This window comes from Paenibacillus glycanilyticus NBRC 16618, assembly GCF_004000805.1.
Taxonomy (GTDB): Bacteria; Bacillota; Bacilli; order Paenibacillales; family Paenibacillaceae; genus Pristimantibacillus; species Pristimantibacillus glycanilyticus.
Genome location: NZ_BILY01000040.1, coordinates 1 through 56,043, shown reverse-complemented (window position 1 = coordinate 56,043; position 56,043 = coordinate 1). Strand labels below are relative to the sequence as shown.

The window sequence follows — 56,043 nt, the reverse complement described above, 5'->3', positions numbered from 1 at the left end:
ATGATGTGCCATTTACGCTCAACTTCATTAGGCTTAGCCATATACGTAGTACGCATGGATGATCCTCCTTATTTCCATTACAGTTAAAGTTTTATTAAACAACGTTTCACGTTTTTTACAGTTAGTTGAATCGGGTGTTGCATGCCAAGTTTGTGTCAGTCTTAGTCGGGGCTGTGGGATAGCCACTAAGAAAGCACAAGTTATATTCTACTATAAATAATGGCCTAAATCAAGAAGTTATTAATTGTTAATTCGCTTTTATTCCGGGTATTCAACCTTCATCAGCATCAGACCGTGAGGCATCGCTGTAGGGCCGGCAAGAGACCGCTTGCGGCCTTCCAATATGCGCGCCATATCTTCCGGCTTCAGCTTGCCGTGGCCGACTTGAAGCAGCGTGCCCATCACGATTCTGATCATGTTATAGAGAAATCCGTTACCTGTCATATACATATGGAGCATTTGCCCTTCACGCTCGAGATAAGCCTCGTAGATAGTCCGAACATGATGCGGCTTAGTCGAGTGTATGGACGTAAATGAAGTAAAGTCATGTTCCCCCACAAGGAAGCTAAGTCCCTTCTGCATGGCTTCAACATTAAGCGGTGTAGGATGATGAAACGCATAACGGCGATAGAACACATCCGGAAACTTCCCCATGTCAATCGTGTAGCGATACGTCTTCCGCTTCGCGGAACGCCGGGAGTGAAAAGCTTCCGGCACTTCATGCGCTTCGAGAATGACGATATCCTTCGGCAGGCGCGTATTCAGGGCAATAGCCCAACGTTCTGCCGGAATCGTGGATTCCGTCAGAAAGTTGAACACTTGTCCCGTGGCATGCACGCCTGCGTCCGTTCTGCCCGATCCGAGAATAATAATATCCTCGCCGGTCAGCTTCTTGATTGCCAGTTCGATTTCCTGCTGGATGGTCCGACCGTACGGCTGAGACTGAAACCCGTTAAAGTCCGTCCCGTCGTAGCTTACCGTCGCTGCTATATTCCTCATCCTTCATCACTTCCCCATCTGTTAACAACACACGTAATTAACATTCAATCCCCTTAATTCAAAAGGGTGGACCCTTTTCGGCCTCTCTTTTTTCTTGCCTGTTTGAAAAGGTTTGCTATCGTGGTAGTCGTGTGCGGAATGAAAGGTTTTGTCCGGAGAAGCGTAGCGTTCGCCTTTGTTCACAGATTTCAACCGCTTAAGCGTATTGTAATGAAGAAATCTGTGAACAACAGCGATCGGAGGACAAACCTTTCATGCAGCACACTCGACACCCCCATAGCCCTTTTCACTACAGGCAATAAAAAAAGGTGGCCTCAAGGGTCCACCCTTTCTCACCGCGAAACGTAGCTCAACCGCTTAGAGCGGCGAGCTGATTACGCTTGTGTTACGCACGGTCAACCAGTTCCAGGTACACCATAGGCGCAGCGTCGCCACGGCGAGGTCCCAGTTTCAAAATCCGTGTGTATCCGCCCGCACGTTCCGAGTAACGGGTGGCCAGCTCGGAGAACAGCTTTTGGATTGCATCTTGCTCTCCATCAACAGTTTCACGACGAACGTATGCAGCTACTTGACGACGAGCGTGCAAGTCACCTTTTTTCGCTTTCGTGATCAGCTTTTCAGCGATAGAACGAACCTCTTTCGCTTTAGCTTCTGTTGTTTGAATGCGCTCATACAGGAACAGGTCAGTAACGAGGTCACGGAACAATGCTTTCCGCGCGCTAGCGTCACGGCCCAATTTTTGATATGCCATTTTGTTTTCCCCTCCCTTGCCTATAGTCTGTTCTAGATGTTCAAGCTTCTACTCTTCCATGCGCAGGCCAAGACCCAGCTCTTCCAGCTTCTCTTGAACTTCCTCGAGGGATTTACGGCCCAGGTTACGAACCTTCATCATGTCCTCTTCGGATTTCGTGATCAGCTCTTGAACCGTGTTAATGCCTGCACGTTTCAAGCAGTTGTAGGAACGAACAGACAGATCCAGTTCTTCGATTGTCATCTCCAGAACTTTCTCTTTCTTGTCCTCTTCCTTCTCGACCATGATTTCCGCGTCTTTGGCTTCATCGGTCAATCCGACGAACAGGTCCAAATGCTCTGTCAAAATTTTAGCGCCAAGGCTTACAGCCTCTTCCGGTCTAATACTGCCGTCAGTCCATACTTCAAGCGTAAGCTTGTCGTAGTTGGTTACTTGACCAACGCGGGTATTTTCAACGCTGTAATTGACACGGGTAATTGGCGTGTAAATCGAATCAACGGGAATAACCCCAATCGGTTGATCGTCCCGTTTGTTACGGTCCGCTTGGACGTAACCACGTCCGCGATTGGCAAAAATTCGCAAATGGAGCCGCGCGCCGGAGGCCAAGGTTGCGATGTGAAGATCAGGGTTCAAAATCTCGACATCGCTGTCAGCTCGAATGTCCCCTGCCGTAACGATTCCTTCGCCTTCAGCGTCGATTTCCAACACCTTTTCTTCATCGGAGTGGATTTTCAACGAGAGGCCTTTCAAGTTCAGAATGATCTCAGTTACGTCCTCGATCACCCCAGGAACCGTAGAGAACTCGTGAAGCACTCCGTCGATCTGAACAGATGTTACTGCCGCACCTGGCAGCGATGACAACAAAATTCGGCGAAGCGAATTTCCAAGCGTCGTGCCATATCCACGCTCGAGCGGTTCTACTACGAAACGCCCGTATGTTCCATCCTCATTCAAATCTACGGTCTCGATTTTCGGCTTTTCGATCTCAATCACTAATAGTACCCTCCTTCAAACGTCGCTCCGTTACCATTCGTATTGTTTAGTCAAACCTCGTAGTATGCCAAACCTTCACAACCATTATTCACAAGTTGTTGTTATTTGATACCACAGCGGATCCAACTATACGCGACGACGTTTCGGCGGACGGCATCCGTTGTGAGGAACTGGCGTTACGTCTTTAATCAGGTTAACTTCCAGACCAGCTGCTTGAAGCGAACGAATCGCTGCTTCGCGGCCTGCGCCAGGACCTTTAACCATAACCTCAACAGCTTTCATGCCATGCTCCATCGCTGCTTTAGCTGCTGCTTCAGCTGCCATTTGCGCTGCGAAAGGCGTGGATTTACGCGAACCCTTGAAGCCCAGGTTACCGGAGCTTGCCCAAGAGATTGCGTTGCCATGAGGGTCAGTGATCGTTACGATCGTGTTATTGAATGTCGAACGGATGTGTGCTACGCCCGACTCAATATTTTTCCGGTCACGACGTTTTGTACGAACGACTTTTTTAGGTTTAGCCATTGCCCTATTTCACCCCTTTATTATTTCTTCTTGTTAGCTACAGTCCGACGAGGACCTTTACGCGTACGCGCATTTGTTTTCGTACGTTGACCGCGAACAGGCAAGCCACGACGATGACGAACGCCACGGTAGCAGCCGATCTCAATCAGACGTTTAATGTTAAGCGAAATCTCACGACGAAGGTCGCCTTCCACTTTAACGGATTTGTCAATTGCTTCGCGCAATTTAGCAAGTTCGTCTTCTGTCAGATCGCGAACGCGAGTATCAGGGTTCACGCCAGTAGAAGCCAGAATCTTTTGCGAAGTTGTTTTGCCAATACCGAAAATGTACGTCAGGGCGATTTCAACGCGTTTATCACGCGGAATATCTACACCAGCAATACGTGCCATAAGCCATTGTCCCTCCTTTTATCCTTGTTTTTGTTTGTGTTTCGGATTTTCACAAATTACCATAACGTTGCCTTTACGACGAATGACTTTGCATTTTTCGCAAATCGGCTTTACCGAAGGTCTAACCTTCATTGTGAATTACCTCCCGAATCCTTCGAGAGCAAACCGCGAGGCGGCCTACTTCCGATAGGTGATGCGCCCTCTTGATAAATCATAAGGCGATAACTGTATAACCACTTTGTCCCCAGTCAGAATACGGATGAAGTGCATTCTGAGTTTACCGGAAACATGTGCGAGAATTTGATGACCGTTCTCCAGCTCCACCTTGAACATGGCATTCGGCAGCGGTTCGATTACCGTACCTTCGACCTCAATGACGTCTTCCTTAGCCACCGTCATTCTCCTTTCGCATGTGCGTACTTCTGAATCACATAACGTAACTTGGCATTGGTCACCCTGCCCGTTTCAAGCAAGCTGCTTGTAACTTCGCTGCTTATAGCGGGTTGTAACTCGAGATGCAGAACGTTCTTTTTCTTCGGTTGATCAAACCTGCGCTTATCGCCATCGACGATCAGTACGAAGCGTTCGTCAACAATTTCAATAATAACAGCATAGCTGTTCTCATCTTTGCCCCGAAGCACCTTAACGATTTGACCGATTTTCGGTTGCTTATCCATAACAGATTACACCGACTTCGGTAGTTTCGTCAAAATTTCGAATCCGTCCTCCGTTACGGCAACCGTGTGCTCGAAGTGAGCGCACCAAGAGCCGTCTTCCGTTACGACCGTCCAATTGTCTTCAAGCGTGCGAACGTAACGTTCGCCGATGTTGACCATAGGTTCGATGCAAAGCACCATTCCTGGCTTAAGACGCGGCCCGCGATCCGGAATGCCGTAATTCGGAATTTGCGGTTCCTCATGGAGGTCCTTGCCAATACCGTGTCCGACAAATTCCCGTACAATCGAAAAGCCCGCCGCTTCGGCAACCTGTTGAACCGCATGCGATATTGTAAATAAACGAACATCTGGGCGGACCAGATTAATCCCTGCGTACAGAGACTCTTCCGTCACCTCAAGCAACCGCTTGACTTCATCCGATACGTTGCCGACCGGATAAGTCCAGGCCGAGTCGCCGTGATAGCCTTTGTATTGCGCTCCAATGTCGATGCTTATAATATCGCCTTCGTTCAACTTACGAGGTCCGGGAAAACCGTGTACCAGCTCGTCATTTACAGAAGCGCAAATGCTGGCAGGAAAACCATTGTAACCTTTGAAGGATGGCTCAGCGCCTTGGCTGCGGATGTACGCCTCGGCCAGCTGATCGAGCTCCTGGGTCGTAACCCCGGGCTTTACCGCTTCAGCCATAATCCGGTGCGTTTCCGCTACAATGCGGCCGGCTTCCCTCATATATCGCAGCTCCGAATCGGATTTGCAAATGATCATTACAATGAACCTCGCAAGCAGGAAACAATCTCGGCCGTAACCGTATCGATTTCCTTCTCGCCGTCGACTTCGCGAAGTAGACCTTTACCGTTGTAGTAGTCAAGAAGCGGCGCGGTTTTCGAGATATACTCGTCAAGACGCGTTCCGACTTTCTCTTCCGTGTCATCCGACCGTTGGTACAATTCGCCGCCGCATTTGTCGCAGACGCCTTCTTGTTTCGGTGGGTTGAACATTACATGGTATGTCGAGCCGCAGGCTTTACAAATGCGTCTGCCAGTCAGACGGGCAAGCAGCAAGCCGCGGTCAACTTTCAAATTAACAACATGGTCAATGCTGAGGTTCAATTCGGCAAGCATAACATCAAGCGCTTCGGCTTGCTGCAGCGTACGCGGAAAACCGTCAAGCAAGAAACCTTTATTGCAATCGTCTTGAGCAAGACGTTCTTTGACAATACCGTTCGTGATCTCATCGGGAACGAGTTTGCCTTGATCGACATACTCTTTCGCTTTAAGACCGAGCGGAGTCCCCTGTTTCATCGCAAGACGGAATGCATCGCCTGTCGAGATGTGCGGAATACCGAACTCTCCAACGATACGTTCTGCCTGCGTACCTTTACCGGCCCCCGGAGGACCCATGAATAAAATGTTCATTCATTCTTCCTCGCTTTAAGCACAATAGGCTCGTGCGGGTTCCGTCCATCGCACCTGCGACGTTACGGAATCCCGGTCGGAACCTATTGTTATTTATTGATAAACCCTTTGTAATGGCGTTTTATCAACTGGCTCTCGATTTGCTTCATCGTATCAAGCGCAACACCGATAACGATAAGAAGCGAGGTACCGCCAAGTCTTACCGAAGCAGGCAATCCGGCGATTTCGCCGAATACTACTGGCAACAAGGAGATAACGGCCAGGAAAATCGCACCCGTCAGCGTAATCCGCGACAATACGCGAGTCAAATAAGAGGATGTTGGTTTACCAGGACGAATGCCCGGGATGTAACCGCCATTCTTCTTCATCTGATCCGCCATTTGAACCGGATTGATCTGTACGAATGTATAGAAGAACGTGAACCCGATAATCAGCAGAACATACAGTACCATGCCAAGCGGCTGCGTGTACGTCAGGTTATGCATGATCCAATCTGCCCAAGCGGCACCAGACCAGAACTGAGCGATTGTTGCCGGGAACATCAATAACGAGATTGCGAAAATGACCGGAATAACACCTGCGCCGTTCACTTTCATTGGTATGTGAGTCGATTGACCGCCATACATCTTCCGACCAACTACGCGTTTAGCGTATTGAACCGGAATCTTACGGATACCTTGTTGTACGAAGATTACCCCTACAATAATCAGTACAATCGCCACTGCGATCAGAACAACTTTGCCAATGCTCCAGAACAGATTGCCATCTTGCGATGCAAATTCTGTCGAGTAGATCGTACGAATATGTTGCGGAATGCTTGCTGCGATGGCGGCAAAGATCAGAATCGAGATACCGTTACCGATACCGCGCTCCGTAATTTGTTCGCCAAGCCACATCAGGAATGATACGCCCGCTGTCAGAACGAGAGCGATGAGCAAGTAGTCGACAAATGTCGCATTTGGAACCATCTTATAGCTGTATTGACGATTGAAGCCGATTGCTGTTGCAAAACCTTGCAATAAACCAAGGATTACCGTGCCGTAACGTGTAATCTGCGCGAGCTTTTTCTTCCCGTTCTCGCCTTCCTTTGCCCATTCCGCGAATTTAGGGATAACGTCCATCGATAACAGCTGTACGATGATCGAAGCCGTAATGTATGGCGCGATACCAATCGCGAAAATGGAGAAGTGGTACAACGCACCGCCGGAGAACGTGTTAAGCAAACCGAACAGATTTACACCGGATTGGTCAACCTGTTTGAATACATCTTTGTCAACGCCTGGCGCCGGAATAAAAGCTCCGATGCGATAAACAAGCAGTATGAAAAGGGTGAAAAGGATCCGCTTGCGCAAATCCGCCACTTTCCAAATGTTGGACACGGTGTTAAACAATTAGATCACCTCGGTTTTACCGCCGGCAGCCTGGATTTTCTCTACCGCAGATTGAGAGAACTTGTTTGCCTTTACAGTCAATTGAACCTTAACTTCGCCATTACCCAAGATCTTAATGCCCGCCAAAGGATTTTTGATGATCCCTTGCTCAAGAAGAACTTTTGGAGTAACTTCGGAACCTGCTGCAAATTTGTTCAGCTCTTCAATGTTAACGATAGCGTACTCAGTGCGGAAACGGTTATTGAAACCGCGTTTCGGCAAACGACGGTACAATGGGTTTTGGCCACCCTCGAAACCAGGGCGTACACCGCCGCCGGAACGAGCGTTTTGACCTTTATGACCCTTACCAGAAGTTTTACCGTTACCGGAGCCAATACCGCGACCTTTGCGCTTAGCCACTTGCGTGGAGCCTGGTGCTGGTGCGAGTTCATGCAATTTCATCGTTCTTGCACCTCCTTATTTATTTCTTATAGCAAGCAAGTTGCTTAAACTTCTTCTACTTTGATCAAGTGGCTTACAGCATTAATCATGCCGCGAACAGCCGGGCTGTCGTTCAAAACAACGGATTGGTGAATTTTCTTCAGACCGAAGGATTCAACAGTCGCGCGTTGTTTTTCGTTACGGCCGATCACACTGCGAACGAGGGTGATTTGCAATTTTGCCATCCTATTCCCCTCCTTAACCTAACAGCTCTTCGACAGTTTTTCCACGAAGCTTCGCAACATCTTCCGCGCGCTTCAGGCGGGAAAGACCTTCAAGCGTTGCGTTAACCATGTTCATGGAGTTCGAAGAACCAAGCGATTTCGTCAGGATATCGCCTACACCAGCCAGTTCGAGTACTGCACGAACAGGACCGCCGGCGATAACACCTGTACCTTTGGATGCCGGTTTCAGGAGAACTTCACCTGCACCGAAATGTCCAACTACAAGATGGGGAATTGTTGTTCCTACGAGTGGAACGTGGATCAGGTTTTTCTTAGCGTCTTCGATACCTTTGCGAATCGCATCAGGTACTTCGCCCGCTTTACCGATCCCTGCGCCTACGTAGCCTTTGCCGTCGCCGACAACTACGAGCGCACTAAAGCTGAAACGACGTCCGCCTTTAACAACTTTAGCAACGCGGTTGATGTGGACAACTTTTTCAGTCAGTTCTAACGTATTTGGATCTACACGCAAGTCGATTAACCTCCTTATAAGTAAATTCGACTAGAATTCCAGACCAGCTTCGCGTGCTGCTTCAGCAAGCGCCTGAATTCTGCCATGATACAAGTAACCACCACGGTCAAATACGATTTGGGATACCCCTTTCGCTTGAGCGCGTTTTGCGATCAATTCGCCAACTTTGCGAGCTGCTTCAACGCTGCCGCCATTGCCGATTGCTTCTGCCAGTTCTTTATCCACTGTGGATGCGGATGCAAGCGTTACGCCTTGTACGTCATCGATCAATTGAGCATAGATATGCTTCGCCGAACGGAATACCGAGAGACGTGGACGAGCTACCGTTCCGTTGATTTTTTTACGAACACGCAAGTGTCTTTTCAGACGAGCCTTGTTTTTATCGCCTTTCGTAATCATTCAAGGTTCACTCCTTTCCTTCTGCCTTATACCGCTATTTTAAGCAGCCCAATCAGACTGCTTATTTCTTCTTACCAGCTTTACCTTCTTTGCGGATGATGCGTTCGCCTTCGTACTTGATACCTTTACCTTTGTAAGGCTCTGGTTCGCGTACGGAACGGATTTGAGCAGCAACAGCGCCTACGCGCTCTTTGTCGATACCGCGAACAGTGATTTTCGTGTTCGCTGGAACTTCGAACTCAATACCGGCTTCAGGTGCAATCTCCACTGGGTGGGAATAACCAACGTTAAGAACGATCTTATCGCCAGTTTTGTTCGCACGGTAACCTACGCCTACCAGCTCCAAGTTTTTCGAGAAGCCTTCAGTAACGCCGCTCACCATGTTAGCGATGACGCTGCGAGTAGTTCCGTGCAAAGAACGATGCAATTTATTATCGGAAGGACGTTCGATTACGATCTCGTTCTCCGCAACGTTCACTTTCATATCCTTGTGAATTTCACGGGAAAGGGATCCTTTCGGTCCTTTTACAGTAATAACCGAGTTGTCCAGGCTGATGCTTACGCCAGCTGGTACTGTGATCGGTTTGCGACCAATACGGGACATTGTTACACCTCCAATCTTGTGACTAATTAATTACCAAACGTAGCAAACGACTTCGCCGCCTGCTTTGCCTTGGCGTGCTTCTTTATCGGTCATAACCCCTTTGGATGTGGAAATGATAGCAATTCCCAGACCACCCAAAACGCGTGGGATTTCAGTCGATTTAGTGTAAACGCGCAGACCTGGTTTAGAAATACGTTTCAGACCAGTGATAACGCGCTCTTGGTTAGGGCCGTATTTCAAGAAAATACGGATAATCCCTTGTTTGTTGTCTTCGATATATTCAGCATCGCGGATGAAGCCCTCGCGTTTCAGAATTTCTGCGATTTGCTTCTTAACTTTCGAAGCGGGCAATTCCACGGTTTCGTGACGAACAACATTCGCATTACGAATGCGTGTCAGCATATCTGCAATCGGATCAGACATAACCATTTGTGTTAACCTCCTTCCCGAACTAGGCTGATTACCAGCTTGCTTTTTTAACGCCAGGAATCTGGCCTTTGTATGCTAATTCGCGGAAACAAATCCGGCAAATTTTAAACTTTTGCAAAACAGAGTGCGGACGGCCGCAACGTTCACAGCGCGTATAGGCACGCACTTGAAATTTCGGTGTACGTTGTTGCTTCACTTTCATCGAAGTTTTTGCCACTTGGTATTACACCTCCTAGAAGTGGATTACTTCGCGAACGGCATGCCCATTTGGGTAAGCAGTTCACGAGATTCTTCGTCCGTTTTAGCCGTCGTGACGATGACGATGTCCATACCACGAACTTTATCAACTTTATCATACTCGATCTCTGGGAAGATGAGTTGCTCTTTCAGGCCAAGCGTATAGTTACCGCGACCGTCGAATGCTTTCGTCGATACACCGCGGAAGTCACGTACGCGTGGAAGCGAGATGTTGAACAGCTTGTCAAGGAAGTAGTACATGCGCTCGCCGCGCAGTGTTACTTTAACCCCGATTGGCATGTTCTCGCGAAGTTTAAAGCCCGCGATGGACTTCTTCGCACGAGTTACAACCGGCTTTTGACCGGAGATTTGACGAAGCTCGTCGACAGCGACATCAAGCACTTTGGAGTTAGCAACCGCTTCGCCAACACCCATGTTGATGACAACCTTCTCGATCTTCGGCACTTGCATTACAGTCGTATAGTTAAACTTCTGCATCAATGCAGGCGTAATTTCGTTAAGAAATTTATCTTTCAATCTTGCTGCCATTATTTATGGACCTCCTTTCCTACAGTAACGATTAGTCGATCACTTCGCCGGAACGTTTTGCGTACCGGACTTTTTTGCCGTTGTCCAGCACTTTGTATCCGATACGAGTAACTTTACCGCTCTTCGGATCAATGTGCATCACGTTGGAAACGTGAACTGGAGCTTCTTGCTCGATAATTCCGCCTTGTGGATTCACTTGGGACGGACGAGTGTGCTTTTTAACAAAGTTCACGCCTTCTACGAGCACGCGGTTTTCACGCGGATACGCAGCGATTACACGGCCTTTTTTGCCTTTGTCCTTACCGGAAATGACGATAACCGTGTCGTCTTTTTTAACGTGAAGCTTGTTGTTGTGCGATTCAAGAATCTTTTTCAGTCTTGGCATTGATTACACCTCCTGCTCACTAAGCTTTCAGGCTATATCGCGATCCCTGTTATGCACAGGGCATTGGTCTTAGATAACCTCTGGTGCAAGCGATACGATTTTCATGAAATCTTTATCGCGAAGCTCACGGGCAACAGGTCCAAAAATACGAGTACCGCGCGGGCTCTTATCTTCTTTAACGATTACAGCTGCGTTCTCATCGAATGCGATGTAAGAACCGTCTTTACGACGAACTGCACGCTTCGTACGAACGATAACAGCTTTAACAACGTCACCTTTTTTGACAACGCCGCCTGGTGTTGCTTGTTTTACAGAGCACACGATCAGGTCACCGATAGCGCCTACGCGACGGCCAGTACCGCCAAGAACACGAATACACATCAGTTCTTTAGCTCCGGAGTTGTCAGCAACACGCAAACGAGTAAATGGTTGAATCATCTCAACGTCCTCCTTCCGGGAAAATGCTCATTCACTGATTATAACATCTTAAAGGACAACTGCCACTTCAACAACTTCTACCAATCTGAAGCGTTTGTCTTTCGAAAGTGGACGAGTCTCCATGATTTTCACGATATCGCCAATTTTCGCTTGATTGTTCTCATCATGCGCTTTGAACTTTTTCGTGTATTTGATGCGTTTATGGTACAAATCGTGTTTTTTGTATGTTTCAACAGCAACAACGATTGTTTTGTCCATTTTATCGCTAACGACTTTACCGATTTGAACTTTGCGGGCATTACGTTCGCTCATGTTCTTCCTCCTTCCTTAAACCGTGGTAACCCTAAGTCAAGGACAGCTATATTAGCTGCTGATACCGAGTTGTCTTTCATGCAAAATGGTTTTAGCGCGAGCGATATTCTTACGCACGTCACGAATACGTGTCGGGCTTTCCAGTTGGCCAGTAGCCAGTTGGAAACGAAGGTTGAAAAGCTCTTCTTTAAAACCAGCGATTTTTTGTTCAATCTCAGCAGAGGTTAGGTTGCGAAATTCACTAGCTTTCATTTGCTTCACCACCTACTTCTTCGCGTTTCACGAACTTCGTTTTGATCGGCAGTTTGTGGGACGCGAGGCGCATCGCTTCACGAGCGACTTCTTCGGAAACACCAGCGAGTTCGAACATGATCTTGCCTGGTTTCACGACTGCAACCCATTTTTCAACGTTACCTTTACCGCTACCCATCCGAACTTCGAGAGGCTTTTGAGTGATCGGTTTATGTGGGAAAATTTTAATCCACACTTTACCGCCACGTTTGATATAACGAGTCATTGCGATACGAGCCGCTTCGATTTGACGGTTCGTGATCCAAGTTGGTTCAAGAGCTTGCAAGCCGTATTCGCCGAAAGCTACTTCAGTGCCGCCTTTAGCGCGACCTCTCATATTTCCGCGTTGTTGCTTACGGTGTTTGACACGTTTTGGTACCAACATGATTAGTTGCCTCCTTCCTGGGGAGCTTTCTTCTTAGCTGGAAGGACTTCGCCGCGATAGATCCATACTTTTACGCCGATACGGCCATAAGTAGTATGTGCTTCAGCTGTGCCGTAGTCGATGTCTGCGCGCAGTGTATGAAGCGGTACTGTACCTTCGCTGTAGCCTTCCGAACGAGCAATTTCAGCACCGCCGAGACGACCGCTGACAGCAGTCTTAATCCCTTTAGCGCCTGCACGCATCGAACGTTGGATCGCTTGTTTCAAAGCACGACGGAAAGAAACACGACGCTCCAGTTGTTGCGCGATGCTTTCAGCTACAAGAATAGCGTCCAGATCTGCTTGTTTGATTTCGGAAATGTTAATGTGAACTTTTTTGCCTTTAGTGATTTTGCCAAGCTCCGTACGAAGGCTTTCTACTTCAGAACCGCCTTTGCCGATAACCATGCCTGGCTTAGCAGTGTTAATCGTTACGTTAACGCGGTTAGCCGCGCGCTCGATCTCGATGTGGGATACTGCTGCATCCTTCAGTTTGTTCTTCAGGTATTCACGAATTTTCACGTCTTCCAACAGAAGATCGCCGAAGTCTTTGCCAGCGTACCATTTGGATTCCCAATCACGGATAATCCCGATACGAAGACCGACCGGATTTACCTTTTGACCCACACGTTATCCCTCCTTATTTTTCAGATACAACCAATGTGATGTGGCTGGTTCTTTTGTTGATCCGGCTTGCGCGTCCCATTGCACGAGGGCGGAAACGTTTCATTGTCGGACCTTGGTTCACGAATGCTTGCGTGATAACCAGTTTGTTCACGTCCAATTGGTAGTTATGCTCAGCGTTAGCAATAGCAGAGTTCAGCAACTTCTCCAGGATTGGGGAAGCAGATTTCGGTGTATGACGCAAAATTGCGATCGCTTCACCTACTTGCTTGCCACGGATCAAGTCCGCAACCAGCTGTGCTTTACGAGGAGCAATGCGTACGAAATTAGCGTGCGCTTTAGCTTCTGGCATGGATGAACCTCCTCTCATACATTAAAAAATAATTCAGGCAGATTATCTCTTACCTGTTTTCTTGTCATCGTCATGGCCTTTGTAGGTACGAGTCGGTGCAAACTCACCGAACTTGTGTCCAACCATATCTTCCGTTACATAAACCGGTACATGCTTGCGGCCATCATAGACTGCAATGGTGTGACCGATGAATTGTGGGAAAATTGTCGAGCGACGGGACCAAGTCTTGATAACGACTTTCTTGTTCGTTTCGTTCAATTCCTCGACCTTTTTGAGCAGGTGGCCGTCAATAAACGGACCTTTTTTCAAACTGCGACCCATTTGGAGTCCTCCCTTCGCGGAAACGTAGCGCAACCATCAGTCACGCTGCTTGCAAACAAGCGATTATTACTTCGTACGACGACGAATAATATATTGGCTCGATGCTTTTTTCTTCTTGCGTGTTTTGTAACCAAGAGTCGGTTTGCCCCAAGGAGACATAGGGGATTTACGACCGATTGGAGCACGGCCTTCACCACCACCGTGTGGGTGATCGTTCGGGTTCATTACTACGCCGCGAACTTCAGGACGTTTGCCCATCCAACGGGAACGGCCGGCTTTACCGATTTTCACGAGTTCGTGATCTTCGTTGCCAACGGAACCGATTGTTGCACGGCAAGTGCTCAGGATACGACGAACTTCGCCGGAGGACAGACGGATCGATACATAGTCGCCTTCTTTACCAAGAAGTTGAGCTTCTGTACCAGCCGCGCGAACCAATTGTCCGCCTTTGCCTGGTTTCAGTTCGATGTTGTGGATAACTGTACCCACTGGAATGTTGATAAGTGGCAAAGCGTTACCGATTTTGATGTCAGCATCAGGACCGGAAACAACTTGATCGCCGACTTTCAGACCTTTAGGTGCGATGATGTAAGCTTTCTCACCATCAACGTAGTTAATCAGAGCAATGTTGGAAGTACGGTTCGGATCGTATTCGATCGAAGCAACTTTACCTACAACACCATCTTTTGTACGTTTGAAGTCGATGATACGGTATTTACGTTTATGTCCGCCGCCATGGTGACGAACTGTAATTTTACCTTGGTTATTACGACCAGCTTTTTTGAAAAGCGGAGCAAGCAAGGATTTCTCCGGTGTGCTTGTTGTGATCTCTTCAAAAGTCGAAACGGACATGTTACGACGAGCCGGGGACGTCGGTTTATACTTTTTGATTGGCACTGTGTTTCCCTCCTTTTCTATACAGACGTTTCAAAGAATTCAAGCTCTTTGCTGTCAGCACTCAGCTGAACGATTGCTTTTTTCCAATCAGGACGGTAGCCGTTGTACTTGCCGTAACGCTTCGGCTTACCTGCAACACGCATTGTATTAACGCTCGTTACTTTTACTTTAAAGATTTGCTCGATAGCATCTTTAATTTCGGTTTTGTTCGCACGAAGGTCAACTTCGAACACGTAGCGTTTAACCGCCATGAAGTCGCTAGTGCGCTCCGTAATAACAGGGCGTTTGATAATATCGCGAGGATTTTTCATTATGCAAACACCTCCTGTACTTTCTCTACCGCTTCTTTCGTGATGATGAGCTTGTCATGCACCAATACATCCAGAACATTAATGCCGTCAGCAGCGACGAATTTCACGCCTGGGATATTGCGAGCGGACAATGCTACATTGTCATCATAAGCCGGCAAAACAACAAGTGCTTTGCGATCAGCTTTCAGGTTGTTCAAGATTGCTGCGAATTCCTTCGTTTTAGGAGCCGCGAATGTCAATTGATCAAGAACGACGATCTCGTTAGCGATCACTTTCGAAGACAATGCGGATTTAATCGCCAGACGGCGAACCTTCTTAGGAAGTTTAAAGCCATAAGAGCGCGGAGTCGGTCCAAATACTGTACCGCCGCCAACCCATTGTGGCGAACGAATGCTACCTTGACGAGCACGGCCAGTACCTTTTTGTTTCCAAGGCTTACGACCGCCGCCACGTACTTCGGAGCGTCCTTTTGTTTTGTGCGTACCTGCACGCTCAGCAGCTTGCTGAAGCAATACAGCGCTATGCAGTACATGAGAGTTAGGCTCGATACCGAATACGCTGTCCGCCAATTCGATTTCACCAACTTCAGAGCCACTCACGTTAAATACTGTAACTTTAGGCATTTCTTGTTCCTCCTTTCTTGTAAGCAATTAGTTCTTAACTGTTTGTTTTACTTTAACGAAACCGTTTTTAGGACCTGGAATGGAGCCTTTAACAAGGATCACATTACGCTCAGCGTCTACACGGATAATTTCGAGTTTTTGGATCGTAACTGTCTCATGACCCATGTGACCAGGAAGGTGTTTGCCTTTTGGTACGCGGTTCGCTTGAATCGAACCCATGGAACCAGGACCACGATGGTAACGGGAACCGTGAGCCATTGGGCCCGTGCTTTGTCCCCAACGTTTGATAACGCCGGCAAAGCCTTTACCTTTCGAAATACCTGTTACGTCAACAAACTCGCCCTCTGCGAACAAATCAGCCTTAACTTCTTGGCCAACTTCATATTCGCCCAAGTTGATACCGCGAATTTCACGAACGTAGCGCTTAGGAGCTGTGTTAGCTTTCTTTGCGTGGCCGATTTCCGGCTTGATCGCTCTAGCTTCTTTCTTATCGGAGAAACCGAATTGTACGGCTTCATAACCATCGTTCTCTTGATCTTTCTTCTGGAGAACTACACAAGGACCAGCCTCGATAACCGTTACTGGAACGACGTTACCTTCAGCGGTAAACACTTGCGTCATACCAAGTTTTTTCCCTAAGATACCTTTCATGTTGACACCTCTTTTCCTTTCAATGATCAGCTATGCTTATTACAGTTTGATTTCGATATCTACACCGGATGGTAAATCCAGGCGCATCAACGCATCAACCGTTTGCGGCGTTGGGTTAACAATATCGATCAAGCGTTTATGTGTACGCATTTCGAATTGCTCCCGGGAATCCTTGTACTTGTGCACCGCACGGAGAATAGTGATGATTTGCTTTTCCGTAGGAAGCGGAATCGGCCCGGATACGCCTGCACCGGAACGTTTTGCTGTTTCCACGATTTTCTCAGCGGATTGATCAAGAATTCTGTGATCGTATGCTTTCAAGCGAATACGAATCTTTTGCTTTGCCATATAAGTCCCTCCTTCTATCGCCCAATTTCTTATCGGACATACTCCGTGAGAAAACCCGGCACATGCCCCATGGCAAAGGGGCCGGGTGTGTCGGCAACCTCTCACATCATCGCAACGTCACAGACCAACAGTCAATATTATACCGAAACAGCTGGGCAAATGCAAGGGAAAAGTTATGTCTTTTCCTATCTTTACTCAGCTTGGCGCAACAACGATTTATGTTCGACTTTCCCGCGTCCGCCGCCTGGACGAACCGTGTTTTCCACTTCGCCTATATTACACGATTATGATGAAACTCTCAAATCCATTTTTGACCTGAAAATAGCTTCTATATAATAGAAGAAACGCAACAGCGAAATTCGCCATTGCGTTTCTTATAAGAGGGATTAACCAAGAACGACACGGTCGTCGGCCATCTTTTTGCCGCTGATCTGCTCGAATTCGCCTAACAGGCGTTCTACGGTCAGATCTTTCTTCCGGTCCTCATTGACTTCGAGAATGATTCTGCCTTTATCCATCATGATGAGCCGGTTGCCAAGACGAATGGCCTGTTCCATGTTGTGAGTAACCATCAAGGTTGTCAGGTTCATTTCGCGCACAAGCGTCTCGGTCAGCGTTGTGATAAGCTCCGCGCGAGCCGGGTCAAGAGCTGCCGTATGCTCATCGAGCAGAAGAATCTGCGGTTTCGTAAAAGTAGCCATCAGAAGGCTCAGCGCCTGGCGTTCACCGCCGGACAGAAGGCCCACCTTGGCACTTAAGCGATTCTCGAGTCCAATACCCAGACGGGAAAGCTGTTCCCGGAAAATAGCGCGGCGACCACGGTTGATACTAAGCGAGAAACCACGCTGCTTTCCGCGCGTATAGGCCATCGCCAGATTCTCTTCAATAGACATCCGTGGTGCAGTACCGGCCATCGGATCCTGGAATACGCGGCCAATCCATTTGCTTCTTCGGAACTCCGGCAGATTGCTAATATTTTTGCCCTCGATCCGGACCTCGCCGGTATCCGGCTTCATGACGCCGGAGATGATGTTCATCAGCGTCGACTTGCCGGCGCCGTTACTACCGATAACTGTAATAAAGTCTCCGGGCTTCATCGCCAGGTTTGTATTCACAAGGGCCGTCTTTTCATCTAATGTCCCCGGGTTAAAAAGCTTTGATACTTTGGATATTTCAAGCATCAGCGTCCGCCCCCTTTTTGTTCAACGCTATTCAAAAGAGCCGCTGTGCGTTTTTGGGCCATTCTCTTCTGTTTCCACGATTTCTGTAAAGACGGGAAGACAAGCGCGATAATAACGATAACGGCCGTAATCAATTTAAGATCGGATGCCTCGAAGAAATCGCTTTGATAAGCAAGACCGATAATAATGCGATAAACGATCGAGCCCAGCACAACAGCCAGTGTCGCACGGAATACGGTTTTCGCGCCAAACAGCGCTTCGCCGATAATAACCGATGCGAGGCCGATAACGATCATACCGACACCCATCGTAATATCCGCAAATCCGCTTTGTTGAGCGACAAAAGAACCCGACAAAGCAACAAGACCGTTCGATAATGCAATGCCCATAATCTTAGTTGTATCCGTATTAGTGCCAAAGCTGCGGATCATACGCTCGTTATCACCCGTTGCGCGAAGACTCAAACCAAGATCCGTCTTGAAGAACAAATCGAGCAGAAGCTTAATAATAACGACGACAATCGGCATAAGCACAAGAACCTTAACTCCCGAGAACACAGTCGAGATGTCCGACCCCATAAGTCCGATGTTCGGCTTGCCCATAATCCGCATATTAACGGAATAGAGAGCGATCATCATCAAAATACCTGATAACAATCCGTTGATTTTGCCTTTCGTGTGCAGCAAGCCCGTAATTGCACCTGCGGCAGCTCCGGCGCCAAATGCCGCAAGGCATGCTAGCCATGGCGAAGTGCCGTTCGTAATCAGAACTGCTGCTACCCCTGCTCCGGTTGTGAAGCTTGCGTCAACCGTGAGATCGGGAAAATCAAGGATGCGAAATGTAATATAGACGCCTAGAGCCATTAAGGAATAAAGCAAACCTAGCTCAAAAGCACCATTTAACCATACTGGCACCGGGGCACCTCCTCCACATAATAAGAGAACGGGATGAACGCGAAGGAGCGTTTACCCCGTTCTCAACTTGTTATTGAATGATGTTGTTATCCGGATCTTTAACTCCGGCTTTCATTGCATCCGTAACGGTAATGCCTTCATCAGCGGCTGCCTTCAGGTTAAGAATCAGATCGAGCTTGTCCGGTTTCGTTACTTTCATCTCGCCCGGATTTTTACCCTTCAGAATCTCAGCGGCCATTTGGCCTACTTGGTAGCCATGGTCATAGTATTTGAAGCCTACAGTAGCAAAAGCGCCTTTCTCAACCGTATCGCGGTCACTGGAGAAGAACGGAATATGGTTTTGTTTTGCCAATTGCAGAAGTGCGTCTACACCGGATACAACAACATTATCAAGCGTGATGTACATGGCGTCTACTTTACCGATAAGCGACTCACCGGCTTGTTTTACTTCGGAAGTGTTTGTAACCGGTGCTTCAATCAGTTCGATGTTGTGCTTAGCAAGTGCTTCTTTAGCAGTAGCGGCCATAACAACCGCATTGCTCTCGCCTTTGTTAATAACCAAGCCAACCTTCTTCACGTTAGGGAAGTTAGCCGCGATGAAATCCATCAGTTGTACGGCTGCATCCGGATTCGTATCGGAAGCGCCTGTTACGTTGCCTCCCGGAGCATCGAGGTCCGAAACCAGATCAGCGGACAGCGGATCCGTTACGGCCGCGAACAATACCGGGCCTTTGTTGCCGGCATTCGAATACGCTTGTACTAGCGCCTGCGCCGATGGAGTTGCGATACCAAGAGCCAGATCGGCCTTAGCGCCTGCGATCTTTTGCGCAATCGACAAGTTATTTGTTTGATCGCCTTGTGCTGTATTAAAATCTACCGTTAAGTTTTCCCCTTCGACAAAACCTGCATCCTTCAAAGCTGCAAGAAAACCTTCTTTTGTTGCGTCAAGCGATGGATGCTCAACGATCTGAGAGATTGAGATCTTGTACGATTTCTTCGCATCCGAGTTACCTGCGTCTGCAGCGTTGCCGGAGCTGCTGTTCTCGTTGTTTTTACCACTGTTCCCACATGCTGCTGTAACGAGCAAAAGTACTAAAGCAAGCGGTACCAACCATTTCTTTTTCATTTCTAGTTTGCCCCTCCCAGTTGGATATTTGTCTGAATACTTCGAATAACGTCGATAGACGCCTATCCATTAATTCTAATGGCATGTAAAGTTATACGTCAATGGTGGGTTTTATCTGGAAATTAAAAAACCCTCTGCCGGAGGCAGAGGGTTTCATAAGAGCGGCTAATGCCGTACCTTATTATTTTTGGATAGTTGCAACAGCGCCAGCGCCTACAGTACGGCCGCCTTCACGGATGGAGAAACGAGTGCCTTCTTCAACCGCGATTGGAGCGATCAGTTCTACAGTAACTGTGATGTTGTCGCCAGGCATAACCATTTCAGTACCTTCTGGCAGGTTGATGATACCTGTTACGTCAGTTGTACGGAAATAGAATTGTGGACGGTAACCAGTGAAGAAAGGCTTATGACGGCCACCCTCTTCTTTAGTCAGAACGTAGATTTGAGCTGTGAAGTTAGTGTGTGGTTTAACCGAAGCCGGTTTAGCCAGTACTTGACCACGCTCGATGTCTTTACGGTCTACACCACGAAGCAGTGCGCCGATGTTGTCGCCCGCTTGAGCGGAATCCATCAGTTTACGGAACATTTCTACGCCCGTAACAACGGATTTGCGAGTTTCTTCAGCCAGACCAACGATTTCAACCTCGTCGCCGACTTTAACCACACCACGGTCGATACGGCCAGTAGCAACTGTACCGCGGCCAGTGATTGTGAATACGTCCTCGACAGGCATCAGGAAAGGCTTAGCTGTGTCGCGCTCAGGAGTTGGGATGTAAGTGTCAACTTGTTCGAACAGTTCAACGATTTTGTCAGCCCAAGGACCATCTGGGTTTTGCAGAGCTTCACGAGCTGCACCACGGATGATTGGAGTGTCGTCGCCTGGGAACTCATACTCGTTAAGAAGGTCGCGAACTTCCATCTCAACCAGTTCAAGAAGCTCTTCGTCTTCAACCATGTCGCATTTGTTCAGGAATACAACGATGTAAGGTACGCCTACTTGGCGGGACAGAAGGATGTGCTCGCGAGTTTGCGGCATAGGGCCGTCAGCTGCGGATACAACCAGGATAGCGCCGTCCATTTGAGCAGCACCAGTGATCATGTTTTTAACGTAGTCGGCGTGACCTGGGCAGTCAACGTGAGCATAGTGACGGTTAGGAGTCTCATACTCAACGTGAGCTGTCGAGATCGTGATACCGCGCTCGCGCTCTTCTGGAGCTTTGTCGATTTGGTCGAAAGCGATTGCCGCGCCACCGTATTTTTTGGAAAGTACAGTAGTGATAGCAGCTGTCAAAGTAGTTTTACCATGGTCGACGTGACCGATAGTACCGATATTTACGTGCGGTTTATTACGTTCAAATTTAGCCTTTGCCATTGAACTTAATCCTCCTTAATATAACTGAAGTTTTATGTGTGGGCCAAACACAAACGCCCTAAGGTATTTGTGCCCGACCTTGCATACCAATGGTATGAATTTAAGGGCTTAATAATTAAGCGCCTTTGTTTTTAGCGATGATCTCTTCGGAGATCGAACGTGGTACTTCTTCATAGTGCGAGAGCTCCATGGAGAATACGCCACGGCCTTGCGTACCGGAACGAAGAGTTGTGGAGTAACCGAACATCTCTGCAAGAGGTACCTTAGCACGGATGATTTGTGCGCCTGCACGAGTATCCATACCTTCGATACGACCGCGACGGGAGTTCAGCATACCCATAACGTCGCCCATGTACTCTTCTGGTACTGTAACTTCAACCTTCATGATTGGCTCAAGAAGAACTGGGTTACATTTTTCCTTAGCAGCTTTAAGCGCCATGGAACCAGCGATTTTGAACGCCATCTCCGAGGAGTCAACGTCATGGTACGAACCGTCGAATACAGTTGCTTTAACATCAACGAGCGGGAAGCCAGCGAGAACGCCGTTCTTCATCGACTCTTCGATACCTGCTTGGATAGGAGCGATAAATTCACGAGGAATCGATCCACCAACAACTTTATTCTCGAATACGAAGCCTTGACCTGGCTCTTGCGGAGTGAATTCAACCCAACAATGGCCATATTGACCTTTACCGCCGGACTGACGAACGAATTTACCTTCAACTTTAGCCGCGGTACGGAATGTTTCGCGGTAAGCTACTTGAGGTTTACCAACGTTAGTCTCAACTTTGAATTCGCGAAGCATACGGTCAACCAGGATTTCAAGGTGAAGCTCACCCATACCCGAGATGATCGTTTGGTTCGTTTCTTCGTCTGTATGAGCACGGAACGTTGGATCTTCTTCAGCCAGTTTGGAGATTGCGATACCAAGCTTGTCTTGGTCAGCTTTCGTTTTTGGTTCGATAGCTACCGAGATAACCGGCTCAGGGAAGTTCATCGATTCAAGGATGATCGGGTTCTTCTCGTCGCACAGCGTGTCGCCTGTGATGGTATCTTTCAGACCTACTGCGGCAGCAATATCGCCGGAGTAAACTTCCGAAATCTCTTGACGGCTGTTCGCATGCATCTGCAGGATACGACCGATCCGCTCACGTTTGTTCTTAGTTGCGTTAAGAACGTACGAACCGGATTTCAGGATACCCGAGTATACACGGAAGAACGTCAATTTACCAACGTAAGGGTCAGTCATGATTTTGAACGCGAGTGCCGCGAACGGCTCTTCGTCAGAAGAATGACGTACCGACTCTTCGCCGTCTTCGAGTGTACCTTTGATAGCCGGTACGTCGAGCGGGGATGGCAGGTAGTCTACTACTGCGTCCAACATCATTTGAACACCTTTGTTACGGTACGAGGAACCTGCGATAACCGGGAAGATCTTAACTTCACAAACGCCCTTACGGAGCGCTGCTTTAATTTCTGGAATCGTAATTTCTTCGCCTTCCAGATATTTCATAGTCAATTCTTCATCCAGCTCAGCTACCTTTTCGATCAGCTCCGTGCGAAGCTCTTCTACTTGGTCAGCCAACTCAGCAGGAATCTCAACTTGCTCAGGATCTCTACCGAGATCGTCTTTATACTTGTAAGCTACGCGCTCGATAATGTCGACAACGCCGAGGAAATCACTCTCAGCGCCAATCGGCAATTGAATCGCAACAGCATTCGCTTGCAGACGCTCACGCATGTCTTTAACAACATTCAGGAAGTCTGCACCGATGATGTCCATCTTGTTGATGTAGGCGATCCGTGGAACGCCATAACGGTCAGCTTGACGCCATACCGTTTCAGACTGTGGCTCAACGCCTTCTTTGGCACTGAATACGCCAACGGCCCCATCCAATACGCGCAGGGAACGTTCAACTTCTACTGTGAAGTCAACGTGCCCCGGGGTGTCGATAATATTGATGCGGTTGCCTTTCCATTGAGCAGTAGTCGCGGCAGACGTAATTGTAATACCGCGCTCTTGCTCTTGCTCCATCCAGTCCATCGTTGCAGCGCCTTCATGCACTTCACCGATTTTATGAGTACGGCCTGTATAGAACAAGATACGCTCAGTGGTAGTTGTTTTACCAGCATCGATATGCGCCATGATCCCGATGTTACGCGTATTATTCAAGGAGAACTCTCTAGACATGAATTTGTCTCCTCTCGTGTTTTGAGTTAAACTCAAACATTTTGGTTAGAATCCTACCAACGGTAGTGAGCAAACGCTTTGTTCGCTTCTGCCATTTTGTGTGTATCTTCGCGCTTCTTCACGGATGCACCAGTGTTGTTCGATGCGTCCATGATTTCAGCTGCCAGACGTTCTTCCATCGTTTTTTCACCGCGGTTACGCGAATAGTTCACGAGCCAACGGAGACCAAGCGATGTACGACGCTCTGGTTTAACTTCAATCGGTACTTGGTAGTTAGAACCGCCGACACGGCGAGCTTTAACCTCGAGTACAGGCATGATGTTTTTCAACGCTTCTTCGAACACTTCCATTGGATCTTTACCCGTGCGTTCTTGGATCAGCGTGAAAGCATCATACAACAGCGTTTGAGCAACGCCGCGTTTACCGTCGATCATGATGCGGTTGATAAGGCGGGTTACCAGTTTGCTATTGTAAACCGGATCCGGCAATACGTCGCGTTTTGTAACAGGACCTTTGCGTGGCATGAGAAAGTCCCCCTTTCTTAGTTAGTCGCAATATCCGAATATTTATCCGAACAAATTGCTAATATTATTTTTTAACTTTAGGACGTTTTGTACCGTATTTCGAACGGGATTGGTTACGGTTGTTTACACCCGCAGTATCCAATGCGCCGCGAACGATATGGTAACGTACACCTGGAAGGTCTTTTACCCGTCCACCACGGATCAATACAACGCTGTGCTCTTGCAGGTTATGACCGATACCAGGGATGTACGCTGTTACTTCTACGCGGTTAGTCAAACGTACACGCGCGTATTTACGAAGTGCGGAGTTTGGTTTTTTCGGAGTCATAGTACCTACACGAGTGCACACACCGCGTTTTTGCGGAGCGCTGATGTTCGTTGCTTCACGTTTCAAGGCGTTGAAACCTCTTTGCAAAGCAGGCGATTTCGATTTTACGACTTTAGCTTGGCGGCCTTTGCGGACCAGCTGGTTAATTGTTGGCATGTTGCCACCCCCTTCCCATGATTATGTCTTATTAATGGCAAGACATTTTACCCAATTAATTAAGCCCACAGATCCAGGCGGTTCATAAAAGAACAAATAAAAATTTCTGTCAGTCCATCATCTTTCAATTCTGCACTAACAAAAATGGAGTCTACTTTATTCTTCATCAAGTATGAGCGCTGCCATAGCGGCTCCGACATCAATCCCGCAGGTTTCCCCGAGTTCTTGCATCGTATCTATCCACTTGACCGGAACACTCAACCGCTCGCACAGATGAACAACCTTCTCTCTCATCCGCGGATCTGCATCACGAGCCACATAGACTTCGATAGCTTTACTCTGTTCGAGCATCTTAGTCGTCTGTTTCGCGCCAACCTTAAACTGCATGATATCACCTTTCCTTTTGCGGTAGAGCGATCACACAATTAGGCACACTTCGATATATTAACACCTACATCTAGAAGTGTCAAGCTGTATTACACCCTGTCCAATTGCAAAGTTTTGGTTATCTCATTTACACGGTTAAAGGTAAGGCCCCTCAACTATTATACATGTAAAAGAGCGGGCATCAACAGGGAAGACCAACCATCCCTGCCGAATGCCGCGCTCTCCTCATCTATTACAACAATATGCGAGTCCTATTCGATCGTTACAGCTTCGGATTCCAATTCGTCTTCTGCAGTTGCTTCCGGCTCATCTTCTAGGCCTACCAGCTTGATGCTGCGGTAACGGTTCATACCTGTACCAGCCGGGATCAGCTTACCGATAATAACGTTCTCTTTCAGACCAAGCAACTGGTCGACTTTACCTTTGATAGCAGCGTCGGTCAGGACGCGGGTCGTTTCTTGGAACGATGCCGCGGACAAGAACGAATCTGTCTCAAGGGACGCCTTCGTAATACCAAGCAATACCGGCTTCGCAACGGCAGGCTCAAGACCTGCAAAGATTGCTTCTCGGTTAGCTGCTTCGTATTCGTGGATGTCAACAAATGCGCCTGGAAGAAGCGTAGTGTCGCCTGCGTCAACGATACGGATTTTGCGAAGCATTTGCTTAACCATAACCTCAACGTGCTTGTCGTTGATTTCTACGCCTTGGTTACGGTATACGCGCTGTACTTCTTGCAAAATGTAGTTTTGAACGCCACGGATACCTTTAATACGCAGCATATCTTTAGGGTCGATCGAACCGTCTGTAAGCTCGTCGCCTGCTTCGATTTGCTGGCCTTCGGTTACGCGGATACGCGAGCCATACGTAATTGCATAGACTTTCGTTTCTGCTTCGCCTTGGACTTCGATTTCGCGGCGGTCTTTCGCCTCGCGAATTTCTTTCACGACACCGTCGAGCTCCGTAATGATCGCTTGACCTTTCGGATTACGCGCCTCGAAAAGCTCTTGGATACGCGGCAAACCTTGCGTAATATCGTCGCCGGCAACGCCGCCGGTATGGAATGTACGCATCGTCAGCTGTGTTCCCGGTTCACCGATGGATTGCGCCGCGATAATGCCTACCGCTTCGCCAATTTCAACGTGCTTGCCAGTCGCCAAGTTACGGCCATAGCATACTTTACATACGCCATGACGTGCACGACAGCTAAGAACGGAACGGATTTGAAGTTTCTCGATACCTGCGTCGATAATCGCATCGGCTTTGCCGGAGTCGATCAGCTCGCTCTTCTTAACAATAACCTCACCCGTTTTTGGATGACGGATTGTTTCGAACGAGTAACGGCCTTCGATACGGTCGTACAGATCCTCGATAACCTCTTTGCCGTCTTGAATCTTGCTAACGGTAAAGCCTTTATCCGTACCGCAATCGTCTTCGCGGACGATAACGTCCTGCGCAACGTCTACGAGACGACGGGTCAAGTAACCCGAGTCCGCTGTACGAAGCGCCGTATCGGCCAGACCTTTACGGGCACCGTGCGTCGAGATGAAGTACTCGAGGACGGTAAGGCCTTCACGGAAGTTTGATTTGATTGGCAACTCAATGATCCGGCCGGATGGGTTGGCCATCAGACCACGCATACCGCCGAGCTGTGCGATCTGCGATTTGTTACCCCGTGCTTTGGAGTCCACCATGAGCATGATGGAATTGTAACGGTCCATCGATTTCATGAGGATATCGGTAATTTGGTCTTTCGATTTGCTCCAAATTTCGATAACACGGTCATAACGTTCTTCGTTCGTAATCAGACCGCGACGGTACTGATTCATAACGACTGCTACTTTAGCATCCGATTCTTTCAGAATCTCGACTTTCTCCTCCGGAACGACAACGTCCGCTACCGCAACAGTAATACCTGCGCGCGTGGAGTACGTAAAGCCAAGCTGCTTGATCCGGTCAAGAATAATCGATGTCAAAGTTGTATGGTAGATACGGAAGCATTCGCCGATGATGTTGCCGAGATACTCTTTGCCGACGCCGCCGGCAATTGGCAACTCATTCATGATTTTGTTCAAGTCGCTGCCTTTTTCATAAACGAAATACTTATCCGGTGTACCTTGCAGCAAGTTCGCTTTGGTAGCTTCGTTGATGTAAGGGAAATCTTCCGGGAAGATTTCGTTGAAAATAACTTTACCGACAGTTGTACTAATCAGCGAGTTCTGCTGCTGCTCCGTAAAGATCGTTTTCTTCAACACTCTAGCAGGCACGAATACACGCGCATGAAGCGATACAATACCGCGTTGGTACGCGGAGATGGCTTCATTAACGGTAGCGAACACCGATCCGGAGCCTTTTGCTTCTTTGTTATCCATCGTCAAGTAGTACGATCCGAGAACCATATCCTGCGATGGCGTAACAACAGGCTTGCCGTCTTTCGGGTTCAAAATGTTACCCGATGCGAGCATCAGGAGACGTGCTTCAGCTTGCGCTTCTGCCGACAGCGGTACGTGAACGGCCATTTGGTCACCGTCGAAGTCCGCGTTATAAGCGGTACATACGAGCGGATGAAGCTTGATGGCGCGGCCTTCAACCAGAATCGGTTCGAATGCCTGGATACCGAGACGGTGAAGCGTAGGGGCACGGTTAAGAAGAACCGGATGCTCCTTGATAACTTCTTCAAGGACGTCCCAAACTTCCGGGCTTACGCGTTCAACTTTGCGTTTTGCGCTCTTGATATTGTGTGCCAGACCTTTGTTCACAAGTTCTTTCATTACGAAAGGCTTGAACAGCTCCAGCGCCATCTCTTTTGGAAGACCGCATTGGAACATTTTCAGGTTTGGACCTACGACGATAACGGAACGACCAGAGTAGTCAACCCGTTTACCGAGCAAGTTCTGACGGAAACGCCCTTGTTTACCTTTCAGCATGTGGCTGAGGGATTTCAAAGGACGGTTGCCCGGGCCTGTAACCGGACGGCCACGGCGGCCGTTATCGATCAGAGCGTCAACAGCTTCTTGCAGCATGCGCTTCTCGTTCTGAACGATAATGTCCGGAGCGCCCAGGTCAAGCAGGCGTTTCAGACGGTTGTTACGGTTAATAACGCGGCGGTACAGGTCGTTCAGATCAGACGTTGCAAAACGTCCGCCGTCCAGCTGTACCATCGGACGAAGCTCTGGCGGAATAACCGGAAGCACATCGAGAATCATCCATTCCGGCTCATTGCCGGAGTTGCGGAAGGCTTCGATGACTTCAAGACGCTTAATCGCACGGTTGCGGCGTTGGCCTTGAGCCGTACGCAATTCTTCTTTAAGGGTCTCCAGCTCTTTCTCAACATCGATGTCTTGCAGCAATTTCTTAACTGCTTCGGCACCCATGCTCGCTTGGAAGCCATAACCGTATTTTTCACGGTAGCTGCGGTATTCTTTCTCCGACAGCAGTTGTTTTTTCTCAAGCGGCGTATCACCTGGATCGGTTACTACATAGGATGCAAAATAAATGATCTCCTCGAGGGAACGAGGCGACATGTCAAGCGCAAGGCCCATACGGCTTGGAATGCCCTTAAAGTACCAGATATGCGATACTGGAGCAGCAAGCTCGATATGGCCCATACGCTCGCGGCGTACTTTCGCGCGTGTAACTTCAACGCCACAGCGGTCGCAGACAACGCCTTTATAACGAACGCGTTTGTATTTACCGCAATGACATTCCCAGTCTTTTGTAGGCCCGAAGATCTTTTCGCAGAAAAGACCCTCTTTCTCCGGTTTTAACGTCCTATAGTTGATCGTCTCCGGTTTTTTGACTTCTCCGCGGGACCAAGAGCGAATTTTATCAGGCGATGCAAGCCCGATTTTCATATACTCGAAGTTGTTCACGTCCAACAAGGAGCAACCCTCCTTCGTCATGTATGGCTATGTCGTACAAATTGGCGGCTGCACGCCCTTCGGTTAAGAAGGACGAGCAGCCTTTTATTCAAAGCTTATTCAGCGCCGGCTTCGGCGCCTTCTAAGTTGAGGTTAAGCTTATCGCTTGTTCCGTCATCTTCGTCATCGATCTCTTTCATTTCGATCTCTTCTTCATTCTCGGTGAGGATCTTAACGTCCATACCAAGGGACTGAAGCTCTTTGATCAATACCTTAAACGATTCTGGAACGCCTGGCTCCGGAACGTTCTCGCCTTTCACGATCGATTCGTAAGTCTTCACGCGGCCGACCACGTCGTCGGATTTGACCGTAAGAATCTCTTGAAGCGTGTAGGCTGCGCCGTAGGCCTCGAGTGCCCAAACCTCCATCTCACCGAAGCGCTGGCCGCCGAATTGAGCTTTACCGCCCAGTGGCTGCTGCGTAACGAGAGAGTAAGGACCCGTCGAGCGGGCATGGATTTTATCGTCGACCATGTGCGCCAGTTTGATCATGTACATGACGCCAACCGTAACTTCGCGTTCAAACGACTCGCCTGTACGTCCATCGTACAGAATCGTTTTACCGTTACGCTGCATGCCGGCTTCTTCCATCGTATCGAATACGTCATACTCGCGCGCGCCGTCGAATACCGGCGTTGCGGCATGAAGACCAAGACGCTTACAAGCCATGCCCAAATGGACTTCGAGTACCTGGCCGATGTTCATCCGCGATGGTACGCCCAGTGGGTTCAACACGACTTCAACTGGTGTGCCGTCTGGCAAGAACGGCATATCTTCCTCCGGCATAATGCGGGCGATAACCCCTTTATTACCGTGGCGTCCTGCCATTTTGTCGCCTTCGGAGATTTTACGTTTTTGAGCAATATATACACGAACCAGCTGATTCACGCCTGGTGGCAGCTCATCGCCGTTCTCGCGGGTAAATACTTTAACGTCTACGACGATACCGTCGGTACCATGCGGTACGCGAAGCGACGTATCGCGCACTTCACGAGCTTTCTCGCCAAAGATCGCGTGAAGAAGGCGTTCTTCCGCCGTCAGCTCCGTAACGCCTTTAGGAGTTACTTTACCAACGAGGATATCGCCGGCGCCGATCTCGGCACCAACGCGGATAATGCCGCGTTCGTCGAGGTTTTTCAGCGCTTCTTCGCCGACATTCGGAATGTCGCGCGTAATTTCTTCCGGCCCAAGCTTCGTATCGCGTGCCTCGGATTCGTATTCTTCAATGTGAATGGACGTGTAAACATCCTCTTTCACAAGCTTCTCGCTAAGAAGAATCGCATCCTCGTAGTTGTAACCTTCCCAAGTCATGAACGCAACGACAACGTTGCGGCCCAGCGCCAATTCGCCTTGCTCCGTGGAAGGACCGTCGGCGAGAATATCGCCTTTCTTGATCACTTCGCCTTTGCGCACAAGCGGACGTTGGTTGATACATGTTCCTTGGTTGGAACGCATAAACTTATGCAGTTTATGTTTCACGAGATCGCCAACCACTTGCTTGCCGTCCAGCATCTCTGTGCGGCGCAGCCAAATTTCGTTTGCCGAAACTCGTTCAATAACACCGTCATACTTGGATACAATACATACACCGGAGTCTTTAGCCGATTTGTGCTCCATACCCGTACCAACAAGTGGTGCTTTAGGAATAAGGAGTGGAACGGCCTGCCGCTGCATGTTGGATCCCATGAGCGCACGGTTGGAGTCGTCATTTTCCAAGAACGGAATGAGCGCTGTCGCAACCGACACAACCTGCTTAGGCGATACGTCCATGTAGTCAACGCGTTCGCTTGGCATGGTCAAGATGTTATCTGCTTGCTTATTGTAACGTACGATGACACTGTCATCGACAAATTTGCCTTCTTCGGTCAACTTCGCGTTCGCTTGCGCGACAACGTAGTTATCTTCTTCGTCAGCCGTCAAATACGAGATTTGCTCGGTAACGATGCCTGTCTTCGGATCTACCCAACGGTAAGGGGCTTCGATGAAGCCGTACTCGTTAATGCGGGCAAACGTCGACAAGGAGTTGATCAGACCGATGTTCGGACCCTCCGGCGTTTCGATTGGACACATACGCCCGTAGTGGGAGTGATGGACGTCCCGTACTTCGAAGCCTGCGCGCTCACGCGTCAAACCGCCCGGACCGAGAGCAGACAAACGACGTTTGTGCGTCAATTCTGCCAGCGGGTTCGTTTGGTCCATGAACTGCGACAGCTGCGAGGAACCGAAGAACTCTTTAATCGATGCGATTACAGGGCGAATGTTAATCAAGGCTTGCGGCGTAATTGCGTTAGCATCTTGAATCGACATTCTTTCGCGAACAACGCGTTCCATACGGGATAGACCGATACGGAATTGGTTCTGAAGCAATTCGCCTACGGAACGCAGACGACGGTTGCCGAGATGGTCGATATCGTCCGTATTGCCTACTCCGTGAAGGAGGTTGATGAAATAGTTGATGGACGAAATGATGTCCGCCGGCGTAATATGCTTAACGGATTTATCAATGACGCCATTAGAGATGACTTTGATAACCTTCGCGTCATCAAGCGGCGAGTACACGCTGATCGCTTGAAGCGGAATGCTATCCGCATCCAGCACACCATTAGCAACATGGTATGTTTTGAAGCCGACGTTTTTCTCCAGCTTGTCGAGGATCTCATCCAGCAGACGGCGGTCAATCATTTGACCTGCTTCCGCAATGATCTCGCCCGTACCCGGATCAACCAGCGTCTCAGCAAGACGTTGATTAAACAGACGGTTCTTAATGTGAAGCTTTTTGTTTATTTTGTAACGGCCGACGTTAGCCAGGTCGTAACGTTTTGGATCAAAGAAACGAGCAACCAGCAAGCTCTTCGCATTGTCCAAAGTAGGCGGTTCGCCTGGACGAAGGCGTTCATAGATTTCAATCAGCGCTTTCTCCGTCGAATCTGTGTTGTCTTTATCCAGCGTGTTGCGAATATACTCGTCATGGCCGAGCAATTCTAAGATCTCAGCGTCGGTTCCGAAGCCAAGAGCGCGCAAAAGCACCGTCACCGGTATTTTCCGGGTCCGGTCAATACGAACGTAAATGATGTCCTTAGCATCCGTCTCAAGCTCGAGCCAAGCTCCGCGATTCGGAATTACCGTTGCCGTGTATGTTTTCTTCCCGTTCTTATCAACCTTCGTGCTGAAGTACACACTTGGGGATCGAACCAACTGGCTGACAATTACACGTTCCGCCCCGTTAATAATGAACGTACCGGTCTCTGTCATCAGCGGGAAGTCGCCCATGAACACTTCTTGTTCCTTCACTTCGCCGGTTTCTTTGTTGAAGAGCCGTACCTTAACGCGCAGTGGAGCAGCGTACGTCACATCGCGTTCCTTTGATTCATCGACCGAATATTTCGGTTCGCCCAAGCTATAGTCGATAAACTCAAGCGATAGATTGCCCGTAAAGTCCTGAATCGGCGAAATATCCTGGAACAACTCAAGCAAGTCGTTATCCAAGAATTTTTCGTACGATTTTTGTTGGATTTCAATCAGGTTCGGGACTTCCAGCACCTCGTTGATCCGGGCGTAACTTCTCCGCGTGCGCCGACCATACTGAACAAGTTGTCCTGCCAACTTAACCTCACCCCTCATGTCTGTCTCACAGCATCGATATCTACTGCGTCACTACTTTAAATAAAGAAAAGCCCTTATCGAATAGTTCGAAAAAAGAGCGTGTTCCGGCAGCCAACCAAACGCAGCGCGGCGCGATGGTTCCATATCAAGTAATTTTGCCCAAAATGTAAACATTATACGTCAAATGTGCAATAAATATGCATTCCGCGCCAAAATTCGCACTTGACATTTTAGTTAGCTAAAGAGATTGAGCCCAATTTAATGCTGACATTTTATAATACTACCATATCTGAAAAGTCAAGTCAAGAAAATCAAGTCATAGATTTTGTTGCTAAAAATATCCGGTAGCCTTTGTCCTTCGTGACCTCTTCCACATCGCCAAACAACGCTTCCAGCTTGGCCTCCGCAGATGGCGCGCCTTGCTTCTTCTGAATGACCACCCACATCTTGCCGCCGGGATTTAATAGATTGTACCCTTCTTCAAAAATACGATGGACAACCTGTTTCCCCGCCCTGATCGGAGGGTTGGTCAAAATCACGTCATAACGATTATCCTTCACCGATTCATAGATATCGCTTTGGATAACCGTAACATTTGAAATGCCATTTAGCTTTGCGTTCTCTTTAGACAGCTCAACCGCGCGTTCATTAATGTCGATCATGGTTACATGCCCCTCCGGCGCCAGCTTCGCCGCTGTCAATCCGATGGGCCCGTAACCGCACCCGACATCAAGCACTCTAGCAGTTGGCGAAAGAACGAGCGCATCCAGCAGCACGCGGCTGCCATAATCGACTCCGGATTTCGAGAATACGCCAGCATCCGTCACAAACCGCAGAGCGAATCCCCGAAGCTTTGTTTCATGTACTTGTCTATCATGCTTCACTCCCGGCGTTTGGGAGTAATAGTGGTCCGACATTCTTTTTGGCCTCCTGCCACTTGAGCTGCAAGTCTTGAACATGCAACGAACCCCTTGAAACGTGACGTTTCAAGGGGCCCGTTATTATAGCTTGAAGCGAAATTACTTCACTTCTACAGCTGCGCCAGCTTCTTCAAGCTTAGCTTTAACCGCTTCTGCTTCTTCTTTGCCAACTTTTTCTTTGATTGGTTTAGGAGCGCCGTCAACCAGGTCTTTAGCTTCTTTCAGGCCCAGACCAGTGATTTCGCGAACCACTTTGATTACGTTGATTTTGGAAGCGCCAGCGTTGTTAAGGATAACGTCGAATTCAGTTTGCTCAGCAACTTCTGCTGCGCCGCCTGCTACTACTGCTACTGGTGCAGCAGCTGTAACGCCGAATTCTTCTTCGATTGCTTTAACAAGATCGTTCAGTTCAAGAACAGTCATAACTTTGATTGCTTCCAAGATTTGCTCTTTAGACATGGTTATACCTCCGAAAGTGGTTGATTTTTTTTGGTTTTATGCCGCCTTCCGGGGAAGGTCGGCGGTTCGTTCGTACAAACGACGGTTTAACTTAAGCTTGTGCTTCTTTTTGCTCGCCGACTGCTTTAACCGCAAGCGCGAAGTTGCGCATTGGAGCTTGCAGGACGCTGAGGAGCATGGAGAGCAAGCCTTCGCGGGACGGAAGTTCCGCCAGTGCTTTAATCTCTTGTGCACCTACTACTTTACCTTCAACAACGCCGCCTTTAAGTTTCAGAGCGTCGTTCTTTTTAGCGAAATCGTTCAAGATTTTCGCTGGTGCCACAGCATCGTTCACGCTGAAAGCAATGGCTGTAGGACCAACCAGAATGCTGTTCAGATCGGACAATTCCGCAGCTTCAGTCGCACGGCGAACGAGCGAGTTTTTCAGAACTTGGAATTCAACACCTGCTTCGCGCAGTTGTTTACGAAGTTCAGTTACTTGCGCAACGTTCAATCCGCGGTAGTCAGCAACAACAGTGCTGGAGCTCTCACGAAGCTTCGCTGTGATTTCTTCAACCGCTTGTTGTTTCTCTTGGATGATTTTAACGTTAGCCAAACTGTACACCTCCTGTAATAGTTGTACATCCCGTTTATAAGACAAGCTTCCTCTGCCTAGGGTGCATGAGAAAGGCCTCCACAGCGACTGCGAAGGCCATGATATATCGCTGCCGTGAAGTTAATCACGCGCAAGCTGTATTTATCATAACACCTCGGTAGGAAATTAAGCCTTGCGGCACCTACTGTCTACGGTATGCGTATTCGAATTTAATTCCGTTCTCGTTGAACTTAGCGGTAAGCCGCTACGTTGACGCGAGCGCCAGGGCCCATTGTCGAAGAAACGGAGATGTTTTTCAGGTAAACCCCTTTAGCTGCTGCCGGTTTAGCACGGTTCAGAGCATCGATCAGAGACTTAAGGTTTTCGTTAAGTTTCTCTGCGTCGAAGGAAACCTTGCCGATTGGAGCATGGATTTGACCTGCTTTATCAAGACGGTATTCGATTTTACCAGCTTTGATTTCTTGAACAGCTTTAGTAACGTCGAATGTTACCGTACCCGCTTTAGGGTTAGGCATAAGGCCTTTACCGCCGAGGATACGACCCAGTTTACCAACTTCAGCCATCATGTCCGGCGTTGCTACGCAGACGTCGAATTCGAACCAGCCTTGTTGGATTTTGTTGATCATGTCGGAATCGCCAACGAAATCAGCGCCAGCAGCTTCTGCTTCTTTTGCTTTATCGCCTTTCGCGAATACCAGAACACGTTTTGTTTTACCAGTACCATGCGGAAGTACAACAACGCCACGAACCGCTTGGTCTTGTTTACGAGGGTCAACGCCCAGACGCACAGCTACTTCAACGGACTCGTCGAATTTTGCTGTAGCGGCTTTCTTCACAAGCTCGATTGCTTCCAAAGACTCGTAAGTAGCTTCGCTGTCAATCAGCTTAGCAGCTTCTACATACTTTTTGCCGTGTTTAGCCATTTGAGTTTTCCTCCTTTGTGGTTGTAGCGGAAAATTCCCCTTATGGGACTCCTCCCACTTAAACGAAGCAGTACACTTCGCCGGGCAACGCCTATTCGGCCGCCCATGTGTTAACCGACCGCAAGCGGCCAGTCACACAATTAGTCAACGATAGTAACACCCATGCTGCGTGCAGTACCTTCAATCATAAGCATCGCTGCCTCAACGGAAGCTGCATTCAGGTCAGGCATTTTTTGCTCAGCGATTTCACGAACTTTCGCACGTTTCACTGTAGCAACTTTCTTTTTGTTTGGTTCACCGGAACCTTTTTCGATACCTGCTGCAACGCGGAGCAATACTGCTGCCGGTGGAGTTTTAGTTTCGAAAGTGAAGGAACGGTCTTCAAACACTGTGATAACAACCGGGATAATCAATCCCGCTTGATCTGCAGTACGAGCATTGAATTCTTTACAGAACGCCATAATGTTAACGCCTGCTTGACCAAGTGCCGGACCAATCGGCGGAGCCGGATTAGCTTTACCTGCAGGAACTTGCAGTTTGACCATTTTGATAACCTTTTTTGCCATGACTTACACCTCCTTACACAAGTAATCCCAAACTACGGAAACCAGATCGTATTATATCTTCTCCACTTGAGTATAGTCCAGTTCAAGCGGGGTCTCCCTGCCAAACATGTTGACATGTACCTTAAGCTTGGATTTGTCGAGCAGAATTTCTTCCACTGTACCAACGAAATCCGCAAAAGGACCTACCTTTACGCGCACGGTTTCCTTCAGGTCGAATTCAATCTTCGGCTTAGGCTCTTCCATGCCCATGTGCTTCAGAATTTGTTCTACTTCGTCCGGCATAAGCGCGATTGGCTTGGAACCGGAACCCGTTGACCCTACAAATCCTGTGACGCCCGGCGTATTGCGAACAACATACCATGAATCGTCAGTTTGTACCATCTCCACGAGGACGTAGCCGGGGTAGACTTTGCGTTGAACGGTCTTTTTCTTACCGTCCTTTTCTACCACTTCTTCTTCCATCGGAACCAGAACGCGAAAGATTTTATCTTCCATGCCCATCGATTCGAGGCGACGCTCCAAATTGGCTTTCACTTTGTTCTCATAACCGGCGTAAGTGTGTACGACATACCATCTTTTTTCCATTCCAATCCACCTTTGGACCCTTCTTAAACAATCAGATTAACTAGAGACGAGATCCCGATGTCAAGAAGCCAAAAGTAAATCGTCACAAACGCGATCGTTAGAAGTACGACGATCGAATAGCTTGTCAACTCTTTACGGTTTGGCCAGCGAACCTTTTTAAGTTCTGCCCAGCTGTCGGCAAAGAAACTAAACGTTGTTCCGAAGCTTTGCTTCAGTTTAGCCAAAAATGCCACGTCAACACCTCCAATGACTATCTCGTCTCGCGATGAGGAGTCTGCTCGTTACAAAACTTGCAAAACTTCTTCAACTCGATGCGGTCGGGGTGATTGCGTTTGTTCTTGCTGCTCGCATAGTTTCTCTGTTTGCAGTTTGTGCATGCCAACGTGATTATTACCCGCATTGAATTACACCTCCCGAACTGCTAAATAACGGTTCACAACGCCATATGTATATGACATTGCAACTTCGGCCCCAATACAAAACAAAGCCTCACATCAAGGCCTACCTAAAACAATTTATCACACGGCCTATTCCAATGTCAATGGAAACATAGCCTGGGCCATAGCGAATATTATGGAAATATGGCGACATCAGGAATCTCGTCTCTACCATTATCGTCACAAATCCTGCTTTTAAAACTTAAAACGAGCCGCCCTCCGCCTCCGGCCTGATAACCGGACGAGAGAACAGCTCGCATCAAATTCAGCACGTATAAAGATTAATAGCTTATCCGCTAAGATCCCGAACTTCCAAGTAACGCTCAAGTTTGCGCTTTACGCGCTGCAGGGCATTGTCAATCGATTTGACATGTCTGTCGAGGTCAACGGCAATTTCCTGATACGATCGGCCGTCCAGATAGAGCATAAGCACCTTACGCTCCAGATCGCTCAGAATCTCCGACATCTTGTCTTCAAGACCAACAAATTCTTCCTGATTAATGATAAGCTCCTCCGGATCGGATACCCGGGTGCCGCAAATCACGTCGAGAAGAGTACGGTCAGAATCTTCGTCGTAAATAGGCTTGTCCAAGGAAACATAAGAGTTAAGCGGTATATGCTTCTGCCTGGTAGCCGTCTTTATCGCCGTAATAATCTGCCGTGTAATACATAATTCCGCAAAAGCTTTAAAGCTAGCAAGCTTGTCCCCTTTAAAGTCGCGGATAGATTTATAGAGTCCGATCATGCCTTCCTGCACGATATCTTCCCGGTCGGCTCCGATCAGGAAGTAAGAACGCGCCTTTGCACGGACAAAGTTCTTATATTTGTTGATCAAATATTCAAGAGCCAGACTGTCGCCGTTACGAACCGCTTCCACGATATCCTCGTCAGAACTGCAGTCATACTCAAGCGTACTCCATTTTTTGAGGTCGATGCTCACGAACTATCCCTCCGGCCTGCAAGGCGTACGCCGCTAGATTCATATGCAACCTATCTCCATGGCTTCCTGCCACAACGAGTTAAACAAGACAAAATAGCGATAAAACCGCCGTTCTCATCACTAAATATAGAGCCAGTATACATTATGTAATCTTACACCGTCAACCGATTTGCCGCTAGGGTGGAGTCGTTTTAATAGAAATTCTGTAATTTTATGGATAAAAAAGAGGACTATTTGCCGCCGCGCCGAAGACGCTCCAGCTTTGTGCGCACCTCGAGACTGAGATTGCCGTCGAGCGTGTTGCGCTTGACCGGTATGTCCTCGCGCAAAGTAAGCTCGATTTGCTTGCGATTCTGCTGGATGTTGATAAGCAGCTCGCGAGCCGACAGCCGGAGAGCTCCTTTGCCGAAAGCGACATGCTGTTCGACAAGATCGGAGGTGGCGACAAATACGTTTCGTCGTCTGGCCGTGAGTTCCGTAACCAACCGCTCAATGCATTCGTCCGCCGTTTCTTTTTCCTTCGTATAGACAATCGTAAGCTTATGATGCCGGTAAGTCGCGCCAAGTCCGGGCACTTGATGGGCATCGAAAATAACATACACCGTCATGCCCGAGAAGCCTTGGTAATCGGCCAGCATATCGAGCAGCTTGTCCCGCGCTTCCTCCAGATCGATCTCCTTCAGCTTCTCAAGCATGGGCCAGGCGCCGATCATATTATAGCCGTCCACCAGCAAAATATCATTGCGCCGGTTCATCGGCTATACACTCCGGCGCTGCCTGACCACTTCGTACATCAAAACGCCCGCTGCCACGGATGCGTTCAAAGAGTTAAGACGGCCGTGCATCGGCAGCTTGACCAGGAAATCGCATTTCTCCTTGATCAAACGGCCCATCCCTTTGCCTTCGTTTCCGATAACAATCGCAAGCGGCAGATCAAATTTCGTCTTATATACATCCTGCGGAGCGCTTACGTCCGTACCCGCTACCCACACGCCTTCTTCCTTCAGACGGTCGATCGTCTGGGCGAGGTTCGTCACACGCGCCACAGGCACATGCTCGGCCGCGCCAGCGGATGTCTTCAGCACCGTTGCAGTCAGACCAACCGAACGGCGTTTCGGAATAATAACGCCATGGACGCCGGTACATTCCGCCGTCCGCAAAATGGAACCCAGATTATGAGGGTCCTCAATCTCGTCGAGAATAAGCAGGAACGGCGTTTCGTTCAGCTCGCGGGCTCTTGCCAGCAAATCCTCAATCTCCGCGTAGGCAAAGGCCGCCGCCTGCGCAACAACGCCTTGATGCTGTACGCCCTCCACCATGGTATCCAGCTTGCGCTTGTCCACAAACTGCACGATGACCCCATGCTGCTTGGCTTCCGCCACGATCGGCTGGGTCAGGCTCTTCTGAGCGCCCTCTGCGATCCAAATCTTATTGATATCGCGTCCGGAACGAAGCGCCTCCATAACGGGATGCTTGCCGGCAATCATTTCTTCTTGGTTGTATCGTTCGCTCACGCTTGTCCCTCCTTCTCTTCCTGATGGTCTTCCGGCTGCGGCGCGACTGCTGCCTCAAACAATTCATGCAGACGTTCGATTCGTCCTTCATAGTACAAATAGCCGACCAGGCATTCCAGCGCGGTAGCCTGCCTGTAATCGGCCGGGTCCGCATTCTTGGGCGGTGCCCCCGATTTCGTATTGCGGCCGCGCCTTGCGATATCCGCTTCTTCTTCCGTCAGCATCGGCTGCCATTTCTCCAGCAGCTTGCGCTGCGCCTTCGCCGATACAATCTTCGTCGCTTCCTTGTGAAGATGATGCGATTTATGATTAGGCAGCGACACCAGGTACTGCCGGACCAACAGCTCGAATACGCTGTCTCCTACGTAAGCGAGCACAACCGGATTAATGAGCTGCGTCTTCTTGGCCGGACGGTGGAACAGAAGCCCCGCTCCCGCTCCATTCCCTTGTCCCGCTTCCTCTAAGCTTGCATGTTCCCGTTCATTGCTATTCAATATGACACGTCCTCCAATCGATTTGCGGCAGAGTTCTACAGGCGCCGCCAACGAATCCCTTGCGGAGTGTCCTCTAACGCAATGCCTTTTTCCGTAAGCAGGTTACGGATTTCATCCGCTCTTGCCCAATTCTTCGCCGCGCGCGCTTCCGTCCGCTCAACGATAAGCGCATCGATCTCGTCATCCAGAAGCTCGGAATCAGCACCCGCTTCAGGCAGCAGACCCAGCACCGTGTTCATTCCTTCAAGAGCTGCCAGCAGTGCGGCAATCCCCTCCGGCGAAGCGTCCGCGCGGTTCATGTACTGGTTCGCTTCCGTTACCAGCTCGAATACGGCGGTAATCGCATCCGGCGTATTGAAGTCGTCTCCCATTTTCGCTTCGAATTGTGCCTTAAGCTGAGCGATTCTGTCTTCAAGCTCCGTTGGAGCCGCACCCTCTGCCTGGCCGCCAAACGCGGAAAGCCGATGCTTCAGATTAGACGCGCAATTCGCGATCCGCTCCACGCTGTTCTCGGCTTGGGCGATGGTCTCGTCCGTGAAGTTAAGCGGGCTGCGGTAATGCGTCGACAAAATAAAGTAACGGATAGCGGCCGGCTTCACGCGCTTCACCAGCTCGTTAACCGTAATCCCGTTGCCAAGCGACTTGGACATCTTCTCGTTGTTGATATGAATGTAGCCGTTATGCATCCAGTAGTTCGCTAGCTGCTTGCCGGTCAATGCCTCGGACTGGGCAACCTCGCACTCGTGATGCGGGAACTGCAGGTCATGGCCGCCGCCGTGAATATCAAGCGTATCGCCCAAATATTCGCGCGCCATCGCCGAGCACTCGATATGCCAGCCCGGACGTCCCGGTCCCCATGGGCTTTCCCAGTTGATTTCGCCAGGCTTTGCGCCTTTCCAGAGCACGAAGTCCTGAGGATTCTCCTTGCGCTCGCCAACCTCAATCCGGATACCGAACTGCAGCTCCTCCAGATTCTGATGCGACAGCTTGCCGTATTCCTCGAATTTCGAGGTACGGTAATACACGTCTCCTTCGCTTGCATAAGCATAGCCTGTGTCGACAAGGCCTTGAATAAACGCAACGATCGCCGGAATATGCTCGGTAACGCGCGGGTTCAACGTTGCCTTGTGCACGCCCAGCGAAGCGATATCCTCGTTAAACGCGTTAATGAATTTATCGGCAACCTCCGGAACCGTCAGTCCCGATTGCTCCGCTTTTTTGATCAGCTTGTCGTCTACGTCCGTGAAATTCACGATGTAGTTCACGTCATAACCGACGTACTCCAGGTAACGGCGCACCACATCGAAGAAAATAACCGGACGGGCGTTGCCGATATGAATATAGTCATAAACCGTTGGTCCGCAGACGTACATTTTTACTTTTCCCGGTTCCTGCGGGACGAATGCTTCCTTTGCTCGGGTCAGCGTATTATAAATTTGAACGTTCATGATCTCGTTTCTCCTCCAGCTACTGGCTCGCGAAGCCTCTCAACTTCGGCCTTTAAACTTTCGATTTCCTTTTGCATTTCGCGGAACATCTCAATGACGGGGTCCGGCAGCTGCTTATGATCAAGCCGGTCTCCGACCCGTTCGCCATTGCGTCTGACGACACGCCCCGGATTGCCTACGACGGTACAGTTGTCGGGCACCTCGCGCAGGACAACGGCATTCGATCCGATATTCGAATTATCGCCAACACGGAACGAGCCTAATACTTTCGCGCCGGATCCGATAACGACATTGTTGCCGATGGTAGGATGGCGTTTGCCTTTTTCCTTGCCGGTTCCTCCAAGCGTTACGCCTTGATAAATAACGACATCATCGCCGATCTCGCATGTTTCTCCAATCACTATACCCATTCCGTGGTCGATGAACAACCGCTCGCCGATCGTTGCTCCCGGGTGAATCTCGATGCCCGTCATAAATCGGCTGAACTGCGAGATGATCCGCGCAACCGTAAACCATCCTCCGCGGAAAAATTTATTCGCAATCCGGTGAGCCCATATCGCATGCAGACCCGAATACGTAAAGACAACTTCAAACCGGCTTCGAGCTGCCGGGTCGTTCTCAAATACTGCCTTAATGTCTGATCTAATATGGCGAAACATGCGTGTCTCCTCTCCCCTGCGCTGCGGCCCCCCGCAACAAAAACAAAGCTAAACAAGGCCAAGCTAATCAATGCCTGAAAATAAAAAAGCCTCCGCAGCATTTGAAATGCTGCAGAGGCGGGCGTGTAACGTCGCGGTTCCACTCTGCTTGAACGACCCGATTAAAGGACTGCGGCTCAATAACGAGCTTAAGCCCAGCCTAATCCGGCTGTCCGTCTTAAAGCCTGTAACGTTGGCTGATACGTTGCTGCCTACCCCGCGCCGCCGGCTCCGGTATACGAAGCGGTAGGATTACGGATCGGAACAAAGCTCCCAGGTGCAATTTTCCGCCCCCCGAACTAGACAACTCGCAGCCCGCATTCCTACATGCCAATTAGCTTGGCTATAGGCAAATGCTGATTGTCCTCTCTGCAAATCCGGCAAAACGTACTTTTCCTGTTCATGGCTTTTTAATTCATCGAATTGTAATTAGTAACAGTATAGCGAATCCCCGTAAGGGTGACAAGGAATTTATGACACCGCTTGTCAACCTTGTCCGCCCAGGCAATGCTTAGCCCAGACGGTTCTTAAGGCGGTTAATCACTTTATCGCGGCCAAGCAAGGCGATCGATTGGTTCAGGTCAGAGCCATGCGTCTGGCCCGTAAGCGCAGCGCGAATAGGCATAAACAGCTGCTTGCCTTTGAAGCCCGTTTCCTTCTGAACCGCTTTGATCCAGTCTTTAATGCCGTCAACGGTAAAGGCCGAAGCTTCGCTAGCTTCGATCTTGGCAAGGAACGCCGTCAAGACTGCCGGCACCTGTTCCTCGGCAAGCACTGCCTTGGCTTCCTCTTCATCCTCCACCGTATCGCGGAAGAACAGCTCCGTAAGCTCAACAATGTCCGATGCTGCGCGGAGCTTCTCTTGATAGAGGGCGGCAAGCGCCGACACCCATTCACGGTCAGCGGCATCCAGCTGTTCGCCTACGCGGCCAGCCTTTTGCAGATGCGGCAAGCAAAGGTCGACAAGACGCTCGATGTCGATCTTTTTCATGTATTCGCCATTCATCCAGCTCAGCTTCTGCGTATCGAATACGGCAGGGCTCTTGCTCAGACGTTCGGCCGTAAATACGTTAACCAGCTCGTCATGCGTGAAAATCTCCTGCTCGCCTTCCGGCGACCAGCCAAGCAAAGCAATAAAGTTGAACAACGCTTCCGGCAGATAGCCGAGATCGTCGTATTGCTCGATGAACTGGATGATCGACTCGTCGCGCTTGCTGAGCTTCTTGCGGCTCTCGTTGACGATCAGCGTCATATGAGCGAACTTAGGAGCTTCCCAGCCCAGCGCTTCGTAAATCATCAGCTGGCGCGGAGTGTTCGAGATATGATCCTCGCCGCGCAGCACGTGGCTGATTTTCATCAGATAGTCGTCGATGACAACGGCGAAGTTGTAAGTCGGAATGCCATCCTTTTTCACGATTACGAAGTCGCCCATCTCCGCCGTATCGAAGCTGATCGAGCCTTTAACCATATCGTCCCAAGCGAAGGTTTTGCCCTCCGGCACGCGGAAACGAACGCTGGCTACGCGGCCTTCCGCTTCAAACGCCTGGCGCTGCTCCTCCGTCAGATTGCGGTGGCGTCCGGAGTAACGAGGCGTCTCGCCGCGGCTCATCTGCTCTTCCCGCTCCTGCTCCAGCTCTTCTTCCGTGCAATAGCAGCGGTAAGCAAGGCCGCGGTCAATCAGGTCCTGCCAATATTCCTTATAAATATCAAGGCGCTCGGTTTGACGGTATGGGCCGTAGCCTCCACCGATGTCAATGCTCTCATCCCAGTCGATGCCAAGCCATTTCAAGTACTTCAGCTGGCTTTCTTCCCCGCCCGCCACGTTCCGTTTCACGTCGGTATCTTCAATGCGGATAATAAATTTGCCGCCTTGGCTGCGCGCATACAAATAATTAAATAAGGCCGTTCTGGCATTACCGATATGTAAATGACCCGTCGGGGACGGTGCATAACGGACTCTCACTTCTTGTGTCATCGCTAATAACCCCTCTCGTATAACTAAACCATTACTTGATTATAACATCCTGGATCAAGCAGACAACCGATTGGGAGGCAATTCCTTCGCCTCTGCCGGTGAAACCAAGCTGCTCAGTCGTCGTCGCCTTCACGTTCACCTGCTCGATGTCGGCTTCCAACGCGCGGGCGATAATCTCCGCCATCTGCGGGATGTAGGGCGCCATCTTCGGACGTTGGGCAATAATCGTCGAATCGCAGTTGCCAAGCTTGTAGCCCCGCTCCTTCGCCAGCGCCCACACCTGCTCAAGCAGCTTCAGGCTGTCGGCATCCTTGAATTCCTCGGAAGTGTCCGGGAAGTGCTTGCCGATATCGCCAAGTCCTAGCGCCCCGAGAATGGCATCCGAAATCGCATGAAGCAGCACATCCGCGTCGGAATGGCCCAGCAGCCCCTTCTCGTAAGGAATCGTTACGCCCCCGATAATGCAGGGACGGCCCTCCACCAGCTGATGTACGTCAAAGCCTTGTCCTACTCGAATCATTGTTTGTTCTCCTCTCTCCTCTGTTTCTCTAACAAAAATTCTGCCCAGGGCAGATCATCAGGCGTTGTAATCTTGATATTCGTGTAATCGCCTTCCGCAATAACGACGGGCGCGCCTGTCCGCTCCACTACCATGGCATCGTCCGTACCGAGAAAATGCTCCTCCGCGGCGCGCTCATGCGCTGCGGTCAGCAAATCACGACGAAAAGCTTGCGGCGTTTGTATCGCCCACAAGCTTCGGCGGTCCGGCGTTGAAACGATCAGACCCGTGTCGTCTACCTGTTTGATTGTGTCCTTGACCGGTACGGCCAAGACGGCTGCGCCGCTCTGCTCGGCTTTCTCGCAGCAGGCGCGTATCGCCTTCTGCGTAACAAGCGGCCGCACGCCGTCATGCACCATCACCCATTCGGCAGCCGGCGACAACGCCTTGATCCCCGCGAAGACCGAATGCTGGCGCTCGCTTCCCCCGGCTACCACGGCCGTCACCTTGCCAAGCTTGTATTCTTCTACAAGCCCGGTGCAGCGTTCCACGTCATCCGCTCCAACTACAAGCGCTATATCTGCAATCTCGTCCATCGCCTGGAACAATTCCAGCGTATGCACGAGAATCGGCTTTCCGTGCAGCGGCAAATACTGCTTGCTTTCTTTGGTTCCCATCCGCGAGCCGCGTCCGGCCGCAACGACAACCGCTCCCCAATGTGCATTCATCGCCTAATCTCCCTCGTACGTATAAACAACTACTCCCTACTATACAAGGTTACAGCGCTTTTTCCAACAGCTTCGGCTTCGCAAATATCATTCGGCCTGCCGATGTTTGCAGAACGCTCGTTACGAGAACTTCCATCGTGGTGCCGATATAATCGCGTCCGCCCTCCACAACGATCATCGTGCCGTCGTCCAGATAGGCGACGCCTTGTCCATGCTCTTTGCCGTCCTTGATAACTTGTACGATAATTTCTTCACCGGGCAGGACGACGGGCTTCACTGCATTTGCCAAGTCATTGATGTTCAATACCGATACGCCTTGAAGCTCGCATACCTTATTCAGGTTGAAGTCATTGGTAACGACCTTGCCTTTAAGGGCTTTCGCCAGCTTGACCAATTTGCTGTCTACCTCGCTAATTTCTTCAAAGTCTCCTTCGTAGATAAGCACCCGAACATCTAATTCCTTTTGGATTTTGTTCAAAATATCAAGTCCGCGGCGTCCCCGGTTACGCTTTAGCAGATCCGAAGAATCCGCGATATGCTGCAGCTCCTCCAGCACGAATTCCGGAATCACGAGAGTGCCTTCGATAAATCCGGTCTTGCAGATATCCGCAATCCGTCCGTCGATAATGACGCTGGTGTCCAAAATTTTATGCTCTTCAAAGCCGCCCACTTCGTCTGCCACCGGAACTGCCTTGCGCTGCTCCAGCATCGCCGATGCCGCTGCGGCAAGCTCGTCCTTCTTCCCAAGTCCGATTCGAAGCCCCAAGTAACCGAAGAAAAGAGACATCACTGCCGGAATCAACAGCCCCGGCCCGCCAAGCTTAGCTACCGCCGGGTACAAAAGCGCGGACAAGAACAATCCCGCGATAAGCCCGCCGCCGCCTGCCAGCAGATCCTTCATCGGCATCTCGGCCGTTTGATCAATACCGCGCTGCATAAACTTAATGATTCGCCCCGCAGCCATGCTCGCAACAAGAAGTCCAAAAAGTGCCCCAATCGCGAAATAATACATGCTAGTTCCTTGCCAAATACCAAGCGACGATTGCGTCCAGCCTTCTATGCTATTCGTTCTGCCTTCTACTTCGAGCCCAGCCAATCCTCCAAATAATAGACCGGCCATTTGAATAATTCGTTTCATCATAAATACCACCTCCATTACAATTATGTTCCAATAATGGACGGGCTAAACGGCGGTTCGTGAATGATTTTTCATTTTGAAATGATGGCAAGGTATGCTTATAATGGAATTAGCAGTTATAGCAGATGAAGCTGATGAAAGAGGTGGAATCGATGAGTGCTCCTACACTGGAACAATTCCAGCAGCAAGTATCCGAACTATTGCTTAGACATCGAAGCCTGCTGGACGTCATGTCCAAGTTTGGTCAGTCCGGCGCATCCGTTAACCGCGCGGTAACGAAGGCCGTAACGGACTGTGGTTGTATTGAACTCAATGCGCGCAAGCAAGAGTATGCAGACGAACCGAATCTCGAGAGTGCCAAATCTACGCTTCAGAGCCATATCTCAGGCCATGTATGCGAATCTTGCCGCGACGTGCTCAAATCCGAGCTCGGACGGAATCTGTTCTACATGACCGCCATGTGCAATCTGCTTGATATTCAATTAGACGAAGTTGTCGCCAAAGAATACGATAAATGTTCTACTCTCGGATTGTTTAATTTAACGTAATAAGCGAAAAAAAGGAGCTGCTCCTTGCCTCGTTCATGACGAGTGCAGGGAACAGCTCCTTCTTTTTATTCTCTAGGTTTATCCGGTCTTCATACCGGGGCCCCCGCAAAGTACTCGGAGTACGCTCCAGAGCATTTGCTTCACTTTGTGGGGCATTTTTACGCTGTCGTCTCGGACTGCACGTTCTCATCCTGCGCATCTTTGCCGCGGCGTTTGCGGACGCGTTTCTTCATGCGGCCGTCAACGTTTTTTTTTAGACCGTAAAGCGCATATAACAGCATAGGTACAAAGATAATTTTAGATAGCTGGTCAGGGAATTGGATTCCAAGAAAAACAGCCAACGCCACAACAAAAGGAATGGCCCAGATGGCTTTCTTTGAGATGCCTATTTTCTTGAAATTCGGATATTTAATCGTACTAACCATAAGCAAGGACAGTACCAAGGTGCTCGCTAACAAGACCGAAACTGCAATATCATCCTGGAACAGCGCAAGCGTGCATAACACGCCTCCGGCAGCAGGAATAGGAAGGCCGATAAAGTAACCCGGTTTCCCGGCTACCACGTTAAATCGCGCCAGTCTCAAAGCTCCGCAAATCGGGAACAGCGCGGTAATAATCCAGGCAATGGTCGGGTTAAGCTCTTGAAAGGCAACGACATACATAATAAAAGCCGGCGCCACGCCGAACGAGATCACATCGGATAACGAATCGAGCTCTTTGCCGAACTCGCTTTGCGCGTTCAGCGCACGTGCTACACGGCCGTCCACGCCATCAAGCAGCATTGCGATAATAACCATCATCGCGGCTGTTTCCGGCTTTTCATTAAACACGAGAATAATGGCGGCTATTCCTAAGAATAAGTTTCCGACCGTGAGAAGGCTCGGTATCGACTTAGTGATCATCTATTCCACCTCTTCTCTACTATGCCCTAAAACCGTTTACTAATGTATGTTTGGAATACGGTACACATTCCATCCATTGTATGAGATTTAAATTTGTCTGTCAATGAACATCTGCTCCTGGATCCGCTTCAAACCATCCTTGATGGCACGCGCGCGAACCTCTCCAATACCGTCCACTTCGTCAAGCTCATCAATGGTTGCCATCAAAATATGAGGCAGTCTACCGAAACGCTCGATCAGATTATTCATAATAATTAATGGAAGACGAGGAATTTTATTGAGCAGCCTGAAGCCTCGCGGCGACACCGCTTCCTCCACCATGGCGGCGGTATGCGTGTAGCCGAGAAGACGTATGATCGGAGGTGCGTCCAGCAGGTCTTCCGCGCTTAGCTTTTTGAGCGCCGCACGGATTTCGCGGATTTTGTCGTCGGTATTATCCTTGGCATAATCCTTGAGCAGATACCAGGCGTCTTCGTCAACGCCGTTAACAAGCTCCTCCATCTGCATGGCGATAAGACGGCCCTCCGTACCCAGCTCGGTGACATAACGTTTGATTTCCATTTTGACGCGCAGCACCATTTCGACGCGCTGCACGACATGCGCCACTTCCTGCAGCGTCACCAGCTCCTCGAATTCAAGCGCGGACAGGTTGGTGAGCGACTGGCTAAGTACGACCTTATATTTCTCAAGCGTTTGAATCGCCTGATTGGCCTTCGTTAATATAACGCCCATCTCTTTGAGCGAATAACGCAAATTGCCTTGGTACAGCGTAATGATATTCCGGCGCTGCGAGATCGATACGACAAGCTTGCCGGTCTGCTTCGCTACCCGCTCCGCCGTACGATGCCGGATACCGGTCTCGATCGAAGAAATCGAGTTGTTCGGGATAAGCTGCGTATTCGCATACAAGATCCTTTTCATATCCTCGCTCAGGATAATGGCTCCATCCATCTTGGCGAGCTCATACAAATAGTTAGGCGAGAAATCGCAATTGATGGAAAAGCCGCCATCCACGACCTCCATTACTTCGGGACTGTACCCGACAACAAGCAGCGCACCCGTTTTGGCCCGAAGCACATTATCAAGCCCGTCACGGAACGGGGTACCTGGTGCGACTAATTGCAAAAGCTGGTTCATTATTTCTAGCTGACTTTGTTCCTTCATCATTTGCCCCCTATCCAAGTGCCGCGGACAGCGCTTCTGCTACCGTACTCACGCCGATAATCTCGATGCCTTCCGGCGGCTTCCAGCCCTTTAAGCTTTTCTCCGGCATAATAACCCGCTTGAAGCCAAGCTTCTCCGCTTCCTTCACCCGCTGCTCGGCACGGGATACGGCGCGAACCTCGCCCGTCAGGCCTACTTCGCCGAAGATAACGTCATAGGGGCGCGTAGGCGCATCGCGAAAGCTTGATGCGAGCGAGACAGCAGCGGCAAGGTCAACTGCCGGCTCATCCAGCTTCACGCCGCCCGCTACATTTAAATAGGCATCCTGCGTCTGCAAAAACATGCCGATCCGCTTCTCTAATACCGCAATAATTAATGCCATCCGGTGATGGTCGATCCCTGTGGACATCCGCCGCGGCGAAGGGAAATTCGTTGCTGCGACAAGCGCCTGAAGCTCAACCAGCACGGGGCGGGTTCCTTCCATGCTGGCTACAACCGTAGAGCCGGATACGCCGAGCGGGCGCTCCGACAGGAACAGCTCTGACGGATTGGCCACTTCGCGGAGACCCTCTTCGCCCATTTCGAATATGCCGATCTCATTGGTGGAACCAAACCGGTTCTTGACGGCCCGGAGCAGCCGGTAAGTATGATGCCGTTCTCCTTCGAAATAAAGTACGCAGTCGACCATATGTTCCAGGAGACGAGGACCCGCGATTGCGCCTTCTTTCGTGACATGCCCGACAAGCACGGTAGCGATACCTTTGATCTTCGCTACCCGCATGAAGTGAGCGGTACATTCCCTTACCTGGGCTACGCTGCCCGGAGCGGACTGAACGTTTGGATCGTACACCGTCTGAATGGAGTCGATCACGAGAAAGTCCGGCTGGACCGACTCAATCGCATCGTTGATTTGCTCCATGTTTGTCTCGCAAAGGACAAAAAGGGATTCCGTGAGAGCACCAAGCCGGTCAGCGCGAAGACGCGTTTGCCGGACGGATTCTTCTCCGGAAATATACAGCACCTTCAGCCCTTTGGAGGCTAATGCATGCGAGGTTTGCAGCAGCAGCGTGGATTTTCCGATTCCGGGATCTCCACCAACCAGAATGAGCGAGCCTGGCACAACGCCTCCGCCCAGCACCCGGTTAAGCTCCTGCAACCGTGTTTCGATACGCGGTTCCTGCCCACTTTCTATATGTATGATGGATTGCGGCTTTTCTTTCGTCTGAGCCATGCGAAGACCGACACCTTGTGTCTTGATAACGGTCTCCTTTTCCTCCACCATCGTATTCCAAGACTGGCAGCCCGGACATTTCCCCAGCCATTTCGGCGATTCCGTCCCGCACTCAGTACATACAAACTTTAGCTTTATCTTTGCCATACAAGGCTCCTTTTAACAAGCGTTACCATTTTAAAGTTTACCATTTTATCCGTAGGGTATAAACCCCTTCTTACGAACTAATGTACGGACCAATACGTTCCAGTCAGCAAAAAAAGCCTCCTTAATCCCAGCATCGGAATAAAGAAAGCTTTTGTTAAATGATGCAAAAGTATAAGCTGCAAAAATTACGAGATTGCCGCAGCATCCCTGGATACGAGAATCCAGTGCGTCGTAAGCTGGGAGCCAAGCATAATACGCTCGCCTTCCGCATCCTTTTCTTTACCGCCGTCCGCTTGTTTATTTCCCTTATGGGCATGCGCCTGACGGAAGGAATCGCTGTTCACCCAGTCTTCGAAGGAAGCTTTGGTCTCCCAGGTCGTGCTTACCTTCAGCTCATCGTAGTCGGCTAGTCCTTCGGTCAGCATAACCTCCATGCGAACGAAGCCAGCCGATTGCTCTATGCCCTTTGTCTTCTCGAATCGCTCCGCTACCTCTTCCCCGTAGCCTTTTTTTACTTTTATCGTATTCGTTACAACGATCATCGCAAGTCCCTCCATCTTCCGAAGCTTCTATGTTTAAAACCTTTATCGCTAAAACATCATTGCTTCAAGCATATACGATAATGATTCTCATTGTCAAATAGATCAGATAAAACAAAAGCTGCCCGGCGAGAGAGTCCTCGCTCAGGCAGCCTGGTTGATCCTTGCTTATTTTGCAGCCGGCTCTTCCGAGACAGCTTCGGATTTGTTAACGGTCAGCTCGCCGTCCTTCTCGTCGATCGTGAAGGAATCGCCTTTGCGGATCTTGCCAAGCAAGAGCTCCTCCGAGATCCGGTCTTCGATGTGCTTCTGAATCGCACGGCGCAGCGGACGTGCACCGTATTGCGGATCGAAGCCTTCCTTCGCAAGGAACGCCTTGGCGGCATCGGTGAGAACGAAGTCCACCTCTTGCTCGCGCAGCCGTTTGCGAAGCTCTTCGGACATCAGCGTAACGATTTGAGCGATATGCTCTTGCTCCAGCGAGTGGAACACGATCGTCTCGTCGATCCGGTTCAGGAACTCCGGACGGAAGCTCTTCTTCAGCTCTGCCATCACTTTATCCCGCATTTGATTGAACTCGCGGCCCGAATCCTGCACGGCTGTAAAGCCAAGCGAAGAATTGCGTTTGATTTGATCCGCGCCTACGTTCGAGGTCATGATGATCAGCGTGTTGCGGAAGTCAACCACTCTGCCTTTGGAATCGGTCAGACGGCCGTCTTCCAGCACTTGCAGCAGGATGTTGAATACTTCCGGATGCGCCTTCTCGATTTCGTCGAGCAGGACAACGGAATATGGCTTGCGGCGTACTTTCTCGGTCAACTGACCGCCTTCTTCGTAGCCGACATATCCCGGAGGCGCTCCGACGAGACGGGACGTGGAGTGTTTCTCCATGTACTCCGACATATCGATGCGGATAACCGCGTTCTCGTCGCCGAACATCGCTTCCGCGAGTGCGCGGGCCAGCTCGGTTTTACCTACCCCGGTAGGACCAAGGAAGATGAACGAGCCGATTGGGCGTTTCGGATCCTTGAGGCCTGCGCGCGCTCTGCGGATGGCTCTCGATACCGCTTTAACCGCATCTTCTTGGCCGATTACGCGGTCATGCAGAATGTCTTCCATTTTGAGAAGACGCTCGGTTTCTTCCTCCGCCAGCTTGCTGACCGGAATCCCCGTCCAGCTTGCCACAACCTGCGCGATATCTTCAGGCGTTACCTCGGAATCGGTGCGGCCTTGTTTTTCCTTCCATTGGTTCTTCGTTACGTCGAGCTCTTCGCGGATTTTTTGCTCCGTGTCGCGAAGGGCTGCCGCTTTCTCGAATTCCTGGCTTTGAACCGCCGCGTCTTTCTCCTTGCGGATATCCTCCAGACGGTTCTCCAGCTGTTTGAGATTAGGCGGTACCGTATACGAGTTAAGTCTCACTTTCGAGCTTGCCTCGTCGATCAGATCGATCGCTTTGTCCGGCAGGAACCGGTCCGTAATGTAACGATCGGACAGCTTCACGGCTTGCACGATTGCATCATCCGTAATTTTTACGCGGTGGTGAGCCTCATAACGGTCACGCAGGCCGTGAAGAATTTGGATGGCCTCTTCCGGCGATGGCTGGTCGACCGTAATCGGTTGGAAACGGCGCTCCAGCGCGGCATCCTTCTCGATGTATTTACGGTACTCATCCAGCGTTGTTGCGCCGATGCACTGCAGCTCGCCGCGGGCAAGCGCAGGCTTCAGAATATTGGAGGCGTCAATCGCGCCTTCAGCGCCGCCTGCACCGATCAGCGTATGAAGCTCATCGATGAACAGGATGATGTTGCCGGCTTGGCGGATCTCATCCATGATTTTTTTCAAGCGGTCTTCGAATTCGCCGCGATACTTCGTACCGGCTACAACGGAGCCCATATCCAATGTCATAACGCGTTTGTCGCGCAATGTCTCCGGAATTTCGTTGGCGATGATCTTTTGGGCAAGACCTTCGGCAATGGCGGTTTTACCTACGCCCGGCTCGCCGATCAGAACGGGATTGTTCTTGGTACGGCGGCTGAGCACTTGAATAACGCGCTCGATTTCCTTGCTGCGGCCGATAACCGGATCCAGATTACCCTCGCGGGCATAAGCGGTCAGGTCACGGGCTAAGCCGTCCAGCGTTGGCGTGCTCACATTGGATGGAGAGCCATGGCTGCTGGATACCGCTTCACTGCTGCCCAGAAGCTGCAGGACTTGCTGGCGCGCTTTGTTCAGGCTGATGCCAAGGTTGTTCAGTACCCGGGCTGCTACGCCTTCTCCTTCGCGAATCAGACCAAGCAGGATATGTTCCGTGCCTACGTACGTATGGCCAAGCTTCCTTGCTTCGTCCATCGACAGCTCGATAACTTTTTTCGCGCGAGGCGTATAAGCAATGTTAGTAGGCTGCTCTTGACCGCGACCGATCAAAGCCTCCACTTCGTCCTGGATTTTCTCAAGTCCAAGACCAAGCCCGATTAATGCCTTCGCTGCAATGCCTTCCCCTTCGCGAATAAGGCCGAGCAAAATATGCTCCGTACCAATATTATTGTGACCAAGACGAACCGCTTCCTCCTGCGCCAAGGCAAGAACCTTTTGCGCTCGCTCCGTAAATCGTCCAAACATCATGTTTCATGCACCCCCATGCTCGGTTTGACTCCGCAATTGATTGCGGATTAATTCGGCCCTGCGGTAATCCCGCTGATCGGCGCTCATCTTCTCGTTGAACGTCTGCTGCAGAAACCCGGGCTGAGTCATTACAATTAATTCATTCAAAGATTGGCTCGTGACGTGATCCAGAAGCCCCAGATCGACGCCTAGCCTTACATCGGACAGCCGCTGCGCGGATTCCTTGGAATCCATCACCGCCGCATAAGACAAAATGCCGTAAGAGCGTCTTACCCGGTCCTCAATTCGAAGCCGTGACTCGGACATCAGCCTTTGGCGGGCTACTCTCTCGTGCTCGATAATCTGCTTGGCTACCCCGTGCAAATTATCGATGATTTCGCCTTCCGTCTGTCCCAGCGTAATCTGATTCGATATCTGGAACAGATTCCCCAGCGCTTCGCTGCCTTCGCCATACATTCCCCGGACAGCGAGGCCGACCTGCGTGACAGCCGATAAAATTCGGTTAATCTGCTGCGTAAGCACAAGCGCCGGCAAATGCATCATAACCGATGCTCGTATTCCCGTTCCCACATTCGTCGGACAAGTGGTTAAATACCCTCTCTTCTCGTCGAACGCGTAATTGGTTTCTTCCTCGAAAATATCATCGATCTGATTCGCCAGCGTCCAAGCCTCCTTGACTTGAAAGCCCGGATACAGGCACTGAATACGAAGATGATCCTCTTCGTTGATCATGATGCTGACCGATTCGTTCTCGCTTAGAATGATCGCCCCTCCGCGTGACTCGTTAGCCAGATTAGGGCTAATCAGATGCTTCTCCACCAATACCCGTCTTTCCAGCTCGCTTAGCTCCGATAAAATAATCGTTTCGAAATGTCCTACCGGATCCAGCTTGCCGGATTGCCCTATTGCAGTAAGCTGATTCATGACCTCAAGCGACTGCTGATTGGTGGCAAGCATCGGGAATGGAAACTGCCTCAAGTTTCGCGCAATGCGTACTCGGCTGCTAATGACGATATCCGAGTCAGGTCCAACTCCCTTCATCCAATCGCTTAACGCTTGCTCAGAGAAACGATGACTAGCCAAGAGTAAACCTCCTTCGTGCGCCTTACAGTTCTACTATTTTACGCTCCAGCTCGCGGATTCGATCACGAATCTGAGCCGCGCTTTCAAATTCTTCTCGTTCGATGCGGCTTTGCAAATCCCGCCGCAATTGCTCAATCTCTCGCTTGTACTGAATTTGGCCGCCGGAACGCTTCGGAATTTTACCGACATGGACCGTATTGCCATGTACACGTTTCAGCAGAGGATCTAACTTCTCGGTAAATTGACGGTAGCAGTTGCTGCAGCCGAACCTGCCGATCTTGCTGAATTGCGTATACGTTAACCCGCAGTTGTCACAGCGGATCATCTGCTGTTGCTTGGCGCTGTTCACGCCGTTAGTACTGCTCGGATCAAAATCGAGAAGGCCCGACAGCAGACTGTGAATAGAGAACCCGTTTGGAGCGCCGGGGATGCCTTCTCCCCGTTCCCTCGCACAGGACTCACAGATGTGAAATTCGGTTTTTTCACCGTTCACGATTTTCGTAAAATGAAGCGTTGCCGGCTTCTTGCCGCATTCTTGGCAAATCAAGCCGAATCCCCTCCCTTCCGGTGTAACCTTCTCAGGCGCTTATTTGGCTAATAAAGATATCAGCATGGAGCGTAATAACCTGGCTCTGATCTCATCGCGAAGCGGCAGCTTGACAGCAATGGTCTCGCGGTCAACCGCGGCCCGAAGCAGGTTCGCTTCCCGTTTCGTAATTAGTCTTGCCTCCTCCATCTGATAAATCAGCCCCTCCGCCACGCTTTGCTCGACGCAATCGCCAATCGTTTGATGGATATGGAATTGAATCGTCTTAAGCGCCGGCAAATCTACCCGCTGAATGCGGATATAACCGCCGCCGCCGCGCTTACTTTCAACCATGTATCCCTTCTCCAAAGTGAACCGAGTACTAATTACATAGTTGATCTGCGACGGAACGCAGGAAAACTTGTCTGCCAGTTCATTGCGTTGAATTTCAACGGCGCCTTCCGGGCTTTCCTGCAACATCTGCTTCAAGTACTGCTCGATGAGATCGGAAATGTTACGCAAATTTACCAACCTCCTGGCGACATGAGCTGTGGATGCATTTGTGGAAATGCTGCCCCAACTGACTTTGACTTTCTTTGACTTTAACTTTATTATACGCAAAAATCAGGAAAGGTCAATACATGGAATTTCAATTTTCAGATAATTTAACAATCAAACTATCGCCATTATCTAGCATGGTGCGGTTGGATGCGATTTATACACAGTCCTCCGCATTAACGCGCAGCTGCAGTTGTCTTTAAAGCCGTTCATCCACGGACTACTCACATTTGTGCATAAACGGTGCGCTTAAAGTCGAGCAAGCTAAAGGCTCTATATTGTTATTAAACAAATGCAGGGAGTTTATAAACAAGATAAGGAGGGAAGTCGGTAACTATTTGGCAGGCGGCCGTTGTCTATCCACGGGGTTATTCAGTTATCCAGACCGAAATCATGCGTAAAATAGGGGATTTTCACGATTTATACACAACTTCATCAACAAAATAAAGAGAAGTTGTAATTGAGTGACTATTCACATGTGGATAGCAAAACAAAAAAGCAGCTTGATCCCAATGTGGATCAGCTGTTCAGGTTGTGGATGAACCGTTGATAACTATGCAGAAACAAAAAGCCTGCCGCGTAATGCGACAGGCTCTTCA

Annotated in this window: 70 protein-coding genes and 1 other annotated feature (1 of these 71 only partly in view); of the genes, 1 reads left to right on the top strand and 69 read right to left on the bottom strand. The window is 49.8% G+C overall.

What is annotated here, in order from left to right; all coding sequences use genetic code 11:
- The 61 genes from rplM to PGL01S_RS24835 all read right to left on the bottom strand — a co-directional run.
- Positions 1-56, bottom strand: the 5' portion of a protein-coding gene (gene rplM, locus PGL01S_RS25135) for a 50S ribosomal protein L13 (protein WP_127497518.1). It extends 382 nt beyond the left edge of the window; only the first 56 of its 438 coding nucleotides appear in the window; it begins with the start codon at positions 54-56; the stop codon falls past the left edge of the window.
- 202 nt (positions 57-258) lie between these two features.
- Positions 259-999, bottom strand: a complete 741-nt coding sequence (gene truA, locus PGL01S_RS25130; RefSeq protein WP_127497516.1) for a tRNA pseudouridine(38-40) synthase TruA — start codon at positions 997-999, stop codon at positions 259-261.
- A 385-nt stretch (positions 1,000-1,384) separates the two neighbouring features.
- On the bottom strand, positions 1,385-1,750 hold the full coding sequence (rplQ, locus tag PGL01S_RS25125; protein WP_091190749.1) for a 50S ribosomal protein L17: 366 nt from the start codon (positions 1,748-1,750) through the stop codon (positions 1,385-1,387).
- Between the two features lie 48 nt (positions 1,751-1,798).
- Positions 1,799-2,743: a DNA-directed RNA polymerase subunit alpha gene (locus tag PGL01S_RS25120; protein WP_015847197.1), complete on the bottom strand. Its 945-nt coding sequence runs from the start codon at positions 2,741-2,743 to the stop codon at positions 1,799-1,801.
- Between the two features lie 126 nt (positions 2,744-2,869).
- The gene (gene rpsK / locus PGL01S_RS25115) at positions 2,870-3,265 is read right to left on the bottom strand and encodes a 30S ribosomal protein S11 (protein WP_015847198.1); all 396 of its coding nucleotides are present in this window, start codon (positions 3,263-3,265) and stop codon (positions 2,870-2,872) included.
- A gap of 20 nt (positions 3,266-3,285) precedes the next feature.
- Positions 3,286-3,654, bottom strand: a complete 369-nt coding sequence (gene rpsM, locus PGL01S_RS25110; protein ID WP_015847199.1) for a 30S ribosomal protein S13 — start codon at positions 3,652-3,654, stop codon at positions 3,286-3,288.
- Between the two features lie 18 nt (positions 3,655-3,672).
- Positions 3,673-3,786, bottom strand: a complete 114-nt coding sequence (rpmJ, locus tag PGL01S_RS25105; protein ID WP_003333770.1) for a 50S ribosomal protein L36 — start codon at positions 3,784-3,786, stop codon at positions 3,673-3,675.
- Positions 3,787-3,831: 45 nt separating this feature from the next.
- Entirely contained in the window at positions 3,832-4,047 is a 216-nt protein-coding gene (gene infA, locus PGL01S_RS25100) for a translation initiation factor IF-1 (RefSeq protein WP_015847200.1), read from the bottom strand.
- A gap of 2 nt (positions 4,048-4,049) precedes the next feature.
- Positions 4,050-4,331 (bottom strand): KOW domain-containing RNA-binding protein, encoded by a 282-nt coding sequence (locus PGL01S_RS25095; RefSeq protein WP_127497514.1) that lies wholly within the window; start codon positions 4,329-4,331, stop codon positions 4,050-4,052.
- A 6-nt stretch (positions 4,332-4,337) separates the two neighbouring features.
- Positions 4,338-5,096: a type I methionyl aminopeptidase gene (map, locus tag PGL01S_RS25090; protein ID WP_127497512.1), complete on the bottom strand. Its 759-nt coding sequence runs from the start codon at positions 5,094-5,096 to the stop codon at positions 4,338-4,340.
- Positions 5,096-5,746 (bottom strand): adenylate kinase, encoded by a 651-nt coding sequence (locus PGL01S_RS25085; protein ID WP_127497509.1) that lies wholly within the window; start codon positions 5,744-5,746, stop codon positions 5,096-5,098. Before PGL01S_RS25085 ends, map begins: the two co-directional genes overlap by 1 nt.
- An 89-nt stretch (positions 5,747-5,835) precedes the next feature.
- A complete protein-coding gene (gene secY, locus PGL01S_RS25080; protein WP_127497507.1) occupies positions 5,836-7,137 on the bottom strand; it encodes a preprotein translocase subunit SecY in 1,302 nt (433 codons plus the stop codon).
- Positions 7,138-7,578, bottom strand: a complete 441-nt coding sequence (gene rplO / locus PGL01S_RS25075) for a 50S ribosomal protein L15 (RefSeq protein WP_127497504.1) — start codon at positions 7,576-7,578, stop codon at positions 7,138-7,140. It lies immediately after the preceding gene.
- A 44-nt stretch (positions 7,579-7,622) separates the two neighbouring features.
- Entirely contained in the window at positions 7,623-7,802 is a 180-nt protein-coding gene (rpmD, locus tag PGL01S_RS25070; protein WP_015847206.1) for a 50S ribosomal protein L30, read from the bottom strand.
- Positions 7,803-7,815: 13 nt separating this feature from the next.
- Positions 7,816-8,313, bottom strand: a complete 498-nt coding sequence (gene rpsE, locus PGL01S_RS25065) for a 30S ribosomal protein S5 (protein WP_015847207.1) — start codon at positions 8,311-8,313, stop codon at positions 7,816-7,818.
- A 30-nt stretch (positions 8,314-8,343) separates the two neighbouring features.
- Positions 8,344-8,712 carry a 50S ribosomal protein L18 gene (gene rplR, locus PGL01S_RS25060; RefSeq protein WP_127497502.1) on the bottom strand — a complete coding sequence of 123 codons (369 nt, stop codon included), beginning with the start codon at positions 8,710-8,712 and terminating at the stop codon, positions 8,344-8,346.
- Between the two features lie 61 nt (positions 8,713-8,773).
- On the bottom strand, positions 8,774-9,316 hold the full coding sequence (rplF, locus tag PGL01S_RS25055; protein WP_127497500.1) for a 50S ribosomal protein L6: 543 nt from the start codon (positions 9,314-9,316) through the stop codon (positions 8,774-8,776).
- Between the two features lie 30 nt (positions 9,317-9,346).
- Complete coding sequence (gene rpsH, locus PGL01S_RS25050; protein ID WP_015847210.1) at positions 9,347-9,745, bottom strand: 30S ribosomal protein S8; 399 nt, start codon at positions 9,743-9,745, stop codon at positions 9,347-9,349.
- 31 nt (positions 9,746-9,776) lie between these two features.
- Positions 9,777-9,962: a type Z 30S ribosomal protein S14 gene (locus tag PGL01S_RS25045; protein ID WP_015847211.1), complete on the bottom strand. Its 186-nt coding sequence runs from the start codon at positions 9,960-9,962 to the stop codon at positions 9,777-9,779.
- A gap of 26 nt (positions 9,963-9,988) precedes the next feature.
- The gene (gene rplE, locus PGL01S_RS25040) at positions 9,989-10,531 is read right to left on the bottom strand and encodes a 50S ribosomal protein L5 (protein WP_091190722.1); all 543 of its coding nucleotides are present in this window, start codon (positions 10,529-10,531) and stop codon (positions 9,989-9,991) included.
- A gap of 31 nt (positions 10,532-10,562) precedes the next feature.
- The gene (rplX, locus tag PGL01S_RS25035) at positions 10,563-10,916 is read right to left on the bottom strand and encodes a 50S ribosomal protein L24 (RefSeq protein ID WP_015847213.1); all 354 of its coding nucleotides are present in this window, start codon (positions 10,914-10,916) and stop codon (positions 10,563-10,565) included.
- A 69-nt stretch (positions 10,917-10,985) separates the two neighbouring features.
- Entirely contained in the window at positions 10,986-11,354 is a 369-nt protein-coding gene (rplN, locus tag PGL01S_RS25030) for a 50S ribosomal protein L14 (RefSeq protein WP_015847214.1), read from the bottom strand.
- A gap of 48 nt (positions 11,355-11,402) precedes the next feature.
- The gene (rpsQ, locus tag PGL01S_RS25025) at positions 11,403-11,666 is read right to left on the bottom strand and encodes a 30S ribosomal protein S17 (RefSeq protein ID WP_015847215.1); all 264 of its coding nucleotides are present in this window, start codon (positions 11,664-11,666) and stop codon (positions 11,403-11,405) included.
- Positions 11,667-11,717: 51 nt separating this feature from the next.
- Positions 11,718-11,918, bottom strand: a complete 201-nt coding sequence (rpmC, locus tag PGL01S_RS25020; protein ID WP_091190718.1) for a 50S ribosomal protein L29 — start codon at positions 11,916-11,918, stop codon at positions 11,718-11,720.
- Positions 11,908-12,342, bottom strand: coding sequence for a 50S ribosomal protein L16 (rplP, locus tag PGL01S_RS25015; protein WP_015847217.1), 435 nt, complete (start codon positions 12,340-12,342; stop codon positions 11,908-11,910). Before rplP ends, rpmC begins: the two co-directional genes overlap by 11 nt.
- 2 nt (positions 12,343-12,344) lie before the next feature.
- Entirely contained in the window at positions 12,345-13,007 is a 663-nt protein-coding gene (rpsC, locus tag PGL01S_RS25010; protein WP_015847218.1) for a 30S ribosomal protein S3, read from the bottom strand.
- A 13-nt stretch (positions 13,008-13,020) separates the two neighbouring features.
- Complete coding sequence (rplV, locus tag PGL01S_RS25005; RefSeq protein ID WP_015847219.1) at positions 13,021-13,356, bottom strand: 50S ribosomal protein L22; 336 nt, start codon at positions 13,354-13,356, stop codon at positions 13,021-13,023.
- A 42-nt stretch (positions 13,357-13,398) separates the two neighbouring features.
- Positions 13,399-13,677, bottom strand: a complete 279-nt coding sequence (rpsS, locus tag PGL01S_RS25000; RefSeq protein ID WP_127497498.1) for a 30S ribosomal protein S19 — start codon at positions 13,675-13,677, stop codon at positions 13,399-13,401.
- Between the two features lie 66 nt (positions 13,678-13,743).
- Complete coding sequence (gene rplB / locus PGL01S_RS24995; RefSeq protein ID WP_127497496.1) at positions 13,744-14,574, bottom strand: 50S ribosomal protein L2; 831 nt, start codon at positions 14,572-14,574, stop codon at positions 13,744-13,746.
- A 17-nt stretch (positions 14,575-14,591) separates the two neighbouring features.
- Positions 14,592-14,885 carry a 50S ribosomal protein L23 gene (gene rplW, locus PGL01S_RS24990; RefSeq protein WP_127497493.1) on the bottom strand — a complete coding sequence of 98 codons (294 nt, stop codon included), beginning with the start codon at positions 14,883-14,885 and terminating at the stop codon, positions 14,592-14,594.
- On the bottom strand, positions 14,885-15,508 hold the full coding sequence (gene rplD, locus PGL01S_RS24985; RefSeq protein WP_015847223.1) for a 50S ribosomal protein L4: 624 nt from the start codon (positions 15,506-15,508) through the stop codon (positions 14,885-14,887). The genes rplW and rplD overlap by 1 nt, the downstream gene beginning before the upstream one ends.
- 27 nt (positions 15,509-15,535) lie before the next feature.
- Positions 15,536-16,159 carry a 50S ribosomal protein L3 gene (rplC, locus tag PGL01S_RS24980; RefSeq protein WP_015847224.1) on the bottom strand — a complete coding sequence of 208 codons (624 nt, stop codon included), beginning with the start codon at positions 16,157-16,159 and terminating at the stop codon, positions 15,536-15,538.
- A 39-nt stretch (positions 16,160-16,198) separates the two neighbouring features.
- The gene (rpsJ, locus tag PGL01S_RS24975) at positions 16,199-16,507 is read right to left on the bottom strand and encodes a 30S ribosomal protein S10 (protein ID WP_005544556.1); all 309 of its coding nucleotides are present in this window, start codon (positions 16,505-16,507) and stop codon (positions 16,199-16,201) included.
- Between the two features lie 386 nt (positions 16,508-16,893).
- Positions 16,894-17,688 (bottom strand): ABC transporter ATP-binding protein, encoded by a 795-nt coding sequence (locus PGL01S_RS24970; protein WP_015847225.1) that lies wholly within the window; start codon positions 17,686-17,688, stop codon positions 16,894-16,896.
- Positions 17,688-18,602, bottom strand: a complete 915-nt coding sequence (locus PGL01S_RS24965; protein ID WP_127497490.1) for an ABC transporter permease — start codon at positions 18,600-18,602, stop codon at positions 17,688-17,690. Before PGL01S_RS24965 ends, PGL01S_RS24970 begins: the two co-directional genes overlap by 1 nt.
- 70 nt (positions 18,603-18,672) lie before the next feature.
- Positions 18,673-19,728 carry an ABC transporter substrate-binding protein gene (locus tag PGL01S_RS24960; protein ID WP_127497488.1) on the bottom strand — a complete coding sequence of 352 codons (1,056 nt, stop codon included), beginning with the start codon at positions 19,726-19,728 and terminating at the stop codon, positions 18,673-18,675.
- Positions 19,729-19,909: 181 nt separating this feature from the next.
- Complete coding sequence (tuf, locus tag PGL01S_RS24955) at positions 19,910-21,100, bottom strand: elongation factor Tu (RefSeq protein ID WP_127497486.1); 1,191 nt, start codon at positions 21,098-21,100, stop codon at positions 19,910-19,912.
- 115 nt (positions 21,101-21,215) lie between these two features.
- The gene (fusA, locus tag PGL01S_RS24950) at positions 21,216-23,291 is read right to left on the bottom strand and encodes an elongation factor G (RefSeq protein WP_127497483.1); all 2,076 of its coding nucleotides are present in this window, start codon (positions 23,289-23,291) and stop codon (positions 21,216-21,218) included.
- Positions 23,292-23,344: 53 nt separating this feature from the next.
- Positions 23,345-23,815 (bottom strand): 30S ribosomal protein S7, encoded by a 471-nt coding sequence (rpsG, locus tag PGL01S_RS24945; protein WP_015847230.1) that lies wholly within the window; start codon positions 23,813-23,815, stop codon positions 23,345-23,347.
- Positions 23,816-23,879: 64 nt separating this feature from the next.
- On the bottom strand, positions 23,880-24,299 hold the full coding sequence (rpsL, locus tag PGL01S_RS24940; protein ID WP_015847231.1) for a 30S ribosomal protein S12: 420 nt from the start codon (positions 24,297-24,299) through the stop codon (positions 23,880-23,882).
- A gap of 156 nt (positions 24,300-24,455) precedes the next feature.
- Positions 24,456-24,686 (bottom strand): ribosomal L7Ae/L30e/S12e/Gadd45 family protein, encoded by a 231-nt coding sequence (locus tag PGL01S_RS24935; protein ID WP_127497481.1) that lies wholly within the window; start codon positions 24,684-24,686, stop codon positions 24,456-24,458.
- 251 nt (positions 24,687-24,937) lie between these two features.
- Positions 24,938-28,564 carry a DNA-directed RNA polymerase subunit beta' gene (gene rpoC, locus PGL01S_RS24930; RefSeq protein ID WP_127497479.1) on the bottom strand — a complete coding sequence of 1,209 codons (3,627 nt, stop codon included), beginning with the start codon at positions 28,562-28,564 and terminating at the stop codon, positions 24,938-24,940.
- 95 nt (positions 28,565-28,659) lie between these two features.
- Positions 28,660-32,223 (bottom strand): DNA-directed RNA polymerase subunit beta, encoded by a 3,564-nt coding sequence (rpoB, locus tag PGL01S_RS24925; protein WP_127497477.1) that lies wholly within the window; start codon positions 32,221-32,223, stop codon positions 28,660-28,662.
- A gap of 293 nt (positions 32,224-32,516) precedes the next feature.
- Positions 32,517-33,122: a class I SAM-dependent methyltransferase gene (locus PGL01S_RS24920; protein ID WP_127497475.1), complete on the bottom strand. Its 606-nt coding sequence runs from the start codon at positions 33,120-33,122 to the stop codon at positions 32,517-32,519.
- 102 nt (positions 33,123-33,224) lie between these two features.
- Positions 33,225-33,584 carry a 50S ribosomal protein L7/L12 gene (gene rplL / locus PGL01S_RS24915; protein ID WP_127497473.1) on the bottom strand — a complete coding sequence of 120 codons (360 nt, stop codon included), beginning with the start codon at positions 33,582-33,584 and terminating at the stop codon, positions 33,225-33,227.
- A gap of 91 nt (positions 33,585-33,675) precedes the next feature.
- A complete protein-coding gene (gene rplJ / locus PGL01S_RS24910) occupies positions 33,676-34,179 on the bottom strand; it encodes a 50S ribosomal protein L10 (RefSeq protein WP_015847237.1) in 504 nt (167 codons plus the stop codon).
- Positions 34,180-34,238: 59 nt separating this feature from the next.
- Positions 34,239-34,391, bottom strand: a sequence feature (ribosomal protein L10 leader region).
- An 18-nt stretch (positions 34,392-34,409) separates the two neighbouring features.
- Complete coding sequence (gene rplA / locus PGL01S_RS24905) at positions 34,410-35,102, bottom strand: 50S ribosomal protein L1 (protein WP_127497471.1); 693 nt, start codon at positions 35,100-35,102, stop codon at positions 34,410-34,412.
- Positions 35,103-35,242: 140 nt separating this feature from the next.
- Positions 35,243-35,668 carry a 50S ribosomal protein L11 gene (rplK, locus tag PGL01S_RS24900; protein WP_127497469.1) on the bottom strand — a complete coding sequence of 142 codons (426 nt, stop codon included), beginning with the start codon at positions 35,666-35,668 and terminating at the stop codon, positions 35,243-35,245.
- Positions 35,669-35,719: 51 nt separating this feature from the next.
- A complete protein-coding gene (gene nusG, locus PGL01S_RS24895) occupies positions 35,720-36,253 on the bottom strand; it encodes a transcription termination/antitermination protein NusG (protein WP_015847240.1) in 534 nt (177 codons plus the stop codon).
- 23 nt (positions 36,254-36,276) lie between these two features.
- Positions 36,277-36,486, bottom strand: a complete 210-nt coding sequence (gene secE / locus PGL01S_RS24890; protein ID WP_015847241.1) for a preprotein translocase subunit SecE — start codon at positions 36,484-36,486, stop codon at positions 36,277-36,279.
- Between the two features lie 17 nt (positions 36,487-36,503).
- On the bottom strand, positions 36,504-36,653 hold the full coding sequence (gene rpmG / locus PGL01S_RS24885; RefSeq protein WP_015847242.1) for a 50S ribosomal protein L33: 150 nt from the start codon (positions 36,651-36,653) through the stop codon (positions 36,504-36,506).
- A 326-nt stretch (positions 36,654-36,979) separates the two neighbouring features.
- Positions 36,980-37,630: an RNA polymerase sporulation sigma factor SigH gene (sigH, locus tag PGL01S_RS24880; protein WP_015847243.1), complete on the bottom strand. Its 651-nt coding sequence runs from the start codon at positions 37,628-37,630 to the stop codon at positions 36,980-36,982.
- A 230-nt stretch (positions 37,631-37,860) separates the two neighbouring features.
- The gene (locus PGL01S_RS24875) at positions 37,861-38,385 is read right to left on the bottom strand and encodes an NYN domain-containing protein (protein WP_127497466.1); all 525 of its coding nucleotides are present in this window, start codon (positions 38,383-38,385) and stop codon (positions 37,861-37,863) included.
- Between the two features lie 3 nt (positions 38,386-38,388).
- The gene (rlmB, locus tag PGL01S_RS24870) at positions 38,389-39,117 is read right to left on the bottom strand and encodes a 23S rRNA (guanosine(2251)-2'-O)-methyltransferase RlmB (protein WP_041614742.1); all 729 of its coding nucleotides are present in this window, start codon (positions 39,115-39,117) and stop codon (positions 38,389-38,391) included.
- Positions 39,118-39,140: 23 nt separating this feature from the next.
- A complete protein-coding gene (locus PGL01S_RS24865; protein ID WP_127497464.1) occupies positions 39,141-39,638 on the bottom strand; it encodes a Mini-ribonuclease 3 in 498 nt (165 codons plus the stop codon).
- Between the two features lie 35 nt (positions 39,639-39,673).
- Complete coding sequence (cysS, locus tag PGL01S_RS24860) at positions 39,674-41,086, bottom strand: cysteine--tRNA ligase (RefSeq protein WP_127497462.1); 1,413 nt, start codon at positions 41,084-41,086, stop codon at positions 39,674-39,676.
- Positions 41,083-41,745, bottom strand: a complete 663-nt coding sequence (gene cysE / locus PGL01S_RS24855; protein ID WP_127497460.1) for a serine O-acetyltransferase — start codon at positions 41,743-41,745, stop codon at positions 41,083-41,085. The genes cysS and cysE overlap by 4 nt, the downstream gene beginning before the upstream one ends.
- 550 nt (positions 41,746-42,295) lie before the next feature.
- A complete protein-coding gene (gltX, locus tag PGL01S_RS24850; protein ID WP_127497458.1) occupies positions 42,296-43,759 on the bottom strand; it encodes a glutamate--tRNA ligase in 1,464 nt (487 codons plus the stop codon).
- 31 nt (positions 43,760-43,790) lie between these two features.
- Positions 43,791-44,279 (bottom strand): 2-C-methyl-D-erythritol 2,4-cyclodiphosphate synthase, encoded by a 489-nt coding sequence (gene ispF / locus PGL01S_RS24845; protein ID WP_127497456.1) that lies wholly within the window; start codon positions 44,277-44,279, stop codon positions 43,791-43,793.
- Complete coding sequence (ispD, locus tag PGL01S_RS24840) at positions 44,276-44,986, bottom strand: 2-C-methyl-D-erythritol 4-phosphate cytidylyltransferase (protein WP_127497454.1); 711 nt, start codon at positions 44,984-44,986, stop codon at positions 44,276-44,278. The genes ispF and ispD overlap by 4 nt, the downstream gene beginning before the upstream one ends.
- Positions 44,987-45,035: 49 nt before the next feature.
- Complete coding sequence (locus PGL01S_RS24835; RefSeq protein WP_127497452.1) at positions 45,036-46,127, bottom strand: PIN/TRAM domain-containing protein; 1,092 nt, start codon at positions 46,125-46,127, stop codon at positions 45,036-45,038.
- Positions 46,128-46,276: 149 nt separating this feature from the next.
- Between PGL01S_RS24835 and PGL01S_RS24830 the strand changes: the two genes are divergently transcribed.
- A complete protein-coding gene (locus PGL01S_RS24830; RefSeq protein WP_127497450.1) occupies positions 46,277-46,672 on the top strand; it encodes a nucleoside triphosphate pyrophosphohydrolase family protein in 396 nt (131 codons plus the stop codon).
- Positions 46,673-46,830: 158 nt separating this feature from the next.
- Here PGL01S_RS24830 and pssA read toward each other — a convergent pair whose 3' ends face one another.
- From pssA to PGL01S_RS24790, 8 genes are all read right to left on the bottom strand, one after another.
- Positions 46,831-47,574, bottom strand: a complete 744-nt coding sequence (gene pssA / locus PGL01S_RS24825) for a CDP-diacylglycerol--serine O-phosphatidyltransferase (protein WP_127497448.1) — start codon at positions 47,572-47,574, stop codon at positions 46,831-46,833.
- 87 nt (positions 47,575-47,661) lie between these two features.
- Positions 47,662-48,738 carry a DNA integrity scanning diadenylate cyclase DisA gene (gene disA / locus PGL01S_RS24820; RefSeq protein WP_015847254.1) on the bottom strand — a complete coding sequence of 359 codons (1,077 nt, stop codon included), beginning with the start codon at positions 48,736-48,738 and terminating at the stop codon, positions 47,662-47,664.
- Between the two features lie 10 nt (positions 48,739-48,748).
- The gene (radA, locus tag PGL01S_RS24815; RefSeq protein WP_127497445.1) at positions 48,749-50,116 is read right to left on the bottom strand and encodes a DNA repair protein RadA; all 1,368 of its coding nucleotides are present in this window, start codon (positions 50,114-50,116) and stop codon (positions 48,749-48,751) included.
- A gap of 185 nt (positions 50,117-50,301) precedes the next feature.
- A complete protein-coding gene (locus PGL01S_RS24810; RefSeq protein WP_127497443.1) occupies positions 50,302-50,658 on the bottom strand; it encodes an antibiotic biosynthesis monooxygenase in 357 nt (118 codons plus the stop codon).
- A 165-nt stretch (positions 50,659-50,823) separates the two neighbouring features.
- On the bottom strand, positions 50,824-53,277 hold the full coding sequence (gene clpC, locus PGL01S_RS24805; RefSeq protein ID WP_127497441.1) for an ATP-dependent protease ATP-binding subunit ClpC: 2,454 nt from the start codon (positions 53,275-53,277) through the stop codon (positions 50,824-50,826).
- 3 nt (positions 53,278-53,280) lie between these two features.
- Positions 53,281-54,318 (bottom strand): protein arginine kinase, encoded by a 1,038-nt coding sequence (gene mcsB / locus PGL01S_RS24800; RefSeq protein ID WP_373864170.1) that lies wholly within the window; start codon positions 54,316-54,318, stop codon positions 53,281-53,283.
- 64 nt (positions 54,319-54,382) lie between these two features.
- Complete coding sequence (mcsA, locus tag PGL01S_RS24795; protein WP_127497437.1) at positions 54,383-54,907, bottom strand: protein-arginine kinase activator protein McsA; 525 nt, start codon at positions 54,905-54,907, stop codon at positions 54,383-54,385.
- 39 nt (positions 54,908-54,946) lie between these two features.
- Positions 54,947-55,408, bottom strand: coding sequence for a CtsR family transcriptional regulator (locus PGL01S_RS24790; protein WP_127497435.1), 462 nt, complete (start codon positions 55,406-55,408; stop codon positions 54,947-54,949).
- Positions 55,409-56,043: the final 635 nt, after the last annotated feature.

Coding starts and splice junctions, on each gene's coding strand:
- truA (WP_127497516.1), bottom strand. CDS start 999: ATGAGGAATATAGCAGCGACGGTAAGCTACGACGGGACGGACTTTAAC.
- rplQ (WP_091190749.1), bottom strand. CDS start 1,750: ATGGCATATCAAAAATTGGGCCGTGACGCTAGCGCGCGGAAAGCATTG.
- rpsK (WP_015847198.1), bottom strand. CDS start 3,265: ATGGCTAAACCTAAAAAAGTCGTTCGTACAAAACGTCGTGACCGGAAA.
- rpsM (WP_015847199.1), bottom strand. CDS start 3,654: ATGGCACGTATTGCTGGTGTAGATATTCCGCGTGATAAACGCGTTGAA.
- rpmJ (WP_003333770.1), bottom strand. CDS start 3,786: ATGAAGGTTAGACCTTCGGTAAAGCCGATTTGCGAAAAATGCAAAGTC.
- PGL01S_RS25095 (WP_127497514.1), bottom strand. CDS start 4,331: ATGGATAAGCAACCGAAAATCGGTCAAATCGTTAAGGTGCTTCGGGGC.
- map (WP_127497512.1), bottom strand. CDS start 5,096: ATGATCATTTGCAAATCCGATTCGGAGCTGCGATATATGAGGGAAGCC.
- PGL01S_RS25085 (WP_127497509.1), bottom strand. CDS start 5,746: ATGAACATTTTATTCATGGGTCCTCCGGGGGCCGGTAAAGGTACGCAG.
- rplO (WP_127497504.1), bottom strand. CDS start 7,578: ATGAAATTGCATGAACTCGCACCAGCACCAGGCTCCACGCAAGTGGCT.
- rpmD (WP_015847206.1), bottom strand. CDS start 7,802: ATGGCAAAATTGCAAATCACCCTCGTTCGCAGTGTGATCGGCCGTAAC.
- rplR (WP_127497502.1), bottom strand. CDS start 8,712: ATGATTACGAAAGGCGATAAAAACAAGGCTCGTCTGAAAAGACACTTG.
- rplF (WP_127497500.1), bottom strand. CDS start 9,316: ATGTCCCGTATTGGTCGCAAACCGATCACAGTACCAGCTGGCGTAAGC.
- rpsH (WP_015847210.1), bottom strand. CDS start 9,745: ATGGTTATGTCTGATCCGATTGCAGATATGCTGACACGCATTCGTAAT.
- rplE (WP_091190722.1), bottom strand. CDS start 10,531: ATGGCAGCAAGATTGAAAGATAAATTTCTTAACGAAATTACGCCTGCA.
- rplX (WP_015847213.1), bottom strand. CDS start 10,916: ATGCCAAGACTGAAAAAGATTCTTGAATCGCACAACAACAAGCTTCAC.
- rplN (WP_015847214.1), bottom strand. CDS start 11,354: ATGATTCAACCATTTACTCGTTTGCGTGTTGCTGACAACTCCGGAGCT.
- rpsQ (WP_015847215.1), bottom strand. CDS start 11,666: ATGAGCGAACGTAATGCCCGCAAAGTTCAAATCGGTAAAGTCGTTAGC.
- rpmC (WP_091190718.1), bottom strand. CDS start 11,918: ATGAAAGCTAGTGAATTTCGCAACCTAACCTCTGCTGAGATTGAACAA.
- rplP (WP_015847217.1), bottom strand. CDS start 12,342: ATGTTGGTACCAAAACGTGTCAAACACCGTAAGCAACAACGCGGAAAT.
- rplV (WP_015847219.1), bottom strand. CDS start 13,356: ATGCCAGAAGCTAAAGCGCACGCTAATTTCGTACGCATTGCTCCTCGT.
- rpsS (WP_127497498.1), bottom strand. CDS start 13,677: ATGGGTCGCAGTTTGAAAAAAGGTCCGTTTATTGACGGCCACCTGCTC.
- rplW (WP_127497493.1), bottom strand. CDS start 14,885: ATGAAAAATCCTCGCGATATTATCAAACGCCCTGTTATTACGGAGCGC.
- rplD (WP_015847223.1), bottom strand. CDS start 15,508: ATGCCTAAAGTTACAGTATTTAACGTGAGTGGCTCTGAAGTTGGTGAA.
- rplC (WP_015847224.1), bottom strand. CDS start 16,159: ATGAAAGGTATCTTAGGGAAAAAACTTGGTATGACGCAAGTGTTTACC.
- rpsJ (WP_005544556.1), bottom strand. CDS start 16,507: ATGGCAAAGCAAAAGATTCGTATTCGCTTGAAAGCATACGATCACAGA.
- PGL01S_RS24970 (WP_015847225.1), bottom strand. CDS start 17,688: ATGCTTGAAATATCCAAAGTATCAAAGCTTTTTAACCCGGGGACATTA.
- PGL01S_RS24960 (WP_127497488.1), bottom strand. CDS start 19,728: ATGAAAAAGAAATGGTTGGTACCGCTTGCTTTAGTACTTTTGCTCGTT.
- tuf (WP_127497486.1), bottom strand. CDS start 21,100: ATGGCAAAGGCTAAATTTGAACGTAATAAACCGCACGTAAATATCGGT.
- fusA (WP_127497483.1), bottom strand. CDS start 23,291: ATGTCTAGAGAGTTCTCCTTGAATAATACGCGTAACATCGGGATCATG.
- rpsG (WP_015847230.1), bottom strand. CDS start 23,815: ATGCCACGCAAAGGTCCTGTTACAAAACGCGACGTATTGCCGGATCCG.
- rpsL (WP_015847231.1), bottom strand. CDS start 24,299: ATGCCAACAATTAACCAGCTGGTCCGCAAAGGCCGCCAAGCTAAAGTC.
- PGL01S_RS24935 (WP_127497481.1), bottom strand. CDS start 24,686: ATGCAGTTTAAGGTTGGCGCGAAACAGACGACTAAGATGCTCGAACAG.
- rpoB (WP_127497477.1), bottom strand. CDS start 32,223: ATGAGGGGTGAGGTTAAGTTGGCAGGACAACTTGTTCAGTATGGTCGG.
- PGL01S_RS24920 (WP_127497475.1), bottom strand. CDS start 33,122: ATGTCGGACCACTATTACTCCCAAACGCCGGGAGTGAAGCATGATAGA.
- rplL (WP_127497473.1), bottom strand. CDS start 33,584: ATGTCTAAAGAGCAAATCTTGGAAGCAATCAAAGTTATGACTGTTCTT.
- rplA (WP_127497471.1), bottom strand. CDS start 35,102: ATGGCTAAACACGGCAAAAAGTATGTAGAAGCTGCTAAGCTGATTGAC.
- rplK (WP_127497469.1), bottom strand. CDS start 35,668: ATGGCAAAAAAGGTTATCAAAATGGTCAAACTGCAAGTTCCTGCAGGT.
- nusG (WP_015847240.1), bottom strand. CDS start 36,253: ATGGAAAAAAGATGGTATGTCGTACACACTTACGCCGGTTATGAGAAC.
- rpmG (WP_015847242.1), bottom strand. CDS start 36,653: ATGCGGGTAATAATCACGTTGGCATGCACAAACTGCAAACAGAGAAAC.
- PGL01S_RS24875 (WP_127497466.1), bottom strand. CDS start 38,385: ATGAACCGGCGCAATGATATTTTGCTGGTGGACGGCTATAATATGATC.
- rlmB (WP_041614742.1), bottom strand. CDS start 39,117: ATGATTGCCGGCAAGCATCCCGTTATGGAGGCGCTTCGTTCCGGACGC.
- cysS (WP_127497462.1), bottom strand. CDS start 41,086: ATGAACGTTCAAATTTATAATACGCTGACCCGAGCAAAGGAAGCATTC.
- cysE (WP_127497460.1), bottom strand. CDS start 41,745: ATGTTTCGCCATATTAGATCAGACATTAAGGCAGTATTTGAGAACGAC.
- gltX (WP_127497458.1), bottom strand. CDS start 43,759: ATGACACAAGAAGTGAGAGTCCGTTATGCACCGTCCCCGACGGGTCAT.
- ispF (WP_127497456.1), bottom strand. CDS start 44,279: ATGATTCGAGTAGGACAAGGCTTTGACGTACATCAGCTGGTGGAGGGC.
- ispD (WP_127497454.1), bottom strand. CDS start 44,986: ATGAATGCACATTGGGGAGCGGTTGTCGTTGCGGCCGGACGCGGCTCG.
- PGL01S_RS24835 (WP_127497452.1), bottom strand. CDS start 46,127: ATGATGAAACGAATTATTCAAATGGCCGGTCTATTATTTGGAGGATTG.
- PGL01S_RS24830 (WP_127497450.1), top strand. CDS start 46,277: ATGAGTGCTCCTACACTGGAACAATTCCAGCAGCAAGTATCCGAACTA.
- pssA (WP_127497448.1), bottom strand. CDS start 47,574: ATGATCACTAAGTCGATACCGAGCCTTCTCACGGTCGGAAACTTATTC.
- disA (WP_015847254.1), bottom strand. CDS start 48,738: ATGAAGGAACAAAGTCAGCTAGAAATAATGAACCAGCTTTTGCAATTA.
- radA (WP_127497445.1), bottom strand. CDS start 50,116: ATGGCAAAGATAAAGCTAAAGTTTGTATGTACTGAGTGCGGGACGGAA.
- PGL01S_RS24810 (WP_127497443.1), bottom strand. CDS start 50,658: ATGATCGTTGTAACGAATACGATAAAAGTAAAAAAAGGCTACGGGGAA.
- clpC (WP_127497441.1), bottom strand. CDS start 53,277: ATGATGTTTGGACGATTTACGGAGCGAGCGCAAAAGGTTCTTGCCTTG.
- mcsB (WP_373864170.1), bottom strand. CDS start 54,318: ATGAAGGGAGTTGGACCTGACTCGGATATCGTCATTAGCAGCCGAGTA.